Annotated in this window: 47 protein-coding genes (1 of these 47 running past the window's edge); 17 read left to right on the top strand and 30 right to left on the bottom strand. The window is 41.7% G+C overall.

The window, feature by feature from the left end; genetic code table 11:
* The 3 genes from B3E92_RS05930 to B3E92_RS05920 form a co-directional block, all read right to left on the bottom strand.
* Window positions 1-677, bottom strand: the 5' portion of a protein-coding gene (locus tag B3E92_RS05930; RefSeq protein WP_286895862.1) for an NAD-dependent epimerase/dehydratase family protein. 331 nt of this gene lie to the left of the window's left edge; only the first 677 of its 1,008 coding nucleotides appear in the window; its start codon is at window positions 675-677; the stop codon falls past the left edge of the window.
* Between the two features lie 63 nt (window positions 678-740).
* Entirely contained in the window at window positions 741-1,316 is a 576-nt protein-coding gene (locus tag B3E92_RS05925) for a Crp/Fnr family transcriptional regulator (protein ID WP_286895860.1), read from the bottom strand.
* A 258-nt stretch (window positions 1,317-1,574) separates the two neighbouring features.
* Entirely contained in the window at window positions 1,575-2,225 is a 651-nt protein-coding gene (locus B3E92_RS05920; protein WP_286895857.1) for a transcriptional regulator, read from the bottom strand.
* A 599-nt stretch (window positions 2,226-2,824) separates the two neighbouring features.
* On the opposite strand from B3E92_RS05920, the gene B3E92_RS05915 reads away from it, so the two are divergent.
* From B3E92_RS05915 to B3E92_RS05885, 7 genes are all read left to right on the top strand, one after another.
* A complete protein-coding gene (locus tag B3E92_RS05915; RefSeq protein WP_115049056.1) occupies window positions 2,825-3,271 on the top strand; it encodes an Hsp20/alpha crystallin family protein in 447 nt (148 codons plus the stop codon).
* Window positions 3,272-3,347: 76 nt separating this feature from the next.
* On the top strand, window positions 3,348-3,638 hold the full coding sequence (locus tag B3E92_RS05910; RefSeq protein ID WP_286779182.1) for a hypothetical protein: 291 nt from the start codon (window positions 3,348-3,350) through the stop codon (window positions 3,636-3,638).
* A 208-nt stretch (window positions 3,639-3,846) separates the two neighbouring features.
* A complete protein-coding gene (locus tag B3E92_RS05905) occupies window positions 3,847-4,701 on the top strand; it encodes an NEW3 domain-containing protein (protein WP_286895854.1) in 855 nt (284 codons plus the stop codon).
* Between the two features lie 21 nt (window positions 4,702-4,722).
* Window positions 4,723-5,724, top strand: coding sequence for an ABC transporter ATP-binding protein (locus B3E92_RS05900; protein ID WP_254667634.1), 1,002 nt, complete (start codon window positions 4,723-4,725; stop codon window positions 5,722-5,724).
* The gene (locus B3E92_RS05895) at window positions 5,687-6,679 is read left to right on the top strand and encodes an ABC transporter permease (protein ID WP_286770281.1); all 993 of its coding nucleotides are present in this window, start codon (window positions 5,687-5,689) and stop codon (window positions 6,677-6,679) included. Before B3E92_RS05900 ends, B3E92_RS05895 begins: the two co-directional genes overlap by 38 nt.
* 373 nt (window positions 6,680-7,052) lie before the next feature.
* Window positions 7,053-8,471, top strand: coding sequence for an SDR family oxidoreductase (locus B3E92_RS05890; protein WP_286895851.1), 1,419 nt, complete (start codon window positions 7,053-7,055; stop codon window positions 8,469-8,471).
* 17 nt (window positions 8,472-8,488) lie between these two features.
* Entirely contained in the window at window positions 8,489-9,097 is a 609-nt protein-coding gene (locus B3E92_RS05885; protein WP_286895849.1) for a flavin reductase family protein, read from the top strand.
* A 132-nt stretch (window positions 9,098-9,229) separates the two neighbouring features.
* Here the strand turns inward: B3E92_RS05885 and B3E92_RS05880 are convergent, their stop codons facing one another.
* From B3E92_RS05880 to B3E92_RS05860, 5 genes are all read right to left on the bottom strand, one after another.
* Window positions 9,230-10,150, bottom strand: coding sequence for a helix-turn-helix domain-containing protein (locus B3E92_RS05880; RefSeq protein WP_070561169.1), 921 nt, complete (start codon window positions 10,148-10,150; stop codon window positions 9,230-9,232).
* 58 nt (window positions 10,151-10,208) lie between these two features.
* Window positions 10,209-10,985: an SDR family NAD(P)-dependent oxidoreductase gene (locus B3E92_RS05875; RefSeq protein WP_286895846.1), complete on the bottom strand. Its 777-nt coding sequence runs from the start codon at window positions 10,983-10,985 to the stop codon at window positions 10,209-10,211.
* A 107-nt stretch (window positions 10,986-11,092) separates the two neighbouring features.
* The gene (locus B3E92_RS05870) at window positions 11,093-12,322 is read right to left on the bottom strand and encodes a TCR/Tet family MFS transporter (protein ID WP_286895844.1); all 1,230 of its coding nucleotides are present in this window, start codon (window positions 12,320-12,322) and stop codon (window positions 11,093-11,095) included.
* An 86-nt stretch (window positions 12,323-12,408) separates the two neighbouring features.
* Window positions 12,409-13,302: a helix-turn-helix domain-containing protein gene (locus B3E92_RS05865; protein ID WP_286895841.1), complete on the bottom strand. Its 894-nt coding sequence runs from the start codon at window positions 13,300-13,302 to the stop codon at window positions 12,409-12,411.
* A gap of 117 nt (window positions 13,303-13,419) precedes the next feature.
* Window positions 13,420-13,680 (bottom strand): hypothetical protein, encoded by a 261-nt coding sequence (locus B3E92_RS05860; RefSeq protein ID WP_115049072.1) that lies wholly within the window; start codon window positions 13,678-13,680, stop codon window positions 13,420-13,422.
* A 144-nt stretch (window positions 13,681-13,824) separates the two neighbouring features.
* Here B3E92_RS05860 and B3E92_RS05855 point away from each other — a divergent pair, with 144 nt between their 5' ends.
* The gene (locus B3E92_RS05855; RefSeq protein WP_286895839.1) at window positions 13,825-15,840 is read left to right on the top strand and encodes a PAS domain-containing sensor histidine kinase; all 2,016 of its coding nucleotides are present in this window, start codon (window positions 13,825-13,827) and stop codon (window positions 15,838-15,840) included.
* Window positions 15,841-16,008: 168 nt separating this feature from the next.
* On the opposite strand, the gene B3E92_RS05850 is transcribed toward B3E92_RS05855, so the two are convergent.
* From B3E92_RS05850 to B3E92_RS05835, 4 genes are all read right to left on the bottom strand, one after another.
* Window positions 16,009-17,118 carry an efflux RND transporter periplasmic adaptor subunit gene (locus tag B3E92_RS05850; protein ID WP_286895837.1) on the bottom strand — a complete coding sequence of 370 codons (1,110 nt, stop codon included), beginning with the start codon at window positions 17,116-17,118 and terminating at the stop codon, window positions 16,009-16,011.
* 145 nt (window positions 17,119-17,263) lie between these two features.
* Window positions 17,264-20,437: an efflux RND transporter permease subunit gene (locus tag B3E92_RS05845; protein WP_286895835.1), complete on the bottom strand. Its 3,174-nt coding sequence runs from the start codon at window positions 20,435-20,437 to the stop codon at window positions 17,264-17,266.
* A gap of 6 nt (window positions 20,438-20,443) precedes the next feature.
* A complete protein-coding gene (locus tag B3E92_RS05840) occupies window positions 20,444-21,832 on the bottom strand; it encodes a TolC family protein (protein ID WP_286895832.1) in 1,389 nt (462 codons plus the stop codon).
* A 79-nt stretch (window positions 21,833-21,911) separates the two neighbouring features.
* Window positions 21,912-22,280, bottom strand: a complete 369-nt coding sequence (locus tag B3E92_RS05835; protein ID WP_139144874.1) for a hypothetical protein — start codon at window positions 22,278-22,280, stop codon at window positions 21,912-21,914.
* 254 nt (window positions 22,281-22,534) lie between these two features.
* Here B3E92_RS05835 and B3E92_RS05830 point away from each other — a divergent pair, with 254 nt between their 5' ends.
* Window positions 22,535-24,019 carry a DHA2 family efflux MFS transporter permease subunit gene (locus B3E92_RS05830; protein ID WP_286895830.1) on the top strand — a complete coding sequence of 495 codons (1,485 nt, stop codon included), beginning with the start codon at window positions 22,535-22,537 and terminating at the stop codon, window positions 24,017-24,019.
* 144 nt (window positions 24,020-24,163) lie between these two features.
* Here the strand turns inward: B3E92_RS05830 and B3E92_RS05825 are convergent, their stop codons facing one another.
* Complete coding sequence (locus B3E92_RS05825) at window positions 24,164-25,168, bottom strand: Rpn family recombination-promoting nuclease/putative transposase (protein WP_286895826.1); 1,005 nt, start codon at window positions 25,166-25,168, stop codon at window positions 24,164-24,166.
* A 581-nt stretch (window positions 25,169-25,749) separates the two neighbouring features.
* On the opposite strand from B3E92_RS05825, the gene B3E92_RS05820 reads away from it, so the two are divergent.
* Window positions 25,750-26,685 (top strand): 1-phosphofructokinase family hexose kinase, encoded by a 936-nt coding sequence (locus B3E92_RS05820; protein ID WP_286895822.1) that lies wholly within the window; start codon window positions 25,750-25,752, stop codon window positions 26,683-26,685.
* A gap of 177 nt (window positions 26,686-26,862) precedes the next feature.
* Here the strand turns inward: B3E92_RS05820 and B3E92_RS05815 are convergent, their stop codons facing one another.
* The 7 genes from B3E92_RS05815 to B3E92_RS05785 all read right to left on the bottom strand — a co-directional run bounded on the left by B3E92_RS05815 (window position 26,863) and on the right by B3E92_RS05785 (window position 32,438).
* Window positions 26,863-27,942, bottom strand: coding sequence for a DUF6624 domain-containing protein (locus B3E92_RS05815; RefSeq protein ID WP_286895818.1), 1,080 nt, complete (start codon window positions 27,940-27,942; stop codon window positions 26,863-26,865).
* 494 nt (window positions 27,943-28,436) lie between these two features.
* The gene (locus B3E92_RS05810; protein WP_286895816.1) at window positions 28,437-28,751 is read right to left on the bottom strand and encodes a hypothetical protein; all 315 of its coding nucleotides are present in this window, start codon (window positions 28,749-28,751) and stop codon (window positions 28,437-28,439) included.
* 46 nt (window positions 28,752-28,797) lie between these two features.
* Window positions 28,798-29,241, bottom strand: a complete 444-nt coding sequence (locus tag B3E92_RS05805) for a DUF5675 family protein (RefSeq protein ID WP_286895812.1) — start codon at window positions 29,239-29,241, stop codon at window positions 28,798-28,800.
* Between the two features lie 14 nt (window positions 29,242-29,255).
* Complete coding sequence (locus tag B3E92_RS05800) at window positions 29,256-29,810, bottom strand: DUF6266 family protein (protein WP_286895809.1); 555 nt, start codon at window positions 29,808-29,810, stop codon at window positions 29,256-29,258.
* Between the two features lie 71 nt (window positions 29,811-29,881).
* Window positions 29,882-30,526, bottom strand: coding sequence for a DUF6266 family protein (locus tag B3E92_RS05795; protein WP_286895807.1), 645 nt, complete (start codon window positions 30,524-30,526; stop codon window positions 29,882-29,884).
* A 417-nt stretch (window positions 30,527-30,943) separates the two neighbouring features.
* Window positions 30,944-31,327: a hypothetical protein gene (locus B3E92_RS05790; protein ID WP_286895804.1), complete on the bottom strand. Its 384-nt coding sequence runs from the start codon at window positions 31,325-31,327 to the stop codon at window positions 30,944-30,946.
* A 100-nt stretch (window positions 31,328-31,427) separates the two neighbouring features.
* Entirely contained in the window at window positions 31,428-32,438 is a 1,011-nt protein-coding gene (locus B3E92_RS05785; RefSeq protein ID WP_286895801.1) for a hypothetical protein, read from the bottom strand.
* 188 nt (window positions 32,439-32,626) lie between these two features.
* On the opposite strand from B3E92_RS05785, the gene B3E92_RS05780 reads away from it, so the two are divergent.
* Window positions 32,627-33,007 carry a hypothetical protein gene (locus tag B3E92_RS05780; protein ID WP_286895798.1) on the top strand — a complete coding sequence of 127 codons (381 nt, stop codon included), beginning with the start codon at window positions 32,627-32,629 and terminating at the stop codon, window positions 33,005-33,007.
* Between the two features lie 72 nt (window positions 33,008-33,079).
* Here B3E92_RS05780 and B3E92_RS05775 read toward each other — a convergent pair whose 3' ends face one another.
* Entirely contained in the window at window positions 33,080-33,619 is a 540-nt protein-coding gene (locus B3E92_RS05775; protein ID WP_286895797.1) for a hypothetical protein, read from the bottom strand.
* A gap of 46 nt (window positions 33,620-33,665) precedes the next feature.
* On the bottom strand, window positions 33,666-33,950 hold the full coding sequence (locus B3E92_RS05770) for a hypothetical protein (protein ID WP_286895794.1): 285 nt from the start codon (window positions 33,948-33,950) through the stop codon (window positions 33,666-33,668).
* Between the two features lie 228 nt (window positions 33,951-34,178).
* Here B3E92_RS05770 and B3E92_RS05765 point away from each other — a divergent pair, with 228 nt between their 5' ends.
* The 4 genes from B3E92_RS05765 to B3E92_RS05750 all read left to right on the top strand — a co-directional run bounded on the left by B3E92_RS05765 (window position 34,179) and on the right by B3E92_RS05750 (window position 37,067).
* On the top strand, window positions 34,179-34,709 hold the full coding sequence (locus B3E92_RS05765; RefSeq protein ID WP_286895791.1) for a hypothetical protein: 531 nt from the start codon (window positions 34,179-34,181) through the stop codon (window positions 34,707-34,709).
* Window positions 34,710-34,962: 253 nt separating this feature from the next.
* Window positions 34,963-35,955 (top strand): helix-turn-helix domain-containing protein, encoded by a 993-nt coding sequence (locus tag B3E92_RS05760; protein WP_286895788.1) that lies wholly within the window; start codon window positions 34,963-34,965, stop codon window positions 35,953-35,955.
* Window positions 35,956-36,280: 325 nt separating this feature from the next.
* Entirely contained in the window at window positions 36,281-36,448 is a 168-nt protein-coding gene (locus B3E92_RS05755) for a hypothetical protein (protein ID WP_286895786.1), read from the top strand.
* 250 nt (window positions 36,449-36,698) lie between these two features.
* The gene (locus B3E92_RS05750; RefSeq protein WP_286895783.1) at window positions 36,699-37,067 is read left to right on the top strand and encodes a hypothetical protein; all 369 of its coding nucleotides are present in this window, start codon (window positions 36,699-36,701) and stop codon (window positions 37,065-37,067) included.
* A gap of 47 nt (window positions 37,068-37,114) precedes the next feature.
* Here the strand turns inward: B3E92_RS05750 and B3E92_RS05745 are convergent, their stop codons facing one another.
* From B3E92_RS05745 to B3E92_RS05735, 3 genes are read right to left on the bottom strand one after another with little or no spacing between them, the layout of a single operon-like run.
* Complete coding sequence (locus B3E92_RS05745; protein ID WP_286895780.1) at window positions 37,115-38,470, bottom strand: RagB/SusD family nutrient uptake outer membrane protein; 1,356 nt, start codon at window positions 38,468-38,470, stop codon at window positions 37,115-37,117.
* Window positions 38,471-38,475: 5 nt separating this feature from the next.
* Complete coding sequence (locus tag B3E92_RS05740) at window positions 38,476-41,622, bottom strand: SusC/RagA family TonB-linked outer membrane protein (RefSeq protein ID WP_286895778.1); 3,147 nt, start codon at window positions 41,620-41,622, stop codon at window positions 38,476-38,478.
* Complete coding sequence (locus tag B3E92_RS05735) at window positions 41,619-43,028, bottom strand: TlpA family protein disulfide reductase (RefSeq protein ID WP_286895777.1); 1,410 nt, start codon at window positions 43,026-43,028, stop codon at window positions 41,619-41,621. The genes B3E92_RS05740 and B3E92_RS05735 overlap by 4 nt, the downstream gene beginning before the upstream one ends.
* A 566-nt stretch (window positions 43,029-43,594) precedes the next feature.
* Between B3E92_RS05735 and B3E92_RS05730 the strand changes: the two genes are divergently transcribed.
* Window positions 43,595-44,161, top strand: a complete 567-nt coding sequence (locus B3E92_RS05730; RefSeq protein WP_286895775.1) for a helix-turn-helix domain-containing protein — start codon at window positions 43,595-43,597, stop codon at window positions 44,159-44,161.
* A 225-nt stretch (window positions 44,162-44,386) separates the two neighbouring features.
* Here B3E92_RS05730 and B3E92_RS05725 read toward each other — a convergent pair whose 3' ends face one another.
* From B3E92_RS05725 to B3E92_RS05705, 5 genes are all read right to left on the bottom strand, one after another.
* Window positions 44,387-48,163 (bottom strand): hypothetical protein, encoded by a 3,777-nt coding sequence (locus tag B3E92_RS05725; RefSeq protein WP_286895772.1) that lies wholly within the window; start codon window positions 48,161-48,163, stop codon window positions 44,387-44,389.
* 594 nt (window positions 48,164-48,757) lie between these two features.
* Window positions 48,758-51,976 carry a hypothetical protein gene (locus B3E92_RS05720; protein ID WP_286895767.1) on the bottom strand — a complete coding sequence of 1,073 codons (3,219 nt, stop codon included), beginning with the start codon at window positions 51,974-51,976 and terminating at the stop codon, window positions 48,758-48,760.
* 97 nt (window positions 51,977-52,073) lie between these two features.
* The gene (locus B3E92_RS05715) at window positions 52,074-54,227 is read right to left on the bottom strand and encodes an ATP-binding protein (RefSeq protein ID WP_286895764.1); all 2,154 of its coding nucleotides are present in this window, start codon (window positions 54,225-54,227) and stop codon (window positions 52,074-52,076) included.
* Window positions 54,228-54,245: 18 nt separating this feature from the next.
* Window positions 54,246-55,424: an SIR2 family protein gene (locus B3E92_RS05710; RefSeq protein ID WP_286895761.1), complete on the bottom strand. Its 1,179-nt coding sequence runs from the start codon at window positions 55,422-55,424 to the stop codon at window positions 54,246-54,248.
* Window positions 55,425-55,460: 36 nt separating this feature from the next.
* The gene (locus B3E92_RS05705; RefSeq protein WP_286895758.1) at window positions 55,461-55,838 is read right to left on the bottom strand and encodes a YbjQ family protein; all 378 of its coding nucleotides are present in this window, start codon (window positions 55,836-55,838) and stop codon (window positions 55,461-55,463) included.
* A 268-nt stretch (window positions 55,839-56,106) separates the two neighbouring features.
* On the opposite strand from B3E92_RS05705, the gene B3E92_RS05700 reads away from it, so the two are divergent.
* Window positions 56,107-57,417, top strand: a complete 1,311-nt coding sequence (locus B3E92_RS05700; protein WP_286895757.1) for a hypothetical protein — start codon at window positions 56,107-56,109, stop codon at window positions 57,415-57,417.
* Window positions 57,418-57,671 lie beyond the last annotated feature (254 nt).

Here is a 57,671-nt window from a genome sequence, read left to right as displayed (position 1 = left end):
GCTTTTCCGTGGAGGGCGGCGAGGTAGCAGCCCTCGGCGACATCCTTGACGTCCACCCAGTTGAGGGCGATGCCGGTATCGACAGGAATCTGCTTGGTCAGAATAAGGCGGAGCACATCGTAGGAAACGTTGAGGGGCAGGGAGCTTTCGCTGCCAATCATGGCACCGGGCATGACCGACACCAGTTCGATGCCCAGTTCGGCCGCCAGTTTAAAGGCCAGCTTTTCGCCATCGTTTTTGGAATTGTAATAGGCATCCCGCCGGTCGGGGTTGTAGCCATTCCTCTTCTTTGTGGGGGTATGCGTATAATCCAGTGCAGCAATGGAGCTTACATAGATGATTTTTTTGACGCCTGCCTCTGCGGCGGCTTCGATGCAATTGCGGGTACCCTGCATATTCACGTCGTAGATTTCCTTTTGCGGATCGCGGGCCCATAGCTTAAAAGCCGCCCCCACGGCATAGAACGTATCCACGCCCTGGAGCGCCCTGACAAAAGAGGCCTTATCGGTGATATCTGCCGCTACGAGTTCGCAGGGCAAGTTTTTCAACGCAGCGTTGTTATCGACATTTCGCACAGAAGCGCGTACCTGAAAACCCCTTGTGAGCAGCAGTCTGACCAGGTTATTTCCCAGGTGCCCATTTGCACCCGACACCAATACCAGTTTTTTTGTTGTCATGTGTTTGATTTTAAATGATAGCACAAAGTTCTGCTTTGGCCATTCAAAACCAGTTCACAAATGTTACCTAATGATCTGTTTGCGGATTCGGCTCAAACTTTTGGGGTTCATACCGAGGAAAGATGCGATATATCGCATGGGTACATTGTGCAGCAACTCCGGCTGCTCGGCCATGAGTTTAAGGTAACGTTTTTCAGCCGTAAGCGTGGCTAGCTCTTTCGATCTCTTCTCATTGTAACTCAAAGCTTGCTGAAACACATACATGCTAAAATCTTTAAAAGCAGGCGATTGCACCATAAGCAGATCGAGGTTTGCCTTACTGATGCGTAGCAGTTCGCAGTCGGTTATACTTTCCAGATTTTCTTCGGTGCAGGTCTGGTTGCTGAAATTTTGGTAAGAGCAGATAAATCCCGGCGGGCAGTTGATATGTGTCGTCAGTTCATCGCCTTTATCATTGTAATGGAACAGACGAACAAAGCCCGACACCACAAAATAAAGGTAAGCCGGTACCTTTCCCTCCTCTTCAATGAGCTGATGCTTAGCATAGCGCACAGGCTCCATATACGTTTTGAGCAGCTCAATCTCGGATTCCGATAGCTGGCTGTGTTGTTTGATCAGCTGAATAAACTTTACGTGCATTTTATCTGTTTTAATCGTCTCCCAATCCTTTCATACGTACACCTGCCATTTCCTGTGCTTGAGTGTAGCATCGCTGGGTATCTCCCATTAACCAAACAAATATACTAAAAACGATTAATATACTAATAAAATTAGCAAATAAATCCTCCATCAGGACTTTTATGCCCGGTATTCCTTGCTGGCGAAAGCCAAATTACAGCAAGCTTGGCACAATAAAGAGCAATAAACGGATATGAACGATAAGCGGCCCAGCGATCATTAATTGCGCGCGGGATACGTTGGCGCGGGATAGTCCCTGTCGACATGCATCTGATTGATCAAAACTTCGTTGATCAGGTTACGCATGCGCTTATCATTGACGTTAATTTTTACGATTTTATGGCTGTAATAGCTATCGCTTTCAAATTCGCTTTCGATTTTCTCGGCGAATGCCGGCGATAGCGATTTGTAGTGCAGGGCAATTTCGGTTTCCTTTTCGGCCACTTTTTTTGCGATCAAGGTCCAGAGTACCCCGTACTCCGGAGCGAAAAAGATTTTTCTCGGCGGCGGCACTTTCAATTTTTTATTGTTTAGGATATACGTATACAGCAGATGAATACTCGGCTTGGAAACATCTTTTGCTGCTGCCGCGACCAGTTTATTATAGTCTTTTTCGTTATCCACAACCGTCTCAATACTTATTCCCTGCTCCTCAATTTCAAAGCTGGCCGTGGAATCTGTACTTTCCAAGGCTGTAATTTTCATTTTGCTGTCCACAAACTGGCCGGCCATATTCGGAAGGGATTCTTTTACACGTTCGAAGCTTGCCGCTAAACGGAGCGGGACCAATTTAGCTGTCAGCGTCTGGGCACGCAGACTACCTGCTGCGGCTATAAAAAGAAGTATTATACACAAATATTTTCTCATCATGATTGTTTTTAAGATGTCATTGAGCGATAACTATCGTTCAATTTTCCTCGAATTTACTGATTTTATAGCGGCTATATTCTTCCATCTAATATCCGACAGCATTCATTTACAATTCGTTGTATTTTCAAGCATTTCCGACAGCAATTGGCCTAAAAATGTCTTAACGGCGGCCATACCCCCTCACATACCAGGCCACGGTCATTAACTTGGTCCGGTCGGTCTTTCAATCGCTTTAGCGTCCAGACTGGCTTGTTCAGGAATGGTCAATGTCGCCTCCATCAAATGCTAGGCACCTCGGCTTGTTGCCGCTACACCAATTGATCAGCCCCTTTACTGGCAAAATACACGACAGCACATCCAGTTTAAAAGGCAAGATTGAGAAAGACAAGGTTGAGTTGGATATCATTTGAAAAAAATTAAAGTTAGCACTATGCTGTCGAAGATTCTACTATTGCTGTCAATTTTTCATGTAAAATCTGACAGTTTTCGTGAAAAAAAATCAGTTTTTTGAACTCGGTATCTTTTTTGTGCAATTTTTAATACAGTCGGCCGGCTGACAATTATAGATTATTGTTATACTTCATTAAAAGGAGGTTACTATGAAACTTGCAAAAAGAAACTGGAACAATTTTTCACTTTTTTCGCCCATGTTTGATAATTTTAACCGGGAGCTTTTAAACTGGGACAACAAAAACTATTCATCAACAAGTACCACTGTTCCTGCAGTCAACATTAAGGAAAACGGAGACACTTTCGAAGTGGAGGTCGCTGCACCCGGTATGGCCAAAGACGATTTCAAGGTCACACTCGACGGCAACCTGCTGACCATATCTTCGGCTAAGCAGGAAGAAAACGAGGAACATAAAGACAACTACACACGCCGTGAGTTTAGCTACCAATCTTTTCAGCGCAGCTTCGAACTTCAAAAGGAGGTTGTCGATCAGGACAATATCCAGGCACGCTATGAAAATGGCATGCTCCGATTGACAATACCAAAGAAAGAAGAAGCCAAACAGAAGGAACCGCGGATGATCGAAATATCCTAAAAATCCAGCTAGCAGCAATAACTTGGTTAGCCTCCCCTGGAGGCTAACCTATTTTTCAGTCTTTAATCCCCGGATTATGAAAACGTCGAATTACTATATTGAAATACAGATGTACTGCCACGGACGTTACATCACGATCGCCAGTTTTGACAAAAACAGCTGTGAAAAGATTATTCATGAACTATTTGATGAACTGCTCGGTGAGCACGAAGCCTCCGATAGCAGACGGCTGCGCATCAATCTTCTGCTGAACGACACCGCAATTTCGAAGACGCAGTTGCGGTCCATACACTGTACACTGGATGAATTGGCCGAGAATACCAAGATGATCATCAAGAAGACCTTCCGCTCAATCAACTTTGACTGATGTCAGCCTGCAACGACATTTACCGTCAACTACCAGCTTTTAGACCGTTTAAACACATTTTTTTTACATTATTTTTTTTATTTCAATCTTGATTTTTATCAAATTGATTTTTAATTTGGGCACGGTTTTCAAAAAGGCACCTGCTGCCCAAACCAACATTTTTTAAAAGCTAATATTCTATTTAAATATAAATTTTAGTTATTGGATCATGTTAACAGAATTACTAATTACAAACACAGACCGACGTTTTTCTTTCAGGCCATTTTTTATCGCACTTGTTGTGCTGGCCAACAGTTTCAATCTATCGGGGCAAACCGCAAAACCCCTCAAATCCGGTTTCGAAGCGAGGCTCATCAATATTGAAGCCCCCAGCAATGAACCCTTTCGTTATACAACGACCCTGACCAATGGATCCGCCCAATTGGTTAATTACAACCTGAATGCCCAGCTGCCTGATGGATGGCAGATCAGCTACCGCGTAGAAGGGTCGCAGGTGACTTCCCTGCAGATGCAACCCAATAAAGCCCAGGAAATCAGCATTGAAATCAGCTGTCCGATCACGGCCAAGCCCGATAAATATAAAATTCCGGTCCGGGCGATCTCCCCGACCGACACCTTAAAGCTTGATCTCGAAGCAGTTGTTAAAGGCTCCTATGCCCTCGAGTTGGCCACCCCCAGCGGGCGGCTGAGCGACGAAGTCGTATCCGGCGGCAGCAAGGAAATTCTACTTAAAGTCAAAAACACGGGCACCCTGCCACTCAATGCTTTGGAACTGACATCCCAATTACCCAGCAGATGGGAAGCAAGCTTCGAACCCTCGAACATCAAACAGCTCGAAGCAGGTAAATCTATCGACGTCAAAGTCAACCTCAAAGTTCCCGACAAGACCATCGCCGGTGACTATGCGGCAAAATTTGAGATCAAGTCATCCAATAGCAACGCCGACATTTCATTCCGTATGATTGTGAAGACTTCTTTGCTTTCTGGCTGGATCGGTATGCTGGTCATCGTTTTGGCTATTGGTTTGGTGTATTTTCTCATCCGCAAATACGGCCGCAGATAAGGGCGCAACAAAAAGATTATCATGATGAAGGATCCTATCATTCAATTGACAGGACTAACAAAACGCTATGGCAAAGTAACCGCCGTAGACCAGTTGGACCTGCACATTTATCCCGGAGAGATCTTTGGTCTGCTCGGCCCCAATGGCGCCGGAAAAACCACCAGCATTCTCATGATGCTGGGCCTGACCGAACCCACAGCCGGCACCGCCTATGTCTGCGGACATAATGCCACGCGCAATCCGATCGCGGTGAAACGCAAAGTCGGCTACCTGCCTGACAATGTGGGCTTCTACCCGGATATGACCGCGCTGGAAAACCTAAGCTTTATTGCCCGGTTAAATGGACTAACAGAATCCCATGCCCAAGCGGCTGCAAAAGACATGTTACATGTCGTTGGACTCGAACGGGAAATGCATAAAAAAACCGCTGCGTTTTCCCGTGGTATGAAGCAACGGCTAGGTTTGGCTGAAGTGCTGATCAAGGCTCCCGAGGTTGCCATCCTTGATGAGCCAACGCTGGGTATTGATCCCAAAGGTGTTGACGAATTCCTCGAACTCATCAAACAGCTCAGCAGAGAACACAACCTAACTGTACTGCTTTCTTCACATCACCTCCACCAGGTGCAGCGTGTATGCGATCGGGTGGGTATTTTTGTTGGCGGAAAGCTGCTGGTCGAGGGATCTATCGAAAGCCTATCCCAAAATTTACAGCAACAGAAAGGCATCAGCACAGTCATTACCCTTGAGCATGCCCAGGGCAATCAAAAACGCTTTGAAGAAGTATTAAAGGATCTACCCGGACTCCGTGATCTTACGATCAACGGATCTACGATCGAGCTAATGACCGACAGCGATACAACAGCAATGGCCGTGCGCCTGCTGGTAAACAATGGCGCCGATATTGTATCGGTGAACCGCAACGACTATCAGCTCGATGATATTTATAACACCTATTTTGAGAATAGCATAACAACAGATACTGTCTATGAAAAATCCAACGGTTTCTTCAAAAGATATCAATAAGCGGCCAGCCATACCGATGCAGGTGCTGGTCCGCAAAGAAATTGCGTCACATATCCGGAGCTGGCGCTTTATTATACTGATCCTACTCATCGTGCTGACCTTCGGCGCCTCCCTCTACGTATCATCCATGGGGCTCAAAGATGCTGTCAGCAATATGCGCGATCCCGATCAGTCATTTTTATATTTAAAGCTACTGACCATAACGGATAATTCTATTCCGCCGTTTCATGTTTTTTTAAACTTTTTAGCACCCTTGTTGGGCATAGCCTTGGGTTTCGATGCCGTCAATGCGGAATATAACCAAGGAACACTCACCCGTTTGCTGGCGCAGCCAATTTACCGTGACAATCTCCTGTTCGCCAAATTTCTGGCGCCGCTGGCCGTGGTGGGTACATTATTTGTTGCGCTGGTTATGCTGATGATCGGTGGCGGTCTCCTGGGCACTGGTGTACGGATAGAACCGCAGGAATTGGTACGTATTTTGGGTTTCACCCTGATCAGTGTGCTGTATGTTGCCTTCTGGCTGAGCCTTTCCATCCTGTTGTCGATCCGCTTTCGCCAGCCGGCCACCTCAGCACTTACCGCAATCGGCATCTGGTTGTTTTTTACGGTATTTTTCCCTATCCTGGTCAACCTGGCAATACGTCCCTTTTTGCCCAATCCCAATTATATTTCTGAGCAGGAATATATTGGCTATAACGAACTCATTTTAAATTTACTTCGCTTATCACCGAGCCAGCTCTACACTGATGCAACCACCACCCTATTGATGCCTTCGGTACGCAGCCTGGGTCCCATTTCGATGGAACAGATGGTCGGTGCCATCCCTTCGCCACTCTCCTTTCGGGAAAGTTTTCTCATGGTATGGCCCCAGATCAGTGGACTCAGCGCAGCCATGATGATCTGTTTTGCCTGGTCTTATTACATTTTTATGCGGCGGGAAATCAGAAGTTAAGGGCTTCCACCAAAAGAGCTTATCAAAACTGCATTCATAAACTGTAAGGCGCACCCTCCCGTGCGCCTTTTTTTATTTCCTTTCAGCCCCTCCGTTTAGGTCATTAATTTGCTCTCTCTGATGAAGTCAAAGAGCAACAGGGGCGTTCACACGATAATAGAAAGACGACATCAAGTCAAAGAACAACAGCGTCGAGCACAGGTTAATAGAAAGGCGACATCAAGTCAAAGAACCACAGTGTCGCGCACAGGTTAATTGAAAAGACAATAGGAAGGTAATAGAATAATTATATACCAAATAAAAACAAATTAGCTCCAGTTTTGGTATATTTGTATATAATAAAAATAAACAGCTGCACTTAACAAATCAGGCTATGAAAATTCTCTTGACCGGTGTTACCGGGTATATCGGAAAACGTCTTCTGCCAGTGCTGCTGGAGCAGGGGCATGAAGTGATCTGCTGTGTACGAGATAAGAATCGTTTTGACACCTCGGCCATCCCGGCAGCTGTTGAAGTTGTCGAAGTTGACTTCTTAGATCAGGAGACCCTGAAAAATATTCCGGCTGAAATTGATATCGCTTATTTCCTGATCCATTCAATGGCTACGCAATCCGGTGATTTCCAGCAGATGGAAGCCCAATGTGCGACCAACTTCCGGAACTTTATTGAAAAAACCAACGCGCAGCAGATCATTTATTTGAGCGGAATAGTTAATTCGGATCACTTATCGAAGCATCTCGACTCAAGAAGGAACGTTGAAAACATCCTGGCAAGCGGGCGCATTCCGATCACCACGCTGCGCGCCGGTATCATCGTTGGCTCGGGGAGCGCATCTTTCGAGATCATCCGCGACCTTGTGGAAAAACTTCCCCTAATGATTACCCCCAGATGGCTGAAAACAAAATGTCAGCCCATCGCCATACGCAATGTGATCGAATTTATGATCGGGGTCATCGCCAGACCGCAGACTTTTAACAAAAGCTATGACATCGGCGGTCCCGACATCCTCAGCTATAAAGAAATGCTGCTGCAATATGCTGCGGAGCGGAAACTCAGCCGGCATATCATTGTGATCCCGCTCATGACGCCGCGGCTCTCCTCCTACTGGCTCTATTTTGTGACTTCGACGTCCTATAACCTGGCTAAAAACCTGGTCGACAGCATGAAAGTGGAAGTGGTCTGTCAACCAAATCACCTGGCCGAAGAACTCGGCATCCAGCTGATCAGCTACCGTGCATCCATCCGCTTAGCTTTTCAAAAAATTGAAAGCGACAACGTGGTGTCCAGCTGGAAAGACGCACAGACCAGTAAAATTTTATCAGGCGGGCTTACCCGGCTGCTGGAAGTGCCCAGCTATGGTTGCTTTAAGGATGTCCGTACAACCTCACTTCCCGACAGTGAAGCGTCATTGACCAAAATCTGGTCCATTGGCGGCAATTCGGGCTGGTATTATGGCAACTGGCTCTGGAAAATCCGGGGCTTCATGGATCAACTGGTCGGCGGAGTAGGCATGCGTCGGGGACGCAAAAATAAAAGTGACCTTGCAGCCGGCGATGCACTTGATTTTTGGCGCGTGCTGATCGCAGATCGAAAAACGAAACGGCTGCTGCTCTATGCGGAAATGAAACTCCCCGGAGAAGCATGGCTAGAATTTAAAATCGAAGATAATATCCTGGTCCAGACTGCGACCTTCAGACCGCTAGGTATTGCCGGAAGGCTCTATTGGTATGCCGTATGGCCTTTTCACGGCTTCATATTTAAGGGTATGATCAACCGGATCGCTAACACATAAAAAAGTATTCATACACTATGATTTATAATGAACAGGCCATTGTGGCATTTGAAAGAAGATACAGAGCTAATTTTATCAACTCGCTGGGCGGCTTTAAAAGTCTGGTATTGATCGGTACAAAAAACAGGGACGGCAGTGAAAATCTGGCCACTTTCAGCAGTTTGTTCCACCTAGGCGCAGATCCGGCACTCTGCGGTATCATACTCCGGCCGGCAACAGATTTTAGTAGCACACTGGAAAATATCCTAGCGCAGAAATGGTATACGATTAATCATGTTTCCCCCGCATTTGTACATCAGGCGCATCAATGCAGTGCCAAATACCCAAAAGGTGTTAGCGAATTTGAACAGGTTGGACTTACCCCTGAATATCTGGAAAATATTCCGGCGCCTTTTGTCCAAGAAAGTAAGATAAAATTTGCCTGCAACTTTGTTCAGAAAACAGCCATTGAGCTGAATGGCACCACAATGGTCATTGGTCAGATCAAGGCAGTTTTGGTACCGGACAACTGTTTAAAAGAGGATGGCTATATTGATATCGAAGAAGCCGGGACAGTTACCACCAGCGGTCTTGATAGTTATCATACCACAAGCCGGATAGATCGGTTACCTTATGCAAAGCCTTAGGTAACCTTGGGCTGGAATTTACATCAGAGCGAAACAGATTATTCGAATTTTATTAAGACTTTACTCCGCCGAACGGAAGATAATGTGATCCAACGTGGATTAATGTGCATACAAATGTCCCGTCAAATTCATTCAATTAAACATGCCCCTAAATTCCAGTGGTGTTTGAGCAGTTTTCTTCTTGAAAAGTTTGCTGAAACTTTGGGCATGCTCAAACCCCAGTTCATAAGCGATTTCATTTACCGTTAGTTGTGTTGTTGATAATTTCTCTTTGGCTTTTTCAATAAGTTTATTGTGGATAAACTGCTGGGTATTCTGACCAATGAGCGCACGTAGCATGTCGCTTAAATAACCTGCAGAGAGATTCAACTGTTCCGAAAGAAAATGTACAGTTGGAACACCTCGAACAACCGAATTATCATTGTTCAGATAATCATCTAACAGCGCCTCTGCCTTCTGTAAAATATCATTGTTTACATTTTTCCGAGTAATGAACTGTCGCTTGTAAAATCGGTTGACATAACTTAGCATTAACTCAATCTGGGAAATAATGACTTCTTGGCTAAATTCGTCTATCCGATTGTCCAGTTCATTTTTCATGATGTTCAAGATAGCTATCATCGTTTCTCTTTCCTGATCAGATAAATGTAACGCTTCATTCACAGAATAGGTAAAATAGCCGTACTTTCTAATTTTATGTGCTAAGGGAGAACCCAGGAAAAAGTCAGGATGAATCAGCAGCAGATAGGCATAGGTATCCTTATTATATTCTGTGCTACCCACCAATTGATTGGGTGCAAAGAAAAGCATACTTCCTTCATTAAAATCATAATACCCCCTACCGTACTTGAGTTTTCCGCTATTTTTTGTTATAAACGTTATTTTGTAGAAACTGAGGACATCATAGATTGGAGCCATATCGGTATTGAATGGGTTGTCCTGATTAAAATGAACCAGACTAATCAAGGGATGCTGTGGTTTTGGCAGGCCAAAAGCTTCATGACTCTCTGATATGGATATAAAGCGCCTTAACTTACCGTCTTTCTTTTTCATAGTATAAATTTATAAAAAAACCTGTAACGCATGATTACAGGTCTTTGAATCGGTGATTCTACCACGGAACTTGACCGCCTTGTTCTGTTCGGTAAGTAGCCGGTCCCGTAAAGCTCCCATTAGGAATATCTTCTGCGAGCGCAACGCGTATCGGCTCAAGTGCCCCTTCTTCTACCGTATCCGTCCCTTCAAAGTTATTCAGGGCTGTAGCTGTAAAGCCCGGACTTACCAGATTTACCTTAACATTTGTATTTTCCAACTCATTTGCAAGAGAAAGGAAAACTCCATTCAACGCTGTTTTGGAAGCCCCATATACCGCATCAAATCCACTACGAAAGGTATTGTCCCGATCGGCATTCAGCGTTAGTGAACCTAGGGAACTTGAAACCGTTACGATTCTTGATTGTTTCGCATTCCGCAGTAAGGGTAACAATGCCTGTGTTATGGCAAGGGTGCCAAAGACATTGGTTTCCCAGACCTGACGCATTTCATCTATTGATGCAACGCTTGCTTTCTGGGCACTAAGAATTTCCCACATGGTGCGACCGGGAGTTCCAGCGTTTGAAATCGCCGCATTATTGACCAGCAAAGTAAGATACCCAAAATCATTTTCTATTTTACTTACTGCATTCTTGACTGAGTTGGTGTCGGTAATATCCAGCTGAATAGCCTGTGTTTTAAATCCTATCCGGTTGGCGGCATCTTCCCCTTTTTGTAAATTTCGCGATCCAACAAACACATCATATCCATGTTCAGCAAGAGCTTTGGCTATCTGAAAACCAACACCTGTATTGGCGCCCGTAACAAGGGCTACTTTTATTTCATTTGTCTGCATATCTCATTATTTTAAATTTAATAGGACAAAGTTCAGCATCTACAGATGGTCAATTGTAGTCGAATTGAGGAAATTTCTAACCAAATTAAGGGTAGATGCAAATTCAGCTATGACGCAGGTGATGGTTTGCTTTTTTTTGACGTATAATAGATGATCATAGCACTTAGCATCATCAACATAGAGGCCAACAAGAACGGAGCGCCTGAAAACTTAAACGGTGCTTTATCATGTGTAAAGTAGTAAAAAAGATTAGTCATCATAGGCGGCCCAACGACTGAAGTTGCACTTACCAGACTTGTTAATGCACCCTGAAGCTCTCCCTGTTGATTTGAGGGGATACTTTTGCTGATCATTGACTGAAGTGAAGGCCCACAGATACCACCCAATGAATAAGGAATAAGAAAAAGCATCATCATCCAACCTTCCGCTGCAAAAGAAAACAGGAATAAGCCCAGTGCATAAAAAATCAAGCCATAATAGATACTTTTTTGCTCCCCTAATTTTGGCGTGGTCCATCTGATCAAAACACCCTGGACTAATCCAAGTAAAAGCCCCAGTACACCTAATGACATACCTACGATTCTTTCCGACCAATCAAATTTATACATGGTAAAGAAATGCCAGTTACTTTGTACGGCATGGAGTCCGATATAGACCAAAATTAATGCAATTACTAAACTTGAAATTTTTGGATATTTTGCCAGCAATTTTAGCGATCCGATCGGATTTGCGCGTCGCCACTCAAAGGGTCGTCTTTTGGTTTCGTCCAAACTTTCAGGAAGAATGAAATAACCATAGATGAAGTTCAATAAACAGAGAACCGATGCAACATAAAAAGGAATTCGCGCACCATAGTGCCCGAGCAAGCCTCCCAGTACCGGCCCTATAATAAATCCCAGACCAAATGCGGCACCTATTAAACCAAAATTCTTCGTTCTGGTTTCATCCGTAGACACATCAGCAATATACGAACTTGCTGTTGATATACTGGCTCCAGTGATGCCCGCTAGGATGCGTCCGACAAATAGCCAACCAATAGAAGGGGCCAATGCAAGTAAGAGGTAGTCCAATCCAAATCCCAGGAGCGAAATTAACAGGATCGGACGTCTTCCGTATCTGTCACTGAGATTGCCGACCATCGGTGCACATATGAACTGGGTGAAAGCATAGGCAAAACCCAACCAACCACCATATGTCGCTGCTTCAGTGATGTCACCATGGATAAGTTCGCCGACAAGTTTAGGTACTACGGGAAGTATAATTCCCCAACCTGTAATATCAATTAGCAACGTGATAAATATAAAACCAACGGCTGCTTTTTTTGCTGTATTTTTCATGGCATAAAAATAGACAGCGTCAAAAAAGTAGGCATTGACACCTTAATGGGATTTACGTGCAATTTTTAAGGTGATTTGTCGATTACCTATGGAAGTTTAGCTATGTTCTTTTGATTCCGATAGAATGTTGGAGAAACCCCACTGATTCTTTTAAAATACCGACAGAAGATGCTGGTCTCGCCAAAGTTTAGTGCATTGCTGATTTCCTTGATCGATAGGTTGGTCGATTTAAGGAGTGTCTTAGCTTCCAAGATCAATATATGGTCAACCCATTGCGCTACCGATCTACCCGTTTTTTCCTTCAGGAAAGTGGAAAGATACTGTGGTGTTAAATGCAATTTCTCCGCGTAAAAATTAACGTTTCTGTGTTCCTTGGTGTGTTTTAAAATTAATTGATAGAAATCATCGATAATCTCGTGTGTACGGCTTTTTGGTAAACTCTTGGAATTGGGCAGTTCTGAATACAATTCGGAGATCATATTGATCATTACCATGACCAGATGTCTAAGCATTTCGGCTTTATTCGGGCTTGGCTTTTTATTGTAAAATCCTTTTATCAAAGATACCAGTTCATTTTGCAGCCTACTTTCGTCCTCTTGAAGCCTAACTACAGGTTGCCAACGTAGCTGATCATTCATTACAAATTCACGCAACATTGGAAATGCGGACATAAAATCTAGTGAGATCCCAATTGTGACGATCTCTGCGTCGTCACTCAGGTATTTTGTATCCATTAATAACTGCGGTGGTAAAACAGCTATATCACCGGCCTTTATTTCGTAATCCAGGAAATGGATCTGCATTTTCATAGCTCCTTTTATCATGAAACCAAGTAACAATCCGTCAAATAACCGGCTATGCTCGGTATACCCCGCACTTGATCCGGCCAGTTGATGGAATACAACGATACCGTCTGTCTTTTTTGAAGGATCAATAGGATATAATTGATAAACGTTATCGAGTGTTATAAATAAAGCCATGTACAAATATTGAAAAAATATTTTTTGTGATCCGTATTTTGAGCGACACAAATCAGAAGCAGATGACAACACGAAGTTAGGTAAGCAGGGACTCCCCTAAAAGGATGACAATTTGTACTAAAGCCGATATCGAAGGGATAAATTGCGCCAAATCTCAGTCGCAAAATGCTGATCTGAATGCCTGTTTTCAAAAAACCAATGGTCACCTCTTTTTACCAGATTTTGCTCAATTCCATCGAGCAAAATGGGCAATTCCGTATCGAGCTTTGATAAAGACTTTTTCAACAACACCAGCTGATAATCCTGTCCTTTATACGTTAAACGGAACACCTGTGAACGATGTGGTTCCCCGCTTATCCCATCAATTGTGCCTTGCATAAATATAGATCCTCTAAAATTTTTAAAATACAGCAATTACGCCAATACGAATATGCTAAAAAGTATGTGAATCGAACACAAATCAGCTTCCTATTTCATACTTTTTTATAACGAATATCAACAAATAATCGTGCCAAAAGATAGATGTCCATTTATAAAAATGTATTCTTTATCTTTGGACTAATGGACATCAATAATAAATTTAGCAGTGCCACTTTTGGCGAGGACCACATCTTACAGGCGCTGAGCAGTTCTCCCGAGCCGACGTCAATATATACTGGGACAGAGATGACCATCCAGTTTGCTAATGCGGGCATGCTTTCCCTATGGGGCAAAGATGCATCCGTTATTGGAAAGGCGCTGATCAGTGCTATTCCCGAACTGGAAGACCAGCCGTTCTTATCTATTCTGCAAGAGGTTTGGCGTACGGGCAAATCCTATTCCGTTAAGGAAGCGCCGGCCAGACTCATTAAAAACGGTGTTCCGGTGACTGACTATTTCGATTATGAATATAGAGCCCTATTAGACCAAAACAATCAAACCTGGTGTATTTTGAACACGGCCCACAATGTTACTTTAAGGAGGCAGCATCAGCAACAAATACAGGAAAAAGAAAAAAAGGAACAAGGGCTTATGGAGGAAATGGCGGCAACGCTAGAAGAATTGACCGCTACAAATGATGAACTCAACAATTCCTTACAACTTCTGGCAGAAAGCCGTGAGCAAGTGCGGACAATTATTGAGCAGGCACCCGTCGGCATAGCGATGCTTAAGGGGCCGGAGTTAATCATTGACATAGCCAATCCGACCATATTAAAAATCTGGGGACATCAATTAGCGGATGTGCAGGGTCTGCCCCACGAAACTGCAAGGCCCGAGCTGCAAGGCCAGCCCGTGAACAAATGGCTCCGGGAAGCGTTTGAAAATGGCGAACGGAAAACAAATAATGAACTTTCCATCATGCTGCGCCACAAGGACGGTTTGCGGGAGGCTATCGTAAATTCGATCTATCAACCTATTTTTTCAGCTGATAACGACGTTACGGGAATTCTGATTATCCTCGAAGAAATTACGGACCAAGTCCTTGAACGCCGGAAAAGCGAAAAGGACCAACAAATGTTATCCATGGCTATTGATGCCGGAGAGCTTGCGACGTTCTATTATGAGCCTGAGCTGAACCTTTTCTCCGGAAATGCGCTATTAAAGTTATGGTTCGGTTTGGCCGATGAAGATCAATTGGATCTATCTGCCGCTATTAATTCCATTGTAAAAGAGGATCAGGAACGCGTCATGGCTGCCATCACTGATGCACTGAGCGAAGAGTCGGATGGCAATTACTTTATTGAATACCGTATCGTCCATCCACAGTCCCCGAACGGTAGGCTCGTGCAGGCACGTGGTAAAGTGTTTTATGATGCCAAGGGGAAAGCCGCAAGTCTGAATGGTACACTAAGGGATATTACCGAACAGAAAGCTGAGGAACAGCGGAAAAATGACTTTATAAGCATCGCTAGCCATGAACTGAAGACACCGCTGACCTCTATCAACGCCTATCTTCAATTGATGCAGCGTCAGGCACTCCTGACAGCAAATACGAATTACCAGGACCTTACGTTGAAATCTCTTAAACAGGTTCGCAATATGAAGAACCTAATCAATGGCTTCTTGAATATCTCGCGATTTGACTCCGGCAGAATGATGATAGAAAGAGAAGTGTTTGATCTGAAGGAATTATTTACTGAACTTGAAGATGAATTTAAATTGAGGATCAATTCTCATCAGATTGTCGCTGACCTGACGCAAAGTCTATCCATCGATGCAGACCTGAATAAGATTGCGCAGGTCGTTCAAAATCTGGTAGAAAATGCAGCCAAGTATTCGCCAATAGGAACCCAGATTACATTTGGTTATTCGCCCAAGGCAAATAACGTTATCGAAATTTTTGTCAGTGACGAGGGTATGGGAATTGCCGAGGAAGACCGCGATCAGATATTCGAGCGATTTTACAGGGCAGGAAAAGATCGGGTCGGAACAATCTCGGGATTTGGCATAGGTCTCTACCTCTGCCGTGAAATTGTAGAACTGCATAACGGACATATCGCTGTGGAGAGCAACTCCGCGGGCGGAACCACATTTAGGGTGCGGCTTCCTGCGCAGTAAGCTCCACCCCCAACTTCGCCGCCACTATGTTATCTAGCGGTTTATGGTTGTGTCCCTGCACAAGATCAAGCAATAGGGATCTTTGCTTCAAAGCGCTGATCCGACTAATTAAAAAGTATGAAAGGTTTCCAAGAAACCTTTCATACCTATCAAATAAAAGCATTAAACCTATTTTTCCAGGGGAAGTTTGACCCCCTCCTTGATTTCGTCATTGGCATGCAGCAAGATCTGATCACTCTTGTTTAGCTTACCAAAAACCTCGGTAGAATCATGCGTAGATACGCCTTCTTTGATATCCACGAAATGTGTCTTACCCTCTATCAGTTGAATCACATACTGTCTTTCCGTCGAACGTACAATACTATTGGATGGCACCAATAAAGAATTGGCTCCGGCAGACAATGGAATATCCACTTCACAATATAAACCAGGCTTGAGTTTGTTATCCGAGTTGGCGACATCCACCTCTATCGCTTCGGACTGCATGGCGCCCAAAGAATTTGCCGAACGGGCTATCATCCCTTCAAATACCTTATTCGGTTTATTATTAAACCGATAAGCGACCTTTTTCGAAAGGTCTACTTTATCGACATAGGTCTCGGGGATCTGCACTTCCAGCCGTAATTTATTGAGATCCTGCAGGATCAACAGGGGTTGATCATTTCCTTTTCCTGGTCCGACCAGTGCTCCTTCAGAAACGTTACGTTGTACAATCACACCATTGAAAGGCGCTTTGATATTCAGATAAGACTGCAACATTTCAACTTCTTCCACGTTTGCTTTTTCCGACATGGCTACCGCTTCGTCGGCTTTCATCTTTGATAGCGCATTGTCCAGATCAAGTGGTGATACCGCCCCTTCCTCCTGTGCAGCATTTTTGAGCCTTTTATATTTATCCTTACTCGCAGAAGCAGTCTCCTGTGCCTGCACAAAACGTGAATGCGCAGCCTGTACCGCAGCGAGCATTTCTGGTGCCTCCAGCTGCATCAGCAGCTGCCCTTTTTTGACTATTGCTCCTCTGTCCACATAGATGTGCTTGACAAAGCTGTTCATTTTGGCGTAGATATTTACCTCGTTAAAAGGTTTGAGCTTACCAGGTAAACGCACACTGCTGGACATGACTTTCTCCTGTATTACTGTTGTCTGATAGGTACTGGCTTTAGCCGGATTTTTCGGCGTCAGGTCAATCGGCTTTTCGGTATGACCGCAAGCGCTAAGTAAGCCTGTCAGTACTATTAAATAGCCTATTTTTTTCATCGGTTTGATTTTCTTGTTCATTGCTCAATTGTGTCTGTTAAGGCATACATGCTGCCTTTGGCGATTTTATCTTTGTATACGATTATGTTCCTGTTCCATAGTAACTTCCGTCTATATCTCGCAGTTTATACTGCTGGATTTCGATTCGGAAAGACACTACATTTTTTTAGTTTACACGATACGCGTCTTTTTCCACCAGTGGCTTCCGATGATCAGGCTCGTCCTGCGGCAAGAGTGATTCGGAGTCGAACTTGGATTTTTCCTTCATCCACACAAACAGGAGCGGCAGAATAAAGAGGGCGGCAAAGGTGGAGGCAAACAGGCCACCGATCACGGCCCGGCCCAGTGGAGCGGCCTGCTCACCCGTCTCTCCCATTCCCATGGCCATGGGAATCATACCGGCAATCATGGCCATACTGGTCATCAGGATGGGGCGTAGCCGCGTTGTCGCACTGGCCAACGCTGCTGTCCTAGCATTGCGGAAGTCCAACCGCAGTGATTCAGCATTGGACACAATCAGGATCGCATTGGCGACGGATACCCCGGTAGACATAATCATACCCATGTAAGATTGCAGATTGAGTGTAGACCCTGTGAGCAAAAGCATCGCCAACGACCCTAATATCACTGCAGGAATAGTGATCAATGCGGTCAGCGAAAGCTTGACACTTTGATAATTCGCCGCCAACAGCAGAAAGATCACAACAACTGCGCAGGCTAGCCCCAACTGCAGACTACCCATGGTATCAAGTAATAGTGTCGACATCCCCTTCATTTCCACCACAACACCACGCGGCGGAGCCGGAAGTTCACGAATAGCTTGTTGCACATCGGCTGTTGCTGCCCCCAGGTCCTTCTTATGGATATTTGCCATCACGGTCAGATACCGCCTTGGCCCCTGTCGGTCATATTCACCGGGTAAATATTGTGTATTGAAACTGGCTATATCGCCCAAGGTCGGTGTGAGCTGCCCTTTCACCAGCGGAATTTCGCGCAGCTCGTCCATTGTATTCATCACGTATTCAGGCACCTGCACCTGTACCTGATAGGTATAGGTATTGTTTTCATCGAGCCATTGGATCTTCTGTGTAAACCGGCTCGAGGAAGTACTGGCTGTTACTGAACGAGCAATATCATCCATCTGCAGACCAAGCTGTGATGCTTTGAGGCGGTCGATGGCAATGGAAATGGTTGGCAGCCGGAGCGGTTGCGCGATCTGCACATCACGCAGATAGTCGATATGCCGCAATGAACTGACAACCTTATCGGCGTAGACCTTCAGTTCGTCCATTTTCTTACCGGCGACACGCACTTCGATCGGTGTTGCAGCTCCCTGGCTCATAATCTTTTCGGTCATATCAATAGGCTCAAAATTCAGGCGCAAATTTGGTAGTTTATAGTGGATGTTACGCCGTAAAACATCTTTGAGTTCGTCCATATTGACATGATAATCTGCATTCAGGTTCACCTGAATCACGGCTTCATGCGTTCCGGTATTGAATACATAGAGGTTGCTGACCCCATAGCTGCTGGGCACCAGACCTACATAGGCCGAACTGATGGCAACCTGATGGTTGACCGTACTGTCGATTACTTGCAGAACCTGTTTGACAGACTCTTCGGTGCGCTCCAGCCTAGTTCCATCGGGCTCTTTGATCCGCAACTGAAACTGCCCATTGTTGACTTTGGGCATCATATCCTTGCCGATGTACACAAATGCGCCAGTGGCAAGAGCCACCGTGAGCAGCAGATATCCTATGATAACTTTGCCCTTATGCCGCATGGAGCGGTATAAGCTAAAGCGATAACGCTTTTTGATCTTATCGAAAAAGCCCGGCGAGTCTGACTTGAAATGACCAATATGATGCTCTTTGAGCAGCCAATTGGACAAAATGGGTACCAAGGTCTGCGCCATGAAATAAGAAGCTATCATCGTCAATCCAATGGATAAAGAAAGTGGCAGAAACATTGCCCGGGGAATTCCCGTCATCATAAAAGAAGGTGCAAATACAGCCAAAATACAGAATAGGATCAAGAGTAGCGGAACAGCGATCTCCTGACAGGCATGATAGATCGCCCTACGTTTGTGTGTACCCTGTTCTTGATGCTGATGTATGCTTTCGATGGTCACCGTGGCCTGATCGACCAGGATACCGATGGCCAGTGCCAAACCGCTCAAGGTCATGATATTGATGGTCTGGCCAAACAGTGTGAGCAGAAAGACACCGATCAAAATGGATACCGGTATGGTGACGATCACGATCAGGCTGCTCCGCCAGTCACGCAGAAACAAGAGTACCATAAGACCGGTAAGCAGAGCACCGAGCCCCCCTTCGTGCAAAAGACTCTGCACCGAATTCATAACCGCTACGGACTGGTCAAATTCATAAGATACCTTCACATCCTCTGGCAGCAGGTTCTGGATTTCCGGCAACTTAGCCTTAAGGTTGCTGACCACTGCCCAGGTGGATGCATCCGAAGTCTTAACGGCGGGAATATAAACAGAGCGCCGACCATTGATCAGTGCGTAACTGACCGTCACATCCGAAGCGTCCGATACGCGTGCGACATCTTTGATATAAATTGGGATCCCATTTTTTGTCAGAATAGGAATATTGGAGAAATCTGCAACATTCTTGATCAGTGAATTGATGGTGGTCACATACATCGTATTGTTGAGGTGCAGGTTGCCTGATGGTGACATGACGTTGAATTTGGACAATGCCATCACCACCTCGTCGGCGGTCAGGTTATAGCTGCGCAATTTATTGGGGTCTACATTGACCGTAATGGTCCGGGAGTTGGCTCCAAAGGGTGGCGGGGCCGAGAGTCCCGGTACCGCAGAAAACATGGGTCGCACCAGCGTACTCGCCATATCGTAGATCTCCTTGAGGCTTTTTGTCTTCGAAGACAGCACCAGCTGCCCCACAGGTAAAGAGGAAGCATCAAAACGAACCACCTGTGGTGGCAATGCCCCTGGCGGAAAGAACTTCATGGCCCGGTTTACCTGCAGTGCTACCTGCGCCGAAGCTTCGGCCATATCGGTATTTTCATAGAAACTAAGTTTTAGGAGCGTAAGGCCCTGAATATTTTTGGCTGATATATTTTTGATTCCGTTGACATAGAGAAATTGATCCTGCATCCGGGAGGAGAAAAACCCCTCCATTTGTTGCGGAGACATTCCACCGTAAGATTCAATGACGTAAATTGTCGGTGAATTGAGCTGCGGAAAGATATCAATCGGTATTTTCAGTACAGCGAGTACCGAAAAGAGCAGCAGGCTCAGGGTAATGATCACCGTGGTAATCGGCCTTCGTAAAGCAGCTGTGACAAGTGACATAAGTAATTAATTAAAAAGTTGAAGAAAGCCATCGACATTGTTTTGTGCCACCACCTGATGGAACAATGCCAGATAATAATTATACTTAGCGGTGATATAATCGCGCTCTGCCTGATTGAGCATATTTTGGGCAACGTTGACCTCCACAATATCAATCAGCCCGTTTTTGTATAAGGAAAACTTCTGACGGTAGGCGGCATTTGCAGCCTTGGTCTGACGCGGAATTTCCTTGAGCCGTCTTTCAGCAGTTTCCACTTCCGTGGCAGACTGTGCAATATTCATGGCGATGTTGGCCTGTTGTTCCTGTAGCTTTTGACCGGCCTCGTCCACCATAAGACGCTGTGTATGGAGTTTTACTTTTTTGCGGCGCAGGTCAAACAGGTTGTAGTTAATCCCCATACCGACGAGGTAATTACCCCTTTGCAGGCCAAAGCCATCGGCTAGTAAACCATAACTGTTATCACTATGTACACTGGATGCCCTCCCCCAGACGGCGCCCGAGAGGAACAGCTTAGGTCGGTAACTATTGGCGACCAGCTTTTCTTCCATCTTGGTCTTGTCAAACAATGCATTATAGTAGGCTACGAGTGGATGCTGACGGCCACCATCCAGTTCAATGGGGGCATTCTTTACCTGCTCGAAAAGAATCTTTTCGGCAGTGGTGTCCGCTATAATCTGCGCTGGCGACATACCCGCCAAAGTAGCCAGTTGAATTTGCAATTGCTGCTGTTGGTTATCCAGTTCGATAAGACCAAGCTGGCTCCGCGATATTTCAGCATCCGCCATACTGGTATCCACACCGGCCCTGATACCACTTTTGACCAGCGCAAATATCGACTGACGTATTTCCTGATTACGGGCTATACTCCGCGATTGGATTTCGATTAGGTCATGCAATTTCAACAATTGCAGATAACTGTAGATGGTGAAGGACTGCAGGTCATACTTAGACTGTTCAAAACGACGGTTCTCCACGGCCACCTCCGCCTGCGCGAGCTGGTCCTGGGCCTTGAATTGACCAAAATTATAGACCTCCCATTGGAAAGCAGCAATGCCAAGATTACTGCTCACAGCCTGATAATTATTATTGGCACGGATACCACCATTATTGGTCGGTACCAAGCCAAATCCGAAGTAAGGCCCCGGTACATTATTATTGGAACCGACATCTGCCTGATACGACAGCTGGAGGCTCGGCAGACGGTTGTTTTTGACTTCGGCTGCTCGGGCCTGCTGCACCTGCGTACGCACGTAGTCGGTACGTAAGGAGGGCGCATGCTGCGTTACCGAAGACAACAGCTGATTGAGTTTGATAGGCACATGGTTCTCCTGGCCATAGCTAAAGAAGCTACAGCAGAGCAGCACATGCCCCATAAGGACAAGTTTCTGAAACATATAAAAAAGCTTATTTTAAAATAAATGAATGTCTGTAGCCCCATTGGACTCATTCAATACGATTAAAATCGCTTTTTTATCATAAAGTCAGTTGGAGATTACGCAGGTATAGCCGCTCGAGCGGAAATAAGGCCTTGGACAGCAAGTTACCAATCGAAAACACGCTGGAATTCGGAAAGAACCTGTTGAAAAAGTGGGTAATGAAAAACTCCCTTACTTTGGCGGTAAAGTGACGAAGTGGAGAGAGCGTCAGACAGACACTATCTTTGACATCAACCCAATCCAGGTATTCTTGTTTCCGTTTACTAAAAGCCTTGATAACGGTGATAAACTCATTCTCGCTCTGTGCCTTTGCCTGATGATAAAGTGAAAATCCGATCAAAGGCTTCACGATCAACAGCATCGCACTTATCAGTAAGAGAAATTGAAATATGACTCGTCTTAACATAGGTTGTATGATATCTAATGTACAGCATTTTGATTTGCGTACACTACAAATATAAACAATGGCGCAGTAGACTAATGTAACATTGACGTAGCGAAAGCTTTTGTAAACATCATGTTGCAATCACACTTTTTCCTGCAAAGATCAACCGCTAGCGCTCTCCTAGCCTTAGCCCGCAACATCATCCTCGTCCACATCTTTCGATTCTCCGGAAAATACATAAGCAGCCAGATTCGTCTATATTTAATTGCCTTTAAATGACTTTTCTTTTTTTGGATAGGTTTACTTTTGTCGCAAATGTATCCCGTTCGGGATTGAAGAAGAGCAAAATGAAGAAAGAATCACGCATCATATCGCTCATTGTAGGTGGCACACTGCTTATGGAGATGCTCGACACCACAGCGATATCCACGGCCTTACCCAAAATGGCACACGATTTTGAGCGTAATGTGGTACAGCTCAGTGCCGGTATTACTTCGTATACGGTTATGTTAGCTGTATTTATTCCAATCAGCGGCTGGATTGCCGACCGCTACGGCGCAAAAAAGGTTTTCAATACGGCAATTATGGGGTTCATACTTTCTTCAATCGCATGTGGACTGAGTACCAACTTAACTTCCTTTGTTATAGCGCGAATCTGCCAGGGTACTGCAGGCGCACTGATGGTACCGGTCGGCCGTCTCATTGTGCTCAAGCATACCGCAAAGAAAGATCTGGTCGATGCGATCGGTTATATTGCCTGGGCCGGATTATTGGGCCCTATAATTGGTCCCGTATTGGGCGGATTTTTTACGACCTATTTTAGCTGGCACTGGATTTTCTTTATTAATGTACCCGTCGGTGTATTTGCACTGTGGGCAGTCAATAAATTTATTCCAGCGATGGAATCTGAAAATCGACGACCACTTGACCTTATCGGTTTTTTTATCAGTGGGATCGGCCTTGCCGGCATTATGCTGGGTACTGAAATGATCGGTGCAGCCAAAGGAGATTATACCAAACCCATTGTTACTATCGTTGCTAGCTTTGCGCTAATGGCCGTTTCAATCTGGCACTCCAAGCGGATCAAGTATCCATTGATAGATTATAGTGTCCTCAAAATAAAAACGTTCAGGGTTACGGTCTATTCTGGATCGATCACCCGTATGGTGATCAATGTTGCTCCGTTTATCCTGCCGCTTATGTTACAGTTGGGTTTTGGACTGAGCCCATTTCACGCAGGCCTCCTCTATATGGCCAACATGCTGGGCAGTATGAGCATGAAGCCCGTAGCCATATGGATCACCAGAAGATTTGACTTCCGTAAAGTATTAATCGGGAATGGTATTATTTTAACATTGTTTACTGCCGGACTTTCCCTGCTTTCAATACAAACACCGATTTGGCTTGTAGCCATTGTATTCTTTTTCTCTGGACTTACACGGTCGCTTCAATTTACGAGCCTTAACACCTTGGCCTATGCAGACATACCAAATGAGCAGATAAGCAATGCAAATACGCTCTATAATACGGCACAACAAATGGCACTTGGTATGGGGATCGCCTTAGGAGCGGTAACCCTCCACCTAGCAAGCAGTTATTATCAGGATACTGTTTATCAGATGCGGGATTTCAGTCTGGCATTGCAGTTAATTGCGGCCTTGTCCCTACTATCCTTAATTGAATATTTCAAAATTAAACCAAGTGACGGAGCCAATTTAAGGGGCTTGCCTTCACAAAAAGAAGTGCAGAAGGCCGCTTAGTCCTTTAAATTGTAGTTAGGCACTTCGGAGTGAAGGCAAAACTGTTTGCCGGAAAAGCTCCAGCAAATACAGGTTTAGTTAGTGCAAAAACAGCTGCTCAAAAATCTGAACAGCTGTTTGCTATGTTTGTATAATTGGGAATAATTACTTTTTGTCTCTGGCTAGATCTGCCCGTACTTTCTGTACAAAATCAAGCGAAACCTTCGCAACACGCACGATAACATCATCAGTAAGCTTAAGTTCGGTAATCAAATTTTCCACTACCTCATAGCCTTTTGCCTCAGCGCCCCGTTCCAGTCCTTGTTCAACACCTTGTTTAATGCCTTGTTTAATGCCTTGTTCAACACCTTGTTCAATGCCTTGTTCAATGCCTTGTTCAATGCCTTGTTCAATGCCTTTTTGAATAGCCTCATTAAGCTGTTGCTCCTGATATTGGCGCACCGCTTCAGCATCCCATTTACGTTTTAGACTTACATCATACATTGCTCGTTCCTCCTTATTCAACTTTGCGTATTCTGCTATTTTAAATAATTTTTCAAATATAGGCTTCTTCAGATAGACCGGTATCTTGTTCAGCTTGGACATATTACGTAAAACATAAAGCCAACGATCAAGATCAGTTTCTAATTCCGCCTCTACTTTTGTAAAGTTACGCAATTGAACGTAAATAAACCCCAACTCTTCATAAAAAACTCGACCTGTCTTCCTGTTACACAAGCAAATATCGTGAATAACAGCGCTGGATTCATCCGCCTGTGAAAAAGTAAATCCATCCATAAGTACAACGATATACACTTCGGTTATCGCATAATTCCACGCTCGCCGTTTTCCTTTGGGAGCCTGATCCGCAATAAGCTTACTGCTGTAGTAAAGCATGCGTTTTTTCAAATTTATCTGTGCAGTACGCTGTACTTCAATCACAAACTTCTCTCCATTTTCAGCTGTACAGATCAGGTCAAAGATCACGGTCCCGATCTCCTCGCTATCCCCTACATGTTCATTCTTTTCGTACAATAAATCGACAATACTTTTCCGTCCACGGAATAACTCATTCAATAGGGAAATCAGTAAATCCTTATTGGGTTCGGATCCAAAAATGCGCTTAAATGCATAGTCTGAAACTAGATCTATATAAACGGGCTCGTTCATAAATATAATAATTGGTTGTTGACTGTAAATTTCGAAAAAAGAATTTAATAAAACTAATATTTTTAGTAATAAATACAGATTCCCGAAGACCTACCGTCAACGACTATGCAAAGGCTGTATTGATAACTTCCGTTATATTTAGGTTGCCACTGATGCCATCCCCATTGGGCGTCCGGTTAATAATAACTAGTACCACACGGTTATCAGGAAGGCCATTGAGTTGTGTGGTGAGTCACCTGCGGCAGATCATGAAGCAAGCGGACAAGTCCGCAAAAGCATTTTTTACCGCCTTGCAGCGCAATCTCAAAAAGATCCTCGAGCTACGCGATACCTTTAGAAGTGGAAAACGCGCATAGTCGACTTACAGAAACGCCTTGGGAAGACCACTGTCTCAGCGAAGACCTCGTCTACCAACAGGAATGATTCAAATAACGGGGTAAGCAATGTTGACGAAACCGAAAGCACGTAGGGTATTTTGCGCTGTACACTGTCAATAATAATTATTAGCTTTATTTAAATTATGCTGTGATGCATTTCAACAATGCACTATTTATCTCTGAATAGCTTTATAACTTAGACAAATGGAAAAATCTATTTTAACAATAACCCTGAACCCATCCGTAGACAAGAGTACCAGTGTACAACATATCGTTCCTGAAAAGAAATTACGTTGTGAAGCACCTGTATATGAGCCTGGTGGCGGAGGAATTAACGTATCTCGAGCCTTGAAAAGACTTGGTTTGGATTCAACAGCTCTTTTTACATCCGGTGGAAGGACAGGCAGTTTACTCGAAAGCTTATTGAGACTGGAAGATATTGCTATAGATCCTATTCGGGTGAATGGCGAGACCCGCGAAAACTTTATCGTGGTTGACAGCGCAACCAATCAGCAATATCGATTCGGTTTTCCAGGCGAACAAGTTGAATCCAACGAGCTGGACGGGATTAGGAATTCAATTGAGGAACTCCCGGATATTCCGGATTTTGTCGTTATCAGCGGCAGTATGCCCGCTGGTATGCCGCCCGAGTTTATACGATCACTGATCAATAACTACAAATCGAAGGGCAGTAAAATACTAATTGATACCTCTGGCGATGCACTTCGCCTCGCACTGGATGAAGGTGTATATTTAATCAAACCGAATGCCGGCGAGCTTGCTGCTCTTGTGGGAAAAGAGGAATTGGGGCATTCCGATCTGGATATGGCCGCCCAGCAGCTAATTTCGGAGGGTAAAGCAACTCTAATCGTGGTCTCGCTAGGTGCTCAAGGCGCTATATTATATTCAAAAACAGAAAAAATCCAGCTGCCTTCCCCAGTGGTAAAAGTACGTAGTACTGTGGGCGCAGGTGATAGTATGGTCGCCGGCATGGTGTCTGTTTTAGCCCAAGAGGGCGATCTGGAGCATGTCCTTCAAATGGGAATCGCATGTGGCTCGGCCACGACGATGGCGCAGGGAACTGGACTGTTTGCTAAGAAAGATGTCGATAGGCTGTTTTCGGAAATAAAAAAAAGATAAATACTGGGGAATTTGCCTTACAAATGAAGATGTTGCCTTACAAAAAGGCGCACAATCCTGTGCACCTTTTTGTTCTACTCATCTTTTCCGTTTACCCGGTTTGGCTAGTAGACCAGTCTTTAAATATTAAATGATAAAATACCATTTGCAAGCCCTAAAACACGGAGACAATATCAATTATTTATTATGATATTTTAATAGATCTTTTTCATACCTTTCTAGACTCCAAATAATCTTCCATCTCTTAAGATATTCTTTCATTGGCGGTAAGCCAATCTTGGATCTGAACTCATCGACTTTAGCAGGCTCCTGAATTGGCAACACATAGTATGCAGAACCCGATTTGCCAACTTGTGTACCATATTTCTGATTATCATTGCGCTGTAAAAGATATCGGTCCTGGAATAACGCATAATCGGTGGCTCTTATTTCTCCTTTCGAAACGGCTCTTTCCACCATATCGATATACTTTTGTTTAATATCTAAAGGCGCGTGCTGAAGCACAAGGTATACTGTATTGATTCCCCTCTGAGATACCTTTTCTGCTCCTAGCCAGCCGTAGCTATCTAACAGTAAAGAAATTCGATTCTGATTTTCTGAATCGTTTTTAGACATTTCACCATAAAGCTTTTTCATTTCCAAACTATCATCTGCCTTTACATTTAAAAGTTTCATTCTGGGGAGCTGATCGTTTTCATAAATAGTATCTAAGATGTGAATAAGCTTTTTGTCAAGAGACTCATAATTATTAGACTGGATAGAATCATTGAAGTAATAATTTGCCTTTATCTTACTCTTTAAGTTTTCCCATCTTGGAATATTTTCTAACTTTTTAAATGCACTATCTGCCTCTATTTCTATGTAACTACTATATCCGACTTTAACTAATTTATTAAATTGATTCTCAACAGAATCTAAATTTCCTATTAAAGCCCATAATCTTCCCGCTTCATATCTATCTTGAACAAGCCCTTTATCACCATTTTCGGCAAATGCGCGCTCAAGCATAGTTACTGCCTCTTTATATTTATTAGTACTCCTATAAATTCTAGCGCTATCTATCAGTTTTTGATAGCGTTCAGGGAGCACCTGACTGAAACTGTTAGAACTAGATAATATCAAGAGGAAGAAAATAAAAAAAATATTGTATCCTTTGATTTTTGTTATGCAATTATGCTGCTTCGTCATCATTCCAACTTGCTGTATATGGGTCATAGAAACACTTTCTTGGTTTTTCTGAATAGTCTTCATCTTCATGACCGTAGTCCATTTGGTCGAATTTTATAATCGGGAAACGCATTTAGTTTAAATTATTACACACGAAATGTGTTTAAAAAATTACAAATAATAAATCAAAGCTGAAATTTTTTTTAAAAATTCAAATAGCTTACATTATATTTCTTGAAACATAAAATAATAAATACCTTCCACTAACACTTTCTGTATCGTAAATTGTCGATGAATTGAGCTGCCGAAAGATGTCGATAGGCTGTTTTCGGAAATAAAAAAAAGATAAATATTGGGGAATTTGCCTTACAAATGAAGATGTTGCCTTACAAAAAGGCGCACGATCCAGTGCGCCTTTTTGTTCAACTCATTTTTTCCGTTTACCCAATTTAGCCAGTAGCCTACTTGTCGCAAAACTGACCAGCGTGCCCAAGGCAGCCGTCAGGGCGGTCTGCAGTACATCGCCCAGCGAGATGCTGGCCCAGATGGAACAGATGGTACCACCGATGGCCGAGACGCGGATATCATTCATTTTCATCCATCGCGCTCCTTTCCCTAGTATTTTCGGCTCCGTTTTTAGCGGCCAGGTTATCTCCAGCGCCCTCCGAAGTAAACTTATCGCTTTCCAATTCAGAAGCGGGCTTCCTACCGTTCTCTTCCACCGAACCATCCTTATCGTCTACCTCCGGCTGCGGCTTAGCCTCATCCAATACCGTTTCCACGATGCCAAGCCCCAAGGCCAGGTATTTTAATACATTGCCCACCTTACCCGGCAGCTTAATAGGTGCCGCCAACAGCAGCTGTAGCACCTGTCCTATTTTATTGAAGATCTTTTTCATGCTTATTCTATTTAACGGTATTCACTTGCCCTGTATCGGGCGACGCTTATTCAATATGCACTTCGACAAGCCGCTGCAGCATCAGTTCGGCCACAAGTTGATAGAACTTTTTGTACGCGACGCCCGAGGCTAGCAGGCGGTAGTCGCCATCTTCCAGTACATACTGATTGCCCACCAGCACACAGCCAGCAGTCTCTTTATAGCTATTCCCTTTGTGGAAGTAGACATAGCTAAAATTATGAATATCACGTATTTCAAGCATACCACGGTGCATCTTTGGGTAATCGTCGTAGTAACGGCCATTCATCGCCCCGTCGCGGTTAAAGCCCAGCGGGTAATGCCCTGCTGGTATGGCGGTTTCTCCCCTTATCTTCACGGGACGCGGAATATTCTCCAGCCCGTAGCAGACAAACTGATTATTTACGTAGATCTCGGAAATCGTGCTATGCTTGCCCTGTTTTGTACGAAGTACTTTTATCGTTGATTTCATACGCAAGATTTAAATTAGAAAAGACCGAGGTATTGACTTCTGGAGTACAGGTTTTCATCACGATCATGTAGGAACAGGTACAGGTGCACCGGCCTATCATGCAAGATGGATGGCAGCTCGATCGTCATATGAAGATCCTTCCGCAGCACCTGTTGTTCATTGATGGCTGCCTGCTCGCCAATAATATCATAAGCACAGCATATGACCTGATCGTCCCATTGGCTATAATCTTTGATGTTGGATTCGGTTGCATCCCAGCTCAGCTGAATCGTATTGGATGAGCGTACACAGGTATTCACCGCGAGCGGAGACAGCATGCCATTGCTGATTTTTGCCAGGGCGGGCACGATCTCAAAATCCGGATATTCACCCTGTATCACATTGGTCAGCGTATGTGACATGGCACGGCCAAAAGCCGCCTGCACCGTGCACTTGCTATGGACATAACCCTTGAGGATGAGCGGATAGAGTGGATTTAAAAACCGGCGTGCCAGCCGAAAGCGCTCCTGTGCCGCCTGCCTACGTGTCGGATCTTTAACCTGCTTTTTAAACTCAGAAATCACCAGCATAATCTTATCGTTTTGTGTTTAAAAATCGGGAGGAGCCTCATGCTCCCCCCGTTCAATTACTCCCTCAGCGGCTAAGCCAGGTCAAATTCTCCCAGATAGGTACTTTTGGATACTTTTTCGGCCTTGCGGTCTGTAAAGAAAATCCAGACATGCCCCTTACCTCCGAGCAGGTGTGCCGGAATCACGATGTCTATCGTACCGGCGGCACGGGTTGGCGGAGTTGGTGCTGTCATAAATTCATCCTTTTCGGGTGAATAGACCAGGATAATGACCTGATCATCGGCTTTGGTCTTGTAAAGGCTGTTGAGGATGGTATCCCAGTAGAGCGAAAGAATTCCGCCACTCACAGTAGCCTCCATGCCACCGCCGTTGAGGTAAGAGCCCGTACTGATTTCGATCTTGCTGTAATCCAAGCTAAAGTTTGGATAAGTACCGGTTACCGCCTGGGCGATATTGAGCTGCAGTGCCACATTGGTCGGCGTCATCTTTTCTGTCTTGGAGAGCCCAAATCCGACCTGTAGGATTGGCGTGATCGGCATCAGGAATTTGGAGATCTTCAGGAAACGCTCCTGTTGGATCAGCTGTTCTTCGGACATCCCTTTCGTCCGCTTTTTGGGTAAGCCCTTGAGGTAGTTGATAGATTTCCAGGACGAGGCGATAACCGCGCCGACTTTACCACTTGCTCTTCCGATTACACCATTGTTGATTGTTGCCATGTTGTTTTATTTAAAAAGTTAAACCCCATAAAGCTTTCATTTATACCGGTATGTACTGCTTTACTTCGACAAACATACCACATCAAACAGCCCCTTGTCAATAGCGCAAAACAGGTTGGCGGAGACTCGTCGGTGGTATCCCAGCTTTTGTCGGCGGGCTGTCGGAGGCAATCGGACATATTCCAGAGACGGAGTGGTCTGGCATTTCAAAAACTACACACTCGAGCAGCCGTCTTAGCCATTTGCTTCGGACCAGCTTCGGACCAGCTTCGGATCGTCAATAGATCTTGTACAGATGCTGAACAGACCTTCACCAGTCTCCAAACAGGGAATTACTGTTCAGCAACAGGTCAACAGTGGCTGCTCTCTCGTTCATCTCCGAAGGCAATACGAAGCAGGTACGAACAGCATAGGGATTTAAGGCATTTTCCGCGGCCATTTTTTATATTCAGCCACATACAGCTGCACCACATCTTTTTTGAGAAAGAGATCCGCATTGCCCTCTTTATAGGTAGCCTTGAGCAGGCCTTTGGCGATACGGCGCTCGATGGTGCGCACACTTTTACTTAAAAAATAAGCGACTTCGTGGATGGTCATTGTACCCGTCAGCCTGTGGAGTTCCGTATACTGCTGTTCCTGCAGCAGGTCCAGGATACGGTCCAGCTTAGCCGCTAGCGGCGTATATTCGATGCTTGGTTTTAGCTGAAAAGAATAGTGGATTTTTAGATGAATACCTGTCGCATTGGACACAAAACGAGGGACAATCCCCTTTTGATCAGGAGATCCTTTAACAAAAAACATAAATGGGCATGGTTAGCTCGACTAACCGCCGAAATCCAGATCAGCAGCAGACCTGTTGCCTACTGCGCTCGGTCTATCTAAGTTTATAAAATGGGATGATTCAATTGAGCGGAATAAGGTGATCCCATCCCTTATGCGCCAGGTTATTAACGTTATCCAAAAATTTTGTTAGATTTCTATTTTTTCGTACCCATTGCGTTGCAATCAATAGTTTTTCAATATCCACTTCAGTCATTGTATTCCGTAGGCTCTCAAATACCTCTTTGCGCAATTCAAGTTTGGATGTATTTGGGGGTATCGGATAGCGAATGAGCATCATGTTGACGCGGCAGTTGCTACTGATACGGAAATACCATTTATCCAGTCCGATTTCCTCCAGTTTTTCCATAAACCGGTCCGCTTTCCGTCTCGTACCGTCCATTAAAATGACTTCTTTTTCGCCTTTGCTCGAAAAGTAAAACGGCACATCAAACATGCGCACGTCCATCTTTCTTGTAAAGTCAGGTTCAAATTTAGCGTGGTTATAGAGCACGTCGTAGAGCGATCCGATGACGATCTTTTCATCTAAAATAGTTGGATGAACAACGTGCACTATTTTTTCGGGCAGTTGCTTACCGAATAGTGAAGCCGCGTTTTGAGGCGTGCACCACCATAAATGACCGACTTTAAAAACATAGTCAACATAGCAGTAGCAGCATATACTCACAAATGGCATGTAATGCAATAAATAACTCCTAAATAAGCTAACGCTGTCGTTATTTCGGCGTACATGAGCAATCATATAGATAAAACAAAGGTAGACAAGCAGCAGCGCGATTGTTGTCAAAAAGACAGCCCATACTCGCTGCGATTTGGGTATACCCTTGATCTGTAAGCGTCCCTCTTTCAGCAGTTCCAATTCAGGATATTTTTTTTGCCATTCGATCCAGGCTATTTTTAGGCAGATGCGGATCAACAGCCCTGCAATAATAATGGCTAAAGCAAAAGTTACTGTCCAAACGCGATACGAATCCGTCCCGAACCGCTCCAATTTAATTCCTTTATTTCCAATCAAATTAAATAGCATGGAAAAGCATAAGCTCCCCAGGCATAGCCTAAAAAAATGCTTCATATCAGTCCGTCAAGCGACAATACCTAGGTTATATCTACATGTTTGAACATCCAAATTAATCAAAATTTTTAAATAATTGGAAATATTTATGATGCTTCAAAAAGATTAACCTACTAAATGTGGTAGGTTATTTTGAAACACTAGTTTTTATAACCCGTAAAACAAACATTTGTCAAAATTTAAAATATATGAAAGAAAATTTTGACAATGCAGGTGTGGCCCAAAAGGTAGCCGCACTTCTTGCGCTACCCTTTGCGGAGCGTGCCACTGAGCTGCAGTTGATGAGAGACGATTTTGCAGTCTGGATGGAAGACCATTTTAACCTGAAGTCCCATCAGGCCCAGCAGCTTAACAATCTTCCTGCTGAGTTTCGCAAACAACTTAGCAGCGCTATTAGCAATTATCTGATACAAGGGTATCCGCTGCAGTTTCAAAAAGACGAAAAGGAAGAAGATCCCGATTTTAAGGACCTTACGATTCACGGGCTTGAAAAATGGCAAGATGATGTCGTGAAGGTGAACTTCACTCCTCTTTTTATACGGATTTCATACAGGAATTCGTCGCATTAATCCAATCCTACGCTATCCAAAATCAATTCCCCCGATCATCCCGAAATCCTGATCGGGGGATGTTTTGACGAGCTAGCAGATTCCATCTCCCGCATTCCTGAGCTGTTTGGTCAATTCAATCCAGGATGCGAAATCGCCCACATCGTTTTTATTCAGTACAAAGTAGTTGCTGGTATGTTTCAGATAGATCTTTTTTGCACGCGTTTCTGGTATCAGTTCCTGCCGTTCCAGGGCATCATAACGTAGTATCCAGCTGCCCCTTACAAAAAACCGGGCATCGCCCTCCAGCGCGTCCTTAACTTTCTTCAGTGTCCGAAACCGCAGCCTTATGGTTTGCCCCTGCTCGTCGTAGGAAATTACCTTGCGCTCCTGTAGGCTGAAAGCCATATAGCCTGCCAGTCCGGAAGCGCCCCCTGCAGGCACAATTCCACCTGAGGTAGGCGTTTCTTGTCCGTCTGTGCTGCTAGCCTCCTTCGTATTACGCTCCGCTTTCGGTAGTCGACACCTGGCTATTGCTACCGCTCGCGCATTGACGGCCAGAAAGTAACGGGCCAGCGCAAACTGGTTTACCAGCGAGAATAATATGAGCAAGATCAGGCTCATAAACAGCATCCATGGAAGGTTTTTTCCCAGGTATAATGGTCCCTGCCGCAACATTTCATAAGCCATGGGAACTACCAGAATGGGTATAAACGGAAGCAGGTAAGAGCGCCAGAGATAGATTAACAGGGCCTGATGGTTGGCGCGCAGCTGCGAAAGCCGGGGCCGCCGATAGCTTATCAGCCAATGCGTCCCTAGAGCCAGCAGACCATAACCGATTGCCAATAATAATCCGGGCAGAGGCTGCTTCCTCAGCCCGACAGATCCCCAGAACTGTCCCCCTTCGATCAGCGTAATGGCCCAATAAACGGCCAGCAGCACAACAGCCATATGCAGCAGCCATTGGACAGGCCGCAGCCCCTTAAACAAATGATACATATTTTATCCTCAACAATTGGTGCATACATTACCCTATTTCCCTGTCCGAATTTTTGCATATATGTCCGAAATCTGGACACACAGCCAAAAGTACAGGATAATAAAAAAATGTTTTTATAGTTTTGATAAAGATCTAATAACAACCATTATTAAACCCAAACAACATAACATTGAACGAATTTATTAAATATTAATGAGAAACAAAGAAATAGACAACTTTATAGAAATATTAGCGGCGTATATGCCCTTGAGCCCAGAGCATATCGAAATGTTCGCGGGCCGGCTGCAGGTACGGCTGCTCAAAAAGAACAGTCCATTGCCTAATTTTCGCAACGATTACCTCTTTGTATCCTCCGGGCTTCTAAAAAAAGAAAACAGCGACAGTGGTGATATCCTACTCTTTCTCAAACCTGGCGATATTGAGCTTTTTGCCAACGAAACGGAGACTTTCCATTACATCAGTTTAGAAGAAAGTACAGTATTACTTTTTCCTGTCAGGGTGATCACCGACCTGCTTCAACATCGGGCACTCGTTGCAGGCTACCAGCAGCTCGTTCATCGCTGGTGTGCCCTGCGCTGCAGCCGGCAGGAACTGCTGTTACTGAAAGCCTCCGAAAAGAAAGCCGAGTTGTATCGGCGGCTGGGCAAGTGCATCAATAGTATTTCCAATAAGGACCTGGCACGTTACCTGGATATGGACAGCAGCTATTTCAGCAGTCTATAAGTTGATTTTTCCGTCTTTTTTCTATGAATTTTCCGGTTCAATTCTGGGAAAATCACAATCGCAAAGAAGTTTTTCTACACGAACTTAGGGATAAGAAAGGAAGCATCGGCGGCTATACCCAGGGTCAATCGAAAGTAAATGCTGTAGCAGAAGATTGATCGTTTCATAGTATCTGTACCTAAAGGAGGGCGCTTATGCCCTCCTTTGCTTATTATAAAAGGCTCTTGCGCTTAGCCTGGCACACAAAGTAATTATGGAAAATAGCATAGTCATTGAACAGCTCATGGAACTTTTGAACTGCAGGGCGGAGATCGCCAGCAGTCCACCCGACTATGTGGCCTTTCCGCTGCGGGGTACAGCTTGGGAAACCCTTGGCTGGACCAGCGGCCGTTTAAGCCGGCAGTCGCGCAAGCTGATCGGCGCCCATTTGCAGCTCATCGAAGCCGAGCTCTATGCAGACCTACGAATCCCCTATGGCGTGGCGTTCCCCAGTTACTTTTTATTTATCCAATTGCGGGGCCGCAGTTATTTTTATGACGATCAGGGTGAGCTGCTCCGCTACCCGGACCGGCCCTATCTTGCACTCTGTTATTATCCTGCTGGTGACTACGCCCTGCATCTCGGGCATGGCCTACAGAGCTTTGCACTCCTATCTTTTGAAGCGGAATGGTTTGCCGATTTCGGCAACAATTACCCAGCTTTCGGGCCATTGGAAGAAGCCTGGTTGAAGGGGGCAACAACTTGCTGCCGTTTGGGCCCTATGCCCCTCAACAAAATCATGCTGGACCTGCTGGACGAGATCCGTTTTACAGCGATCAAAGGACTGCAAGACAGTGCACGTGTGGTGCAGCTGCTGGGAAAGCTCCTTCAGCACTATCACAATGCAGTTGTTGCAGCCGAGGCAGCGGTCGGGCGCAGTCCCGAAGTACTGCGGTTGGCCTTAGACAGCTACCTCGAAGAGCACTACATGGACGAAAGCCGCTGCAGTATCCGGCAGATCAAAAAGAGCTTAGGCTGGACGCGGCATACCACTGAGCAGGTCGCCAAAAATAGCCTAGGCTGCACCCTGCGGCGCTATGTGTTGGAGTTTCGGATCCAAAAGGCCTGTCTTTTGCTGACCGAAACCAATGCCAAGATCTCCGACATTGCCTATCAGACGGGCTTTTCCGATCTGGCCCATTTTACCAACAGCTTTAAGCGTTCGATGGGCATGCAGCCATCAGTCTATCGGAAAAAGAATAGCTAGTGCTTCTTTGTGAGATTTTGCTGTATTGAAACTGAAAATAGTGTGAAGGCCTTCAATTCACTACAAATGCTGCGCAGCTTGCTGCCGTAACTTTGGGTAAAGAGCTTAAACAAAGAAACGAAAGCGTATCGGGCGCTGAAACCATTTTTTCCGATGGTAGAGTCCCTGACTAAGTAGCCAAAGGCTGTGAGACCAGCTACTGAAATCTGCCGATACGTGATGGAGCCATACAGATGTCGGGACGTAGGAACGCGGGTACAGCGATAAAGTGCAATCAAGCCCATTGGGCAGGCCGCGCCAAGGATGCGCCGCTGAGAACAGACAAATGGATCAGGTAAAAACAACGTCGTATGAACAGGATGTACCCAATATTGAATGTAATGACAGTCCTTTTCCGCTGGATCGGAAAGCTGTACTCGTCCCTCAGGATGTGGGTGCATGTGCTGTTCCTGCAGAGCGCTTTGGTCTGCAAGCTGGTCAAAGACCTGCTTAAGCTAGACGCCTTACCTGTTCGGATTGGCTTAGCCCAGAAGAGAGTTGCCAACCGAAGGTGGCACAATCGTAAAGGGGCGCTGTTCACGGCAGTCCCGGATAGTCTACTTGGGCTATCTGGGAAATGGTTAGCCGAGTATCGGGATACGAAGCCAACCAGCGAGGTCTGCTAAAAGACAACCCATAACTGTAAAATAAACCAAAGTTTTTTGAGGCAACCTTTTTTTGATCGTATAAAAAAGACCACAACCATGATTTCAAAAAAGATCATTAAAAGAAGTTTAATTACCGTTGGATCGGCATTGTCGTTAGTACTAGGCATTGCATTCGCGGTGAATGCAATGGAAAAGAAGGATAGTTTTATTGAGAAACCACCTGCAACTCAAACGTACTATTATCAACTAAATAGTACAACTCCTGCGGATGTTAATAACCGCAATAACTATGCATTAACCAAACCTGGAAATGGACAGGTGGAATGCGGTGATGGAATATATATCTGTGAAATTCAAGATACTCCACACCCATCCGATCCTACAAAACCTGCCATGTCATTGGGTAATGTGACCGATAACCCTGATGATTACGAAGCTGCCGAAAGACCGGCATTTTCAAATTAATGGGATAGTTTTGAGGGAGGCAGCTCGGCTGCCCCCCTCATTTAATTTTATCTTGGATTTTGGGGCATGCCTGTCAGTTCAATGATCTCAGCAGGTAATGGTAATGCATATCTGTTATCATTTCTCTTAAGCGAGAACTCGTTGCCACCTAACTTGCGAGCGGGAATAATCACCTCATCATCAATCTTATTTAACCGTTTGATATCCCCCCATCGGGAATCCCGCATAATGAATTCCTTCCGTCTCTCATCCAAAACTAGTTTTAAGGCAGTCTCTTTCGACATTGACGCAAGCTGCGGACTATAAGTCTCATCATAACGATGACGTTGGAAAATTTCAAGAAATCGTAGTCCTTCCTCTGTTTTATTCAGCCGTATTAATCCTTCCGACACATTGAGGTAGGCATCGGCTACAGTAAGTCCCATAAAAAGCCCTCGGGAGCCAACATAAGACCCTTTGAAATTATAAGATCCATCTTTATTTCTTTCAAAAAACAGCTTCTTTCTAAGATCATGAGTGTCATATGAAGAATATACTAGTGTATCAATTTTACAATAGGACTTTCCAAGCATGTTATAGATTCCACCTCCGGCCACCATATAAACGATTTCATCATCAAAACCAAAAAATGGGTATCTGGCTTCCTGTGAATAGTCTTTATAATCTTTAAGTTTGCTATCGATTTCAAGTGCTTTTTGGGCATATAGAACTGATTTATCAAATTCCGCACGCGCTTGATAAATCCACGAAAGCAACACATAAGCTGATATCCTTGAAGGTAAGTGAATATTATCTGATTTTAGCGGCAATAAACTTTCCGCTTCATGTAGATCCTGTAATATCTGTTGATAACATGCTTCAACTGTTCCCCTTTCGGACGGTATGTTAAAGTCATCACTCAGTCTTAATGGGATGCCAAGATCAGTTTTGGAAGCATTCACATCATACGCTTTAGAAAAGAGGGAAAGCAGCTTATAGTGACCAAATGCCCTGAAGAATAATGCCCTTCCCCTAAGCTCCTTTGCACGCCCTTCCATTTTCCTCTCTGGAGCAATCTTATCCAATTTGGCCAGTACATGATTGCTGTAATATATGCTCTTATAATAATCCAGCCAAGGATTGAGGTAAAACTGGTAGAAGATTTCTTCTCCCCATGTATATAACTGTCTTTCGTGCTGATCAAATGCTTCCCAGCTGGATTTGTCGAGGTAATAATTATCAGCAGAAGCCTCACCAAGTCCCATGCTATAATAATTCATAACCTTAGTATTGTTCAATAGCGCATCAAGGTCTTCAAGGCTATTGGCTTCTTTTAGACTGGCATCAGGCTTTTCATCCAAGAAATTTTTACATGAAATCTGAAGAATGATCAATAGATATAAAAAATAGTTGAACGTTTTCATTTTTTCTAATTATAAGTCAAATTAATGCCTAAAGAAATCTGCTTCTTAGGCCTGAATTGCGAAAGGTAATCGGGATCGATTCCTTTATTGTTCTTTCTCCAAATAATTCCAAGATTAGTGGCATTGCAGAATACCCTTCCAGCAACAATTTTATTGATCCTGAATGTATGCCCAACAGAAAGATTCTGTAAACGTACATGGCTTGCATTTTCAACCAAAACAGAAGAACTTTGATAGAAAGAGCTGCGCTCAGTATCAACAGGGTAAATAAAAGAAGGTATATCTGTTTTGGATTCGTCACCGCTCACTTTCCATCTCCGGTCAAAATCTCCGCTACCATCGCCTAATCCCCCCATGGCAACCAATTCATTGTATCCTACTGGAGTACGCCTAAATACATGTCCTAATTTATATAGAAAACTGGCGGAGACATCAAAGTTTCCTACAGATATACCGGGGTTAAAATAACCCGAATAGCGCGGAACCACAGTACCTTTGTATTCGAGTACAGATTTATCCTGCAGTTTGATTTTTGGATAATCAATCGAACGCTCACCATTCAATTCCCCAATCGGATTTCCGTTGGCGTCCAGCCCATTCCACTTATATGTGAGAATAGAATATACTGGATAGCCTACCTGTCCCGTCACTGAAGTACCATAACTTAAAAACTCATAAGCATAATTGCCCTCATAATAGTAATCTGTGATTTTGCTGTTATTGAAATTGATCATAATTTGAGGCCTAAAGAAAATACGTTTTCCAAATGGTATATTTCCATTAAGTTTTAGGTCAACACCATTGCCTTTCATTGCGGCAATATTCCGAAGTACACCCTTGTTTGGTATTGCCGTATAATCCACAGGATATCTGCCAAAAAGGTCAGTTCCCCATTTTTTGTAATAGTCAAGAGAACCATTGATCTTACCCGAAATAAATGAAAAATCAATTCCAGTATTCCATATTGTATTTTTCTCCCACCTAAGATCAGGGTTACTGTACTGGGAAATGATAGCCTGTGGTAAATTGGTATAGCGGTCAGGGTTTGTATAGCGAATAGTAGTAATGGCTGAGCGCGATTGATCCACATTTCCACTGATACCATATGATCCGCGTAAGCTCAGCGCATCTATCCATGCTATCTTAAAGAAACGCTCTTCTGAAAGATTCCATTTGTAGCCAATAGACCAGAGCGGTTGCCATCTTTCGTTCGTTTTTACGCCAAATAGGTTTGAAGCATCCCGTCTAACACTCCCTGTCAGGACATACTTACCGTTATAAGAAACCGATGCATTTGCATATTGAGATCTTGAACGGTTTATTTTAAGGCGCTTATCATCTAAGTAAGGAACGTAAATGGTCGATTTATCAATAAAGTGAGTGTATGGGTTACGGTAATCTATTTTTGAAACAGTATACGTATCGGGATCAAATCCATAGAACCTATATTGAGAACTTTCGGCATTTGACTGTCTCCACTCCGTTCCCAGTAAAGTTGTAAGAAAGAAATCCCGCCACTTCTTTTCATAGTTGACACCAAATCTCACATTATGCGTCGTTTGTATCTGATCAGACTGATCCAAAATACCACCAGTAGGAATTGCCGATGTTACGGTTCGTTTGGCATAGTCTACCGCAGCATAGGAATTGATCAGATTTCTCACCATGTAACTATCCTCATCATAACGTTGCTTATCCCGGTTAGATACAAACTGGAAACTATAGTTTCCTTGCAGAGTCAGCCCCTTATACAGTTTGATATCAGCTGTAACATTTGCCAGCCCCATATTTGATGCTTGGGTAGAATGCTTTTTTTTGAATTCTATCAGCGGATATTCGAACCAATCATTTAACAGCCCCTGCCCTAGAGTGTCAAGATACCCTACCCTATTTTTAGCATGTTTAATTGGATTTCCATCTTGGTCTGCAAGCATGAGGTATGGTATACCGTTTGATGGACTATAGGCAGTTCTTCCTTCTTCAAATTTATTGTCTACATATTGAAGGTCGGTTGAAAGCCTGATCTTTGGATGCAGTTCAACCTCAATAAAAGTCCTTAATAAACTCTTTTTCAGCTTTTCGTCCAGTGTCCCTGTATTGTTGTCCATTCGAGCAGAAAATTGGTAACGCAAGTTCCTGCCACCACCTTCAATACTTAAGTTCTGATATTGGTTGACAGCCGTCCTGTACATATACTTACTGTAATCGTCCCTGACATCGAGTTTCTGATAGTTCTCTATTTCCCGTTCGTGACTCTTTTTATCTCCTATTCCATCTCTAATAGCTATTAAATGCTCTATTACAGGCGAAAAATAAGGCATATTGAAGGAATTTTGATTATTATAACGGCCTTTTTCAAACAGTAAGCTTTCAAGTTCTACAACACCTGCAGAAGAAATTAGATTTAATGAATAAAGGTCCGGTTTATTCTGAACCTGGACGCCGCTTGATAACGTTACCCGATTCGGTAAATTGTATTTCCCTTTTTTTGTCGTGATTACAATAACCCCATTGCCTGCACGGGTGCCCCAAATAGCCGACGCAGCAGCATCTTTTAATATTGTGATGTCTTCGATGTCTTCGGGATTGATCCAGTTCGGATCACCTTCGTAAGGGAAATTATCGAGCACGATGAGGGGAAGATTCGTATTATTGATACTGCTCAATCCACGAATAGTCATCGCCCGTTTGCTGTCGCCGGTCTTATCGAATAGGATCGGTGAATTACCCTCTAACTTCTGAAATATATTGCTGCCGTACACATCCCTACTCCGTTGGAGATCTATTTTATCGACTGCGCCTGAGGATATACGCTGATTAATTTTCTGATATCCTGTATTAATTGTAACTGTTTCGAGCATATTATCTTTGCTGGCCAACGTGACGGACCTGTCTTTAAGCAGCTGACTCAAAGCAATCGTAACAGTTTTATATCTGATATGCGTAAAGGTCAAGCTGTCCATATTAAACTTGTTCAAAAGAAAAGATCCTTCATGGTCAGTTTTTGCAACGAAATCTCTTCCTTTGACATTTACCTCTTCCAGCGGATTAAAGCTATCCACGTCGGTGATCTTTATCTTTATTACCTGAGCCTGGCCGTTCACCGTCTTGATAAAAATGAAAAGCAAGAATATTAAGTAAGTCGTTTTCATAAGCTTCTCCTTTCTGTTACCTCTATAATTGATTGTCTAGAGCGCTGATTTTTGATTTTTAGCCCATATTTAGACAATATGTTCTCTAAATATTCCTCGTCCCTTATCCTATGGAGATCTATAGAAATCCGGCCCTGATTATTGATTAAATCACTTGACAAATAGATTGGCACCCTCCGCAAATCCTTTTGTTGGTAATTCAGTGACTTCAGCAGTTCCTCAATCGTCACATTGCCTGCTCGCCTATATAACTTTTTATTTCCTGTTGGATATATCAGTTTGGTTTCAACTTCTTTCTCAACGACTGCAAAGTCATATCCATTTGTATTGAGCAGTGCGATCAATGCATTCCACTTTAATTCCTTTTTTGGGATGTTCAATGGAGCAATAGATTCTAAGCCAGCGCCATATTTGGTTAACCATACAGTGTAAGGAAATTTTTGTTGATCTTCGAAGCCGAAGTAGTCGAACTGATCTTCATTACTTATCTTTAAAAATATCCGGTTATGCCAATAAACATCAAGGAGTTTGTACATGGCAAACAACAGACTATGATTTGTTAGGTAGAGCCTTTGTGTGCTATCAATCTTTTTATAAGATCCAAACGCTGAAAGTCCGCTTATAGGCCCCATTATAACGGTCCGGGATTTTATAGCATCCTTAATTCTACTGTTTTTTTGGTCCAGGATGACTTTGGTTTTATCAAAATCAAGGATATCGCTCTTTGCAAGATATTCTTCATATTTACCCCCTTTCAATTTTTGAACATTTTCTGGTAACAATATTTCAGAATGGGCAATAGTCAAAACTTTCCCCTGTTGGATGACTACGACATGCGGAATTATCCTATATGGGAAATAAGCGCTGAGCACCGTATCGCCAATTATTGTTGGAAAGTTAAGCTTAAATCTTTCGTTGAACTTGGTGACTTCTTCCTTGTCCTGATAAGTGACACCAAGGAATGCTATATCTACATCAGCATACGCATCTGTTTTAACATACTTTTGTATTGATCCAATACAGGCACCACACCATGTAGCCCAGAAGTCCAGAATGATCAGTTTTCTATTTTTGAGTTCATTAAGAGTTACTGTATTCTTATTGGATCTGTTGTACATAGCGTTTAAGGATGCAGTCCAAAATTCATCCGGAACTGTATCTCCAATTTTCAGAGCTTTGATTATTTTCAGCCCTTCCGCCCCGCTGTCCTTGCGGGGCATCTGAGCCGATAAACTAAACATATGAAATACTGTAGCAATTACTAAAAGAGTCCTTATGGCTAGTAGTTCTCTTAAGCTATATGTTTTACTTTCAATACACGTAGGTTGTGCATTTATTAAATTTACATACTGGGCTGCCTGTTTTGAACAGGCAATACCTTCCCCAGTCCTTATAAAATTGTTCATTTTAAGGTTTTAAAAATGGTCATAATCCTACCCTTTCCTCGCGTTGGTGCTGGATCAGGTCATTAGAATAACTCGTAGAAATGTTCCGATATAGTAGTCTCTAATTGGTTACACAAAGCAGATGATATATTTACAATGACACTTTTTTCGGATGGTCATACAGACCTCTAGTCTTAATAGAACTAAGGTGGATTGGGATTAATCGAATGTTTGTTTTTAATAATCATAACTCACCTTTTAAGGTTATTTGGTGAGTCTCAAATAAGGTAAAAACGTGGGTTACTACCTTGCATTATTCCCCGGGTCTCACTCCTTCGAACTCAGCAGACGATAGTACCCACGCCTTTACCGTTGCTAATATAGCAAATAAAGGCATATGGGTGCAATCTATCGCTCTCGTGTTCGATTAAAATGTGAGACTTGGGAAACGAGACTCTTAAATTACACTAGCAGACTTAATAAATTATAAGTCAGTAAAATATTATAACAAATATAGGTATAAATATTTTACAATAAAAGTAAATTAATGATAATTTTTAGCGTAAGTTTTTAACGGAATTTGTCTTATGACAAACCAAGACAAAACTTATAATGAGCGTTTGGCGAAGAGATTGCGTGAAATTATGAATATTTTAGGAATGACAGTATCTGGATTCGCTGAATTTATTGGAAGAGATTCATCACATATATACGGTATTCTAAATCTTACCCGACCATTTAGCCATGCTTTAGCAGAGGATATCGGTAAGAAACTGAATGTAAACGGATCAAAAATACTTAATCTTAACGTTCCTGTCTCACAGGGTATTGCTAAAACAGAAAGTGTTCATGAATTTAATAAGGATAAACGGAATAACCCCGGATACTTCTCAAGTACACTGACTGACAGGAGCATTAATTCATTTATTTCAAGAATTCTTGTAAAGTCGTCTTTTCTAAAGGAACCTCGGTATTTGAATGAAATTGAACTTTTTGTTTGCTCCGAGTATAGGAAAACGTTCACTAATGATCAGCTGTCCAAAGCTTTAAGATATTCTGTAAAAAAGGGAGTTATTAAGAGTGCCAAAAAGCCGATTAAACTAAAAAATGGTGGTGTAGGAAAAAGATTGGTCGATGTGTATTGGGTTGGTTAAACGGGAAATGCATTTACTGATTTATTTTTTTAATCGCTTCAACCGCTTCTTCCATGTCTTGTCCTGAAATAGCTTTACAATTTAGTGTAAAGCTATTTCAGGACAAGACGATATGTTTTTGTCATTTGTTCTTTTACTAAGCAAAGGAAAGTCTGTTATATGGAATAGCCTATTCACTATACAAATGGCAATGAGCGATATATTATTCCTTTCCAGTTACCCCTCTCAGGATTGATCCATAAAGTCCCTTTTCTCTTCACTTTTTATATCTTGTTTTTTCCATTTTATTTTTTGCTCAAAGTAGGCGATATGTTCCGCGTAGTCCAACAGGTCAGGCAGGGCTTTAATCATGTTTATAATCTCCAAATAGAAATCTATTTTTTTCTGATAGACGGGAACCCAACTTCCAACAGTATTTGCTCCGCGACCAAAAATAATTTTTTTTGTTATTTCAATATCCTTACGCAATAAAAGCAATTCCCTGTAATAAAATATTAGCCAATCTCTATAGTCGTTATAAACGACTTCGATCAGTATAAGTATCATTTTATCGTTATCGAAGTGTTTATGTGTCAATTTTAAAATAAATGATTTTACTTTTTCCTCGTAGTTTTCATCAGAAATTCTCGATTTAAATAAATTGAAAAAAGCATCTTCATAACTAAAGCTGAAGCGTTCTTTTTCTAAAATCTCCAATAAAAGGCTTTCGATCAATTCTTCATATTCCGGGTATTCCCATAATAAGCTGGTGTTGACATCGCTAAGATCTATTTTTGCTAAGTATCCTAAGCCCACAATATCGGACTTGAAGCTATGGTGAATAAAATATCTATCCAGATTAAGAATGGCTTTTAATTCCTTTTCTTCATAATCAAAATCAGGATCGATTTCATATTGTGCCCAATAAGCGCTTTTTAACAAATCGGTATGGCTGCTAAAATAGGATACACATTCTGAACAAAAATCATAACCAAAATCTCCCTTCGTGCGACCGTTTTTAGACAGTATAACACTAGTGAGATAGGTAATGATATTGTGCTGCTCTAGTTCTCTGTTGCCTGTCTTATATGCCTCAAATGCTGTCCAGTATTTTAAATAGTCAGACATGTGATGGACATTGACAGAATTATCATTATTCTGAAAGAGTTCTAAAAGAAGTTTGATAAAATGTTCGTTTATTTGTCCTTCGGGCAGTGATGTTGCCAATACTGATTTCCAGAAAAATTTTTCTTTAAACTCATAGCAATCTATGATATGCAACAAGTCTTCACCTTTAATAATGCCTTCCTTTAGGGGGATATGAAAAACTGCGGAACCTAACGGAAAATTTACTTTTTCATTAAAGTGCAGTCTTAATGCACTTTCAAAATATGATCTATCTTTGCGGGCTATTGCTAAATAGATCGCCGTTACGGATGGCTCAATGTACCATCTAGTACTGGCCTTTTCTTGATTATAAAGTACATTGATATATATTAGATGCTTTTCTAAACTAGGCCAGTCATTTATATTTACAAAATCTTCTATTTCCTTTTGCTTTTCTTTTCGGCTTTCTGTTAGAGATTTACTTCTGTCCATTCTATCCAATCTTAATAAGTTGGATAGCTTTATTATGTCGGAATTGATAAAATTGTTCCAGCTCTCAGGAAATTCCGTACCAATTTTTGAAAGATGTTCAGAAAGAGCGATCACAAATTTACAGTGCGAATATTGAGCGCTGTCCAATTTATCTGATATAATCTTTTCATACATAGGTAATTCATCGACATAAATACTTTTATCTATATCTCCTCTTGGAGAAACTATTTTTGCTAATAACTTAGGAAATTGTTCATTTTCGGCATCAAAGAGATGGTAGAGCTGATTGAGCATACGTGCTCTTAGATACATTAGTGCTTCCGATTTATACAAATCGAAATTGTAATATGTAAACTCATGTCCTTTGGTTGGCCCATATTCTGTAAAGTGCCAGCCAAAAAATACTTCCGATAAATTAAGAAAGATACCATTTGCAATTACCCTTTGGGAGCCAGTCCATTTATCGTCCAATAGAACATCGAATAGCAGCTGTTGTCGCCTATAGCCTCGATGTAGGTCTTGAACCTTAAAGCTAAAATGATCGTGTAGAAACTTTAATATTTCAGGTATTCGACTAGGTTGTTTATAGGCCAGCGCTAAAGTCAGTTCCAATGAAGACTTAAACAATTCATTGGGGTGATGCCAAAAGTCTTTTAAGAGCTCAAAATAACTAGAAGCGTAAACATGGTCATCATTCACGTAGTTGAAAGTAAATGTTTCTGGCAAATCTTCTTGCGGAATACTTTGGATCCATTTTCGTATATAAACTAAACAATCGAGGCCTTTATAAAACCAAAACAGATTATAGAATGCGTACTCTTGGTGATCGGACGTAAACTGTTCAGCAACCTTGTTTAGATGGGGTAACACAAGGTCCTTAATATGTTGATCGGTAAAGGTATTATTTATGTCGATGAGGGTATTTCGTATCTTATTTGAATACTTTTCGACAAAAGTGACAATCCAATCCGCGTAGTTAATCACAGCAGACCTGTCGTCAATGAAGCATTTATAGAATGCGTAGCTTGCCAAAACCTGATCCGATACTCTCACTACTTCATCCGCATAAACATCTACGATTTCGCTGTTATGCAATTCAATGATAGCCGCCCAAAGCCCATTCCAGTCAACCCCAAATTTGGAAAAAAGATCTTCTTTTATTTTTTCATTGTTTCTATCCAAAACTCCGAAGAACGAAACAATAGCAAGAGATTTCAGAATAAGAGGGTCATTGAAAATCCCGATTTCTTCGGATATCTTTTTAAAATACTTCTCATATAGGAGGACAGGACTAGTCAAGTAGTTGGTTTCAGCATCGGGAGTAACTGAATAGGTTGCCATCAATGCCACTCTTGCATTTCCTTTAGACAAATCGACTATTTTATGTTTAATATCCGTATGATATTGAAGATCAGGTAATGCTGAGACAATTATTTTCTCAATTTCACCATTCTTAAATTCGGAAATATTAAGCTCTTTAAAGGTGTAGTGATCCAACTTGTTTGATATCTGCCTTTTTACGTAGTCCCTGGAGGTAATTACCAGCTTCGCAGAAAAGCTGTTTGGACCCGCTAATTTACTTAAGAGGTATTCAAGATTCGCGACTGATTTGTTGGCATCGTCGAATAGTATAATGTATCGCTTGCCAGGTAAAAAGAGATGCTGGTAATCGTCCCAAAGAGATACTACTGAACTCTGAATAACAATGGGAACATAATCCTGTTTGGAAAGCTCCTCCAAAATCTTTACAGCTAATTTTGATTTGCCCACGCCTGGGCTACCTGTTAGCAATAAGATGTCGTACTTGATTAATGCTTCTAAGCTTTCTCCAAGTTCTGTTTCTCTACCAATAAACTCGTTGGTAAGTGAAGGCTGTAACCCTTTTTCCGTTTTTAGGAGAAAATCTTCAAGCGGGTAAATTTCTCCCTTGATTGTCTGAATGCCCAAATATTCTTCCGCCAATTTTGGTAGTTCAGAGATGTCCATTGGTAAATTTTGAATATTGAATAGTTCAAGTTTTGCTTCAGTGCAGTATGAGCTGACTTTGGCATTTAGCAAGCTGTGTTCTTCAACCGTAATCTTCTCATTACACGCTAATACTACTTTTGCAATTTTCTCATTAGGGATTCCTGTTTTTCCTTCGTCAAAACAATGGTCAATATCGTTGCTGAGCTTTTGGAAGAAAGATTTATTTTTTTCCAGTTTTTCTTTAGTTGTGCATTCTACAAATATGTATTTGTTGTTGTCCTCGTCAAAAAAGAAAGAATCTGGCGTCCCTTTGCTTGTTTTTTCCTTCGCTACGACAGCACCAGGAGAACCGATAAATTTATAGCCCTGCAAATATAATAAGTGATTTACAAGAGTTTGAAAAACTGCATCATTTATGGACTTAAGGGCATTTTCTATCTGAGTGAGGGTCTTCATACAGGTCGTTACATTTTTGTAATAAAGATACAAAATACTATCTCCTTTGTTATGCTAATACGAACAAAAGCCGCGCTATAAATCAGTTTTTGTTTATCCGGTATTTACTTCCTGATAACTAAATGTGCAGGCCCGGATCACTTAGTAAGCGTTCCATTTTGTGTTGAGGGCTATCTACCGCCCTTCCGACGAACTACCTACTAGAGAGGGAGGCAATTTGAAGATGGTACAGCAGATTCCAACTGCATACTTTTTGAGATGCTGGCGTCCATGTTGTTGATGGATGAATATTCCGACAAAAGTGGTTCTTCATCAATTTTGTCGGAATATTCACCCGGAGATCAACTGTCTAAAGCTCTCAGATATTCTGTGAGAAAAGGAGTCGTAATAAGTGAAAAGAAACCTAAAGACAGGTAGGTGGTTATTGGATAGAATAAACTTTGCGCGAAGTGCTAGTTACGGCGCTATTAGAAAGTTTGATTTCTGGGCCGAGGTCATAAATCTGACCAGCGAAAGTTACCGCATAAAGAACCGAAAATCTTTCTTTGAACCTTATCATTTAATCCACAAAGCAGCTGTAAATTCATCGAAACACTAGATCTCAAATTTAGAAAGCTTTATAAAAACTTTATAACTCTCGGCTGCTGATACAAAATCAGCAGTACTTCCATAGACTGATAGCATTTCGAGGACTGTACCTGGCCAAAAATAAAGTGCAGAATAAAAAAGACCGCTTACAGTCCTAGCCGTCATAGCGTTAAACAAAATCTGATGCAAGTTTTGTTTGACCAAAGATACTGGATACTGATTGAACACTAACGAACTCACCAATGAACTCCCATGCTCGTCTAAATATGTGGCAAGCTTTGTTATAGGAATATCTTTCTCGATAATATAGTCTAGATCGTCCAGATCCAAGACTCCTCTATCCCATTTTCGAATCTTATCTAAAGAATAAGATTGATCATTATTGGATTTATCAACTATCAGCGGAATTTTAACCTTCGTCAATCGAGCAGCCATTGGCGATTTTTCGGGGAGGCGAAGCCTAAACCCCGTAACACGTAGAATTTCTCCAAATTGGCTCAACCATTTAGAATCTAATACATACCTACAATCCCTAAGATCCAGTTCTTGGGTAAACCTATTTTCATCAAGCAGCTTTCGTATCGCTTTGTTAAACAGTGCAATTGAAAATTGATCAATATAGATGGGTTTCAACAAGAACCAGTCAATGATTAAGTCTTCTATCTCAAAATTATCTTCCAAAAAAGGAATAATATCTTCTGGCGAATAGTATGAAATAAAGTCAATTAAAAGTCCACGAAACTCTTTTTCGGATATATTTTGCATATGAGAAATTATATCTACACATTTCTCCCGATGCAACAGCTCTCTCCTTTCCAACGTATACAAAGCAGAAGGCGTAGAAAATAACGAGTAATCTCGACGATTGTAGTATTTACTATAAAAATGAAAAATATTACTAACGTCTATAGTTCTATTTTGATGTGCAGCCAACCTCAGATAGTTATGCACTAATTCACACAAATCAAAACTGCCGAGCGCTTTATGTTTTTCAATAAGCTCCTCTAATGTCAAAGTGAGTAGGTCGTTATCTTCGCCTTTGATCGAATAACCGAGATTATAGAGCAGCTTCTTAACATCGTTAAATATCCATGTCCCTTTGTAGGCCTGCTCACTGTTAGCTTCAACGTATTGCTCCATTATAAACTTCACCCTCTCCTGATCGCCGTCTTTTAAGAAAGACATAGCATCTGACAAAATAGCGTTTACGTTATATTTTAAATCATGTATATAGGTATTAGTAAGTATATATGTTAACTTTTTACGAAAATCTCCTTTTTTGCCTAAAGCTTTTGATACTCGCTTATCGGTAAGTGGTTGGCTATAGTTAATAAAGTACCGTCGCTCATTTTCAATTTGAGCTTCAAAGTCTGAAAAGAAATGTTTACTATTGAAGGTATCAAGGTCTTTTGCACGCGCTAAAAAAAGAGGATTGTTAGTTTCATAATAATACATCATTCCAAATAGATAGGCAGAACTGGTAACATCCTCGCAAGTGTAGCCGTGATCAAGTAGCACTTTGACATAGACGTAATAAAAGTCAAACTGTGCAGAAAAATGGTCTCGGACAATTAGATTTTCGATCAGTGCTAGATCGTAATATTGAACGATGTCAAGGACACCGGAATCTGATTCGGAGAGAATTAATTTGAGTTGCTCATAAAACGTACGAATGGATTCCACATCGATGCACCCGTCAATAATTCTACGATAGGTACTGATCCAAGCGTATAGTTTAAGTATGATCTGTCTATCTTTCAAACTAATATCAAAGAGTGCAAACCGGCTGAGAAATCGATTTTCGAAGGAAGTCACAGATCTCATCACAATCTTTGAGACTTTCTTACTCAGCTCTTGGTATCCCGATCCAAATTTACGCAGATATGTAGTTAAGCTATCATGAATAAGTGATACCCTATTTAATCTACGCTCAAAAAGATAAGGGTAATCCCGTATAAACTCTTCTACATACGGGGCTTCTGCACCAAGAAACAGCTGAAGCTCCGACGCCATTATAAAACTTTTGGTGCATAAAAAAAGTAATAATGCCCGCTTACTTTTTTCCTTTTTTATAATCTGCTCGTAATAGGTATCTATGGAACCTATGTTGTCTAACTGTGGCAGTTCAAAATGCTGTTTATAATGCTCTGCTAAAAATTTAACAAGAATGGGATATCCCTGAGTTATTTCAAATATTTTCTGTTTTATTAGGTAGTCATCCAGACCAAAGAGGTTTTCGAGAACTGCGCTAGTTTGAGATGAAGTCCAATTTTCGAGAACTTGCTTATTCCATATCGGCTGCTCTACCAGCGGCCTTGAAAAAACAATTATTTTACATAGCTTGCTGACCTCTTCTATAAAACTGATGTATTTAGAAAGATCACCTGCTTGGTAATTTTCAATATGATCTAATCCATCAATAATCAAAACCGTCTGTCTCTCTTTCAGTCCGTGCAAAACCGCATCAACACCTCGCTCAATCCGATCAGAAAATATCTGCTTGGAGATGTCCTGAATAAAATTATTGAATTTTAACCGCTCCTGATAGTGTGGGTCTTGATTGGAAGTCCAAAACCTGTACAAAATATGTCCTAAATAATGCTGTGAGATCAAGGTAACATAATGACTCTTTCCTACCCCTGGTTTACCCTCTACAAGAAGTAATTGGTGATCACATAACAGATTCAGACCTACATCCACCGTTTCCTCTAAAAGATCCGTACTATAAATATCAAGAGAAGGCAATTCTTCCTTACGGATCTGCCAAATTCTGTCATCCTTTATTTTATTGAAATACTCATAGATTACCGCCTTGCGTCGATAATCATTTTGATACAACTCATTTATACATTCATCTGTCTCTTCTCTATTCAAAGAAACGAGGTGGACACCATCAACCAAATAGGATGGAAATCCAAGAATTTGGGAGTTAGACTGATAATCGTATCTACGGAAAAATACAACGTTTGTATTAGTTGACAGTGGATAACTATCACCGTTGATAACGATACCCTCAGGCACCACGGTAACACTTTTAACCTCCGCAAAATCTTTAATTTGAATCTGAATAATCTCGTCAGGAAAGTGCAACACTACATCATCAAATTTATCAGGTGTAATGGCCTCTATTTCAATCTTTACGATCTTACGCTCAACATCCATAATAGCAATGAACATTGTAGCAATATGATCATGATATGAATAGCCACTATACGCGTTTCTCATAGGCTATATCGATGTTTAATTGGATCCAAACAATTTGATTTCATCAGTCTCGCTAATGATGAAAAAACAACATATCGCAGTCATTTGATATTACTTATTAAAATGGTAATTGATCTTCTGAATCATCAACTTCTTGATCACCTTCTTCTAGCTTTTCTTTTACTCCTAACCATCGATTAGCCACTTCTTTATAAGGTATATCCGCATCTCCTAACCAGTTCTCTATGTATTTTGGATTATGGCTATTAGGAGTTGGATAGACATCATCAATTCTGACTTGAATAGGTGCGCGCACACAGTCTCCTGTTATTATAGCATGCTGCTGTGGTATTACTGGAAGTTGCTCCAAAATATCAGCATTTGCACTAGAAACTAAACCTTGTATATATCTCTGATCTTCTGGATTTTGTAACCGATGAATAATAAAAGAATTACATTGAGACAAAACTGTTTTCGATAATTCAGACGGTCGTTGGCTGCTTACTATCAGCGATATACCGTATTTTCTCCCTTCGCGTGCAATTCTTTCGAATACTGTTTTTGCAACAGAAGGCTTATTTTCCGCAATATAATTTTGAGCTTCTTCCAAAATAATAACTATAGGATATTTCCCCCGATCACTTGGAATAAAGTAAGATACAAATTCTAATATTATCCTACCCAATAAAGCTGTTACCGTTTCTAAAACTTCAAATGGAAGTTGAGAAACATCTAACACACTTATTTGATGAGTCTTACCTGCGTTTAGCGGGATAATGGTATCATTATACTTTTTCACAAAATGCTCTTGGTTATCTTCGGAAAAGACCTTATTGTAATCGCCCAGAATAAACGCTAAAAATTGAGGTAAAACGGTCTTATTTACTTCATCCATATTTTTCAACATCAAAGGAATAGCCATCCTTCTATCGTTGAGAAAACTGTTCATTCTTAAACGTAAAGTAGATATAAATTCATTTAGTCTATTATTTCCCGACCCTTCATTTATTATAGCTGCATCTAAAAACTTTTTACAAAGCTCTTGATAACTAAAATAGACTGGCAAATCTATATTTTGAGAACTAGTAATTTGAATATCTATATTTTCTGTTAATAATACATCTAACCTAGCTTGGATTGACGCTCGAATTGGAGTTTGTAATGCTGCATTGTTAAAATTGACCTGAGCCCCCAAGTTTGCTACTAAATCAGCCATTTCTACTTCAAACTGCCGAATAGCTTCAGCAATATTTAGAATCTCGTTGCTTGTTAACCACTTCCATCGTCCGTACTCTTGAAATCCAGTTCTTTTTTTTAACTCCTCACTCGTAGAATTTAATATACTTTCAATATCTGCTTTCAAGTGTAATGGTAGAACAGCAACGGAACTAGTTTCTTCATCATTTTTAGCAAGTCCAATTGCACTATTTAACAAAGGAGCTTGGGTAGCATCACTTGGCTTAAGAAGAGATCGAAAATCAGCCCAATTCATTAACCAGTATGGGACTTGGACTTTATCCTCTCCGCCATAATAGCTAGCATTAATTAATTCTAATTCCTCCTTAGATGCAAGAGGCATCTTTTCTAAGGTTTCACCTTCTGGAAGAAAAGCATCTTTGTATTCACCGTTCGTGTCAAAAATGACTATATGAGCATTTTTCAATTTACTAGCGTTGTACTCATATTTAAATAGATTTCTCAAAATAGAAGTTAGTGTACAAGATTTCCCAGAACCAGTATTTCCTAATATGGCTGCGTGCTTAACAAAAAACTGATCAGGTGATATCTTTACTTTATAATCAGTAAAAGCAGGAGATGTCCCTATTGGTAAATAAAAATCCTTATCGAATTCAATTTGTTGCTCTATCGATTTATCATCAAAAATATGCCTTAAATCCTTTTCAGTAACATACCACACAGGATTATCCAAAGTCGGAAAATTATATACTCCCTGAATAAACCTTTCATTATCATTCTTCTTTGCTATAGTACCTAACATAGTCGCGGAAATATACCTTGCAGATGTTGGCAAAGATATTGTTGTCAAATTTCTTCCAAATTCGACTTCTTCTTTCATTGTCACGCGCGTTATTAAAGCTACCACTCGATCTGCACCCACCGGTATAATTAAATAAGAGTTAATTCGTGCAACTTCATAAATGTCTAATACCCCACTTTTATACGCACCTCTAAGTTCTTCTTCAACTTTGATGAAAACCCTGAAGTTATCTACGGAGAGGACGCGTCCTACTAATCTGTTATTATTACTCATTACAATTTGGAATAGATATTAAAATGGCAATACATCGTCATTCTCTGGATCATCTTTTTTTGCTGGATAAAGTTCACCTAAGGTTTTAGCTACATATACTAGCTCATCTTCTTCATACAAGTCTGGCATTACCTTATCTACAAAACTCACAAAAGTTGTTTGGTTATCATCTTCCTGATCTAAAATTATTATTCTTTTATCTCCTAATTTTTTCAATTTTTCAATTTCTGATTCGAGGTCGATATTTGGCGAAAAATTTGCAATAATCAGTGTAAAGGATGGTATCGACAACGCTTGCTTAATAATATCATTTATGTGTTCATCATAAAATGAATATCCAACACATACCAATACGGACTGAGGTTGGTTTATAGCTTGAGAAAATTGTCTGAATAATTCTGAATATGGTAAATCCAAAGTAAAAGACTTCTTACTTACACATGGATAAATCATAATCTCGTTATCTTCATCGGGAGTGAAATCACCATTTAATGATATTTCCTTTATTCCATATGTATTTGAAACTGTTGACGGAGTTGATATCCAAGATAAAGATCCGTGCATTTTATAGTATCTCAAAACCTTCTCTGCTCGATGTACTTTGCCGATTACACTTTGCCCAGGATAATACAAATCATAATCATACACCTCTGGTCTAAAACACCTATTATGTACTCCCATAAATCCATTTACATAATGTACGCCTAAGTTATCTAAAGCATAATCGAAAGCCATATCGTAGTTCGTTGTAAATAGATTAGCTCTTTTCAAATGCACTGGTCTTTGTAAAAGCTTTTTAATTAAAGCTTCATGATAATGATACCTATTGTGTTTAAGCTTTTCATCACTTGCATAAAATTGTTGAATTGTTGTCTTATTAGTATCACACTGTTCAAAAAGCCATTTTTGCATTTTCGCCATAGACGAATTCAGAGAAGAAACATCTTCCTTCTTCATTTCCTTAAGATACCTATCCGCTTGTAAACAGTTGAACAGATCTTCATAAGATGGATCTGCATCTTCACCAAAATAGCGAGTTATTTCCTCAAGGCATTGATTTTTCAACGCGATAGGTATTGTTCGAATTACAGGTGCTCCCAAGTGAAAACTTGAACCGGCCCCAAACAAAAAGCTAACATTCTCTAGTTCAAGATATTTCTTTATTCTTAGTTTTATATTTTCAATTGATTCCGTCATAATTTTGGTATATAATGTCTTTCTACATCTTCACCCTTAATTCAGCACTAATTCACATTGGTAACAATCTTCTACATCAGAAGAAGGAAAGCCACAATTCTCTATAGCTTTTCCTGATATATTTTGATGTGCGCTTTCTGAACCCTTTCTAGGGGGTTCGTTAATATCCACACTAAGCCCGATAATAGCATCAGCACGAATTGCCTGAGCACGTTGCTTGAGCGTTGCGGTAACCCGCTTGTACATTTCCTGCATCTTCTTCTCATAGCTAGTAGAGCGACCGCCAAAGAAATCGACATAGCTGGCCCCTATATCCCTAAAGACAGTGGTACCGATGACTACATTGGCTGCTATGGGATCATTATATCGTGAAATCTCTCTCCCTTCGATGGAATTGGTCGTGGTTACTATCATGGTATGCTACTTTTCAATCGGGCAAGGTTAATACCCAAGCCTAATATACATTATTTATTCTGAATTAATATGTTTACAGATATTAACTTTCAAGATTATTACAAACTGTAAGACTAAGGTATTGTTTTGAAAGTAGGATTGGATACGGGAAACCGTATTAAAAAAATCAAAATACTAATTAATTTAGCTTTCTAAGATTTTTGTGTACTTTTGTATCAGATATTTACGATATCACCTTATACATAACTTTCACTTTTAAAACACTTTAATGCTAAATAACAGAGAAATTGTTATAGTTTTTTTTACCCTTTTAATAGTAATTATCCTTCTGCTATTACGAAACAGCAGGCCTTTGGTAATTAGAGTTATAAAAGCTGTTTTTTCAATCAAATTAATCACAGTTTTCACTCTCGCCATTTGTTATATTATACTATCTATAATTCTCTTATCACATTTGGGATTTTGGAATAAAGATCTTTTTACAGCATCAGCTATCTGGTGTTTTTTTAGTGGATTTCCTTTAATAACCAAAATACTAAAATCCGAAGATATCGTTAAGTTTTTTAAATCGATTATTCTGGAACATTTTAGAATACTTGCATTTGTGGAATTTATCATAGGTGTCTATACATTTAGTTTAGGTTATGAGTTACTATTAGCAATATTCGGTTCAACAGTGCTGACTATAAAGTTATTTTCTGAAAAGGATCCAAAGTATATCAAAGTAACTAAATTAATGAATAGACTTTTAATAACACTAGGTATAATATTGATCACTAATGTTTTAAAAAAAATATATACTGATAATACAACACTTTTTAATATCCAAAATTTAAAGCAAATACTTCTACCATTGATTTTAACTATATTATTTAGTCCATTTATATATTTAACCAGAATTTATTCTAAGTATGAAGATTCATATTTTGTATTCAAACGGTTTATTAAGGATGAACAGCAATTACAGTATAGTTTTTTCATGGCTATGATTCATTTCCGCTGTGACACAAAAGTATTAGAGCGGTGGCGCACTCATTGGTTGAGAGAGCAACCCAATGACAAAAATTCAATATTAAAAAGTATCAATGATTTAAAGGAATTAATAAAGAAAGAAATGTCTGCTCCTCTAAAAATACCTCCCAATGAAGGATGGTATCCTTATACTGCGAAGGATTTTCTTTCAGACCAAGGTTTAAAAACTCGTTATTATGAAAATCATACAAATGATAACGAATGGTTTGCTATCTCCGATTATAAGCTTATTAATTCAAATCCAGTTCTCCAAAACACTGTTACCTATACAGTATTGGGTGACGCAAATACTGTTAAAAGACTTGAATTGGGCCTAATGGTTCGCGATCTAACAGAAAGAGCACAATCGATCAAAACCTTCTGCTCTGATGTGTCTACCTTATATGCTTTGTCTTTGAATCAGAGTATAAATGAACAACTGCTTCTAAAGATCATGAATAACTCAGAATTTAGTATTAAGATGAATAAACTTCATACCGTAACTTTTACAAGTGAACCTTTAGTTTCTCCGGGGTTTTATTCGAAATTTGTTATGGAAATCGTTTAGCATTTTTATTTTTTAATAAAAGCTCAGAGATTATAATAAAAGCTTAAATTTATTATTTAGTCATCAATAACCAAGTTGTAAAATATGGAACCTTTTTTACTCGTCTGTACCATATTGGGTGCAATAGCCAGTGTTGTCGCAATTCTAGCTTACAGAAATGACCATGCTAAAAAACCTAAGGAAGAAAAAGAATTTTTGATTTTACAGTTTAATAGTACTAGAAGCTTGTCTTTTGCATATTCCGGTGATGTTGA

The organism is Sphingobacterium sp. UBA6317 (genome assembly GCF_002440385.1).
GTDB lineage: Bacteria > Bacteroidota > Bacteroidia > Sphingobacteriales > Sphingobacteriaceae > Sphingobacterium > Sphingobacterium multivorum.
This window is presented reverse-complemented; position numbering and strand designations above follow the sequence as displayed.

Excerpts from the sequence above, each read along its gene's own strand:
- B3E92_RS05810 (WP_286895816.1), bottom strand. The coding sequence starts at position 28,751 with ATGAAAAAGATCTTCAATAAAATAGGACAGGTGCTACAGCTGCTGTTG.
- B3E92_RS05875 (WP_286895846.1), bottom strand. The coding sequence starts at position 10,985 with ATGCAGACAAATGAAATAAAAGTAGCCCTTGTTACGGGCGCCAATACA.
- B3E92_RS05860 (WP_115049072.1), bottom strand. The coding sequence starts at position 13,680 with ATGCAAGGCACAATTGATGGGATAAGCGGGGAACCACATCGTTCACAG.
- B3E92_RS05790 (WP_286895804.1), bottom strand. The coding sequence starts at position 31,327 with ATGTTTTTTGTTAAAGGATCTCCTGATCAAAAGGGGATTGTCCCTCGT.
- B3E92_RS05750 (WP_286895783.1), top strand. The coding sequence starts at position 36,699 with ATGATTTCAAAAAAGATCATTAAAAGAAGTTTAATTACCGTTGGATCG.
- B3E92_RS05900 (WP_254667634.1), top strand. The coding sequence starts at position 4,723 with ATGATGAAGGATCCTATCATTCAATTGACAGGACTAACAAAACGCTAT.
- B3E92_RS05865 (WP_286895841.1), bottom strand. The coding sequence starts at position 13,302 with ATGGCTTTATTTATAACACTCGATAACGTTTATCAATTATATCCTATT.
- B3E92_RS05815 (WP_286895818.1), bottom strand. The coding sequence starts at position 27,942 with ATGAAGATGAAGACTATTCAGAAAAACCAAGAAAGTGTTTCTATGACC.
- B3E92_RS05775 (WP_286895797.1), bottom strand. The coding sequence starts at position 33,619 with ATGCTGTTTATGAGCCTGATCTTGCTCATATTATTCTCGCTGGTAAAC.
- B3E92_RS05715 (WP_286895764.1), bottom strand. The coding sequence starts at position 54,227 with ATGAGTAATAATAACAGATTAGTAGGACGCGTCCTCTCCGTAGATAAC.
- B3E92_RS05705 (WP_286895758.1), bottom strand. The coding sequence starts at position 55,838 with ATGATAGTAACCACGACCAATTCCATCGAAGGGAGAGAGATTTCACGA.
- B3E92_RS05825 (WP_286895826.1), bottom strand. The coding sequence starts at position 25,168 with ATGAACGAGCCCGTTTATATAGATCTAGTTTCAGACTATGCATTTAAG.
- B3E92_RS05905 (WP_286895854.1), top strand. The coding sequence starts at position 3,847 with ATGTTAACAGAATTACTAATTACAAACACAGACCGACGTTTTTCTTTC.
- B3E92_RS05885 (WP_286895849.1), top strand. The coding sequence starts at position 8,489 with ATGATTTATAATGAACAGGCCATTGTGGCATTTGAAAGAAGATACAGA.
- B3E92_RS05870 (WP_286895844.1), bottom strand. The coding sequence starts at position 12,322 with ATGAAAAATACAGCAAAAAAAGCAGCCGTTGGTTTTATATTTATCACG.
- B3E92_RS05720 (WP_286895767.1), bottom strand. The coding sequence starts at position 51,976 with ATGAGAAACGCGTATAGTGGCTATTCATATCATGATCATATTGCTACA.
- B3E92_RS05730 (WP_286895775.1), top strand. The coding sequence starts at position 43,595 with ATGACAAACCAAGACAAAACTTATAATGAGCGTTTGGCGAAGAGATTG.
- B3E92_RS05805 (WP_286895812.1), bottom strand. The coding sequence starts at position 29,241 with ATGAAATCAACGATAAAAGTACTTCGTACAAAACAGGGCAAGCATAGC.
- B3E92_RS05925 (WP_286895860.1), bottom strand. The coding sequence starts at position 1,316 with ATGCACGTAAAGTTTATTCAGCTGATCAAACAACACAGCCAGCTATCG.
- B3E92_RS05735 (WP_286895777.1), bottom strand. The coding sequence starts at position 43,028 with ATGAACAATTTTATAAGGACTGGGGAAGGTATTGCCTGTTCAAAACAG.
- B3E92_RS05820 (WP_286895822.1), top strand. The coding sequence starts at position 25,750 with ATGGAAAAATCTATTTTAACAATAACCCTGAACCCATCCGTAGACAAG.
- B3E92_RS05880 (WP_070561169.1), bottom strand. The coding sequence starts at position 10,150 with ATGAAAAAGAAAGACGGTAAGTTAAGGCGCTTTATATCCATATCAGAG.
- B3E92_RS05850 (WP_286895837.1), bottom strand. The coding sequence starts at position 17,118 with ATGAACAAGAAAATCAAACCGATGAAAAAAATAGGCTATTTAATAGTA.
- B3E92_RS05785 (WP_286895801.1), bottom strand. The coding sequence starts at position 32,438 with ATGAAGCATTTTTTTAGGCTATGCCTGGGGAGCTTATGCTTTTCCATG.
- B3E92_RS05780 (WP_286895798.1), top strand. The coding sequence starts at position 32,627 with ATGAAAGAAAATTTTGACAATGCAGGTGTGGCCCAAAAGGTAGCCGCA.
- B3E92_RS05915 (WP_115049056.1), top strand. The coding sequence starts at position 2,825 with ATGAAACTTGCAAAAAGAAACTGGAACAATTTTTCACTTTTTTCGCCC.
- B3E92_RS05760 (WP_286895788.1), top strand. The coding sequence starts at position 34,963 with ATGGAAAATAGCATAGTCATTGAACAGCTCATGGAACTTTTGAACTGC.
- B3E92_RS05840 (WP_286895832.1), bottom strand. The coding sequence starts at position 21,832 with ATGTTTCAGAAACTTGTCCTTATGGGGCATGTGCTGCTCTGCTGTAGC.
- B3E92_RS05910 (WP_286779182.1), top strand. The coding sequence starts at position 3,348 with ATGAAAACGTCGAATTACTATATTGAAATACAGATGTACTGCCACGGA.
- B3E92_RS05845 (WP_286895835.1), bottom strand. The coding sequence starts at position 20,437 with ATGTCACTTGTCACAGCTGCTTTACGAAGGCCGATTACCACGGTGATC.
- B3E92_RS05770 (WP_286895794.1), bottom strand. The coding sequence starts at position 33,950 with ATGGCTGCTGCATATGGCTGTTGTGCTGCTGGCCGTTTATTGGGCCAT.
- B3E92_RS05740 (WP_286895778.1), bottom strand. The coding sequence starts at position 41,622 with ATGAAAACGACTTACTTAATATTCTTGCTTTTCATTTTTATCAAGACG.
- B3E92_RS05855 (WP_286895839.1), top strand. The coding sequence starts at position 13,825 with ATGTCCATTTATAAAAATGTATTCTTTATCTTTGGACTAATGGACATC.
- B3E92_RS05795 (WP_286895807.1), bottom strand. The coding sequence starts at position 30,526 with ATGGCAACAATCAACAATGGTGTAATCGGAAGAGCAAGTGGTAAAGTC.
- B3E92_RS05710 (WP_286895761.1), bottom strand. The coding sequence starts at position 55,424 with ATGACGGAATCAATTGAAAATATAAAACTAAGAATAAAGAAATATCTT.
- B3E92_RS05700 (WP_286895757.1), top strand. The coding sequence starts at position 56,107 with ATGCTAAATAACAGAGAAATTGTTATAGTTTTTTTTACCCTTTTAATA.
- B3E92_RS05745 (WP_286895780.1), bottom strand. The coding sequence starts at position 38,470 with ATGAAAACGTTCAACTATTTTTTATATCTATTGATCATTCTTCAGATT.
- B3E92_RS05895 (WP_286770281.1), top strand. The coding sequence starts at position 5,687 with ATGAAAAATCCAACGGTTTCTTCAAAAGATATCAATAAGCGGCCAGCC.
- B3E92_RS05920 (WP_286895857.1), bottom strand. The coding sequence starts at position 2,225 with ATGATGAGAAAATATTTGTGTATAATACTTCTTTTTATAGCCGCAGCA.
- B3E92_RS05725 (WP_286895772.1), bottom strand. The coding sequence starts at position 48,163 with ATGAAGACCCTCACTCAGATAGAAAATGCCCTTAAGTCCATAAATGAT.
- B3E92_RS05890 (WP_286895851.1), top strand. The coding sequence starts at position 7,053 with ATGAAAATTCTCTTGACCGGTGTTACCGGGTATATCGGAAAACGTCTT.
- B3E92_RS05830 (WP_286895830.1), top strand. The coding sequence starts at position 22,535 with ATGACTTTTCTTTTTTTGGATAGGTTTACTTTTGTCGCAAATGTATCC.
- B3E92_RS05755 (WP_286895786.1), top strand. The coding sequence starts at position 36,281 with ATGGATCAGGTAAAAACAACGTCGTATGAACAGGATGTACCCAATATT.
- B3E92_RS05835 (WP_139144874.1), bottom strand. The coding sequence starts at position 22,280 with ATGTTAAGACGAGTCATATTTCAATTTCTCTTACTGATAAGTGCGATG.
- B3E92_RS05765 (WP_286895791.1), top strand. The coding sequence starts at position 34,179 with ATGAGAAACAAAGAAATAGACAACTTTATAGAAATATTAGCGGCGTAT.
- B3E92_RS05800 (WP_286895809.1), bottom strand. The coding sequence starts at position 29,810 with ATGCTGGTGATTTCTGAGTTTAAAAAGCAGGTTAAAGATCCGACACGT.